This is a genomic window from Vibrio sp. 10N.222.55.C7 (genome assembly GCF_041473335.1).
GTDB lineage: Bacteria > Pseudomonadota > Gammaproteobacteria > Enterobacterales > Vibrionaceae > Vibrio > Vibrio crassostreae_C.
Genome location: NZ_JBFRSC010000037.1, coordinates 173,015 through 230,685, shown reverse-complemented (window position 1 = coordinate 230,685; position 57,671 = coordinate 173,015). Strand labels below are relative to the sequence as shown.

53 protein-coding genes, 1 riboswitch and 1 other annotated feature (2 of these 55 running past the window's edge) are annotated in these 57,671 nt (G+C 44.7%); of the genes, 30 read left to right on the top strand and 23 right to left on the bottom strand.

The window, feature by feature from the left end; translation table 11 throughout:
• Positions 1-924 carry the 5' portion of an alanine dehydrogenase gene (gene ald / locus AB4482_RS13830; protein WP_017060246.1) on the bottom strand. The gene continues 201 nt to the left of window position 1, outside the view, so only the first 924 of its 1,125 coding nucleotides appear in the window; it begins with the start codon at positions 922-924; its stop codon lies off the left edge, out of view.
• 156 nt (positions 925-1,080) lie between these two features.
• On the opposite strand from ald, the gene lrp reads away from it, so the two are divergent.
• From lrp to serS, 5 genes are all read left to right on the top strand, one after another.
• Positions 1,081-1,575 carry a leucine-responsive transcriptional regulator Lrp gene (gene lrp / locus AB4482_RS13825; RefSeq protein ID WP_004734558.1) on the top strand — a complete coding sequence of 165 codons (495 nt, stop codon included), beginning with the start codon at positions 1,081-1,083 and terminating at the stop codon, positions 1,573-1,575.
• A 163-nt stretch (positions 1,576-1,738) separates the two neighbouring features.
• On the top strand, positions 1,739-4,915 hold the full coding sequence (locus AB4482_RS13820) for a DNA translocase FtsK 4TM domain-containing protein (protein WP_372181089.1): 3,177 nt from the start codon (positions 1,739-1,741) through the stop codon (positions 4,913-4,915).
• 75 nt (positions 4,916-4,990) lie between these two features.
• A complete protein-coding gene (lolA, locus tag AB4482_RS13815) occupies positions 4,991-5,587 on the top strand; it encodes an outer membrane lipoprotein chaperone LolA (RefSeq protein ID WP_017060248.1) in 597 nt (198 codons plus the stop codon).
• A 64-nt stretch (positions 5,588-5,651) separates the two neighbouring features.
• Positions 5,652-7,007 (top strand): replication-associated recombination protein A, encoded by a 1,356-nt coding sequence (locus tag AB4482_RS13810; protein ID WP_017060249.1) that lies wholly within the window; start codon positions 5,652-5,654, stop codon positions 7,005-7,007.
• Positions 7,008-7,149: 142 nt separating this feature from the next.
• Complete coding sequence (gene serS / locus AB4482_RS13805) at positions 7,150-8,457, top strand: serine--tRNA ligase (protein ID WP_010439959.1); 1,308 nt, start codon at positions 7,150-7,152, stop codon at positions 8,455-8,457.
• Positions 8,458-8,566: 109 nt separating this feature from the next.
• Here serS and AB4482_RS13800 read toward each other — a convergent pair whose 3' ends face one another.
• Entirely contained in the window at positions 8,567-10,213 is a 1,647-nt protein-coding gene (locus tag AB4482_RS13800; RefSeq protein ID WP_372181088.1) for a response regulator, read from the bottom strand.
• A gap of 453 nt (positions 10,214-10,666) precedes the next feature.
• Positions 10,667-11,950 (bottom strand): adenosylmethionine--8-amino-7-oxononanoate transaminase, encoded by a 1,284-nt coding sequence (gene bioA, locus AB4482_RS13795; RefSeq protein WP_372181086.1) that lies wholly within the window; start codon positions 11,948-11,950, stop codon positions 10,667-10,669.
• Positions 11,951-12,109: 159 nt separating this feature from the next.
• Here bioA and bioB point away from each other — a divergent pair, with 159 nt between their 5' ends.
• From bioB to bioD, 4 genes are read left to right on the top strand one after another with little or no spacing between them, the layout of a single operon-like run.
• Positions 12,110-13,162, top strand: coding sequence for a biotin synthase BioB (gene bioB, locus AB4482_RS13790; protein WP_016792500.1), 1,053 nt, complete (start codon positions 12,110-12,112; stop codon positions 13,160-13,162).
• Entirely contained in the window at positions 13,149-14,360 is a 1,212-nt protein-coding gene (gene bioF, locus AB4482_RS13785) for an 8-amino-7-oxononanoate synthase (RefSeq protein ID WP_017060253.1), read from the top strand. Before bioB ends, bioF begins: the two co-directional genes overlap by 14 nt.
• Positions 14,361-15,164 carry a malonyl-ACP O-methyltransferase BioC gene (bioC, locus tag AB4482_RS13780; protein WP_017060254.1) on the top strand — a complete coding sequence of 268 codons (804 nt, stop codon included), beginning with the start codon at positions 14,361-14,363 and terminating at the stop codon, positions 15,162-15,164. It begins immediately after the preceding gene.
• Entirely contained in the window at positions 15,161-15,844 is a 684-nt protein-coding gene (gene bioD, locus AB4482_RS13775) for a dethiobiotin synthase (RefSeq protein ID WP_372181084.1), read from the top strand. Before bioC ends, bioD begins: the two co-directional genes overlap by 4 nt.
• Positions 15,845-15,958: 114 nt before the next feature.
• Here bioD and AB4482_RS13770 read toward each other — a convergent pair whose 3' ends face one another.
• The gene (locus AB4482_RS13770) at positions 15,959-16,126 is read right to left on the bottom strand and encodes a hypothetical protein (protein WP_017060256.1); all 168 of its coding nucleotides are present in this window, start codon (positions 16,124-16,126) and stop codon (positions 15,959-15,961) included.
• Positions 16,127-16,402: 276 nt separating this feature from the next.
• Between AB4482_RS13770 and htpX the strand changes: the two genes are divergently transcribed.
• Positions 16,403-17,266 carry a protease HtpX gene (gene htpX / locus AB4482_RS13765; protein WP_029235299.1) on the top strand — a complete coding sequence of 288 codons (864 nt, stop codon included), beginning with the start codon at positions 16,403-16,405 and terminating at the stop codon, positions 17,264-17,266.
• Positions 17,267-17,559: 293 nt separating this feature from the next.
• Here htpX and purB read toward each other — a convergent pair whose 3' ends face one another.
• The 3 genes from purB to mnmA form a co-directional block, all read right to left on the bottom strand.
• On the bottom strand, positions 17,560-18,930 hold the full coding sequence (purB, locus tag AB4482_RS13760; protein WP_017065316.1) for an adenylosuccinate lyase: 1,371 nt from the start codon (positions 18,928-18,930) through the stop codon (positions 17,560-17,562).
• Positions 18,931-19,073: 143 nt separating this feature from the next.
• On the bottom strand, positions 19,074-19,691 hold the full coding sequence (hflD, locus tag AB4482_RS13755) for a high frequency lysogenization protein HflD (RefSeq protein WP_146491851.1): 618 nt from the start codon (positions 19,689-19,691) through the stop codon (positions 19,074-19,076).
• A 43-nt stretch (positions 19,692-19,734) separates the two neighbouring features.
• Positions 19,735-20,871, bottom strand: coding sequence for a tRNA 2-thiouridine(34) synthase MnmA (gene mnmA / locus AB4482_RS13750; protein ID WP_372181083.1), 1,137 nt, complete (start codon positions 20,869-20,871; stop codon positions 19,735-19,737).
• Between the two features lie 204 nt (positions 20,872-21,075).
• Between mnmA and AB4482_RS13745 the strand changes: the two genes are divergently transcribed.
• Both AB4482_RS13745 and AB4482_RS13740 read left to right on the top strand, forming a co-directional pair.
• The gene (locus AB4482_RS13745; RefSeq protein ID WP_010439986.1) at positions 21,076-21,345 is read left to right on the top strand and encodes a hypothetical protein; all 270 of its coding nucleotides are present in this window, start codon (positions 21,076-21,078) and stop codon (positions 21,343-21,345) included.
• 102 nt (positions 21,346-21,447) lie between these two features.
• Positions 21,448-22,752, top strand: a complete 1,305-nt coding sequence (locus AB4482_RS13740) for an inosine/guanosine kinase (RefSeq protein WP_017060261.1) — start codon at positions 21,448-21,450, stop codon at positions 22,750-22,752.
• A 194-nt stretch (positions 22,753-22,946) separates the two neighbouring features.
• On the opposite strand, the gene AB4482_RS13735 is transcribed toward AB4482_RS13740, so the two are convergent.
• A complete protein-coding gene (locus tag AB4482_RS13735) occupies positions 22,947-23,357 on the bottom strand; it encodes an H-NS family nucleoid-associated regulatory protein (protein ID WP_017060262.1) in 411 nt (136 codons plus the stop codon).
• Positions 23,358-23,721: 364 nt separating this feature from the next.
• Positions 23,722-23,899, top strand: a riboswitch (Lysine riboswitch).
• 112 nt (positions 23,900-24,011) lie between these two features.
• Here AB4482_RS13735 and AB4482_RS13730 point away from each other — a divergent pair.
• The 9 genes from AB4482_RS13730 to hisIE all read left to right on the top strand — a co-directional run bounded on the left by AB4482_RS13730 (position 24,012) and on the right by hisIE (position 33,258).
• Positions 24,012-25,604, top strand: a complete 1,593-nt coding sequence (locus AB4482_RS13730; protein WP_017060263.1) for a Na+/H+ antiporter NhaC family protein — start codon at positions 24,012-24,014, stop codon at positions 25,602-25,604.
• Between the two features lie 190 nt (positions 25,605-25,794).
• Positions 25,795-25,930, top strand: a sequence feature (His leader region).
• A 53-nt stretch (positions 25,931-25,983) separates the two neighbouring features.
• Entirely contained in the window at positions 25,984-26,880 is an 897-nt protein-coding gene (gene hisG, locus AB4482_RS13725) for an ATP phosphoribosyltransferase (RefSeq protein ID WP_017060264.1), read from the top strand.
• On the top strand, positions 26,880-28,181 hold the full coding sequence (gene hisD, locus AB4482_RS13720; RefSeq protein WP_017065318.1) for a histidinol dehydrogenase: 1,302 nt from the start codon (positions 26,880-26,882) through the stop codon (positions 28,179-28,181). The genes hisG and hisD overlap by 1 nt, the downstream gene beginning before the upstream one ends.
• A 9-nt stretch (positions 28,182-28,190) precedes the next feature.
• Positions 28,191-29,231, top strand: a complete 1,041-nt coding sequence (gene hisC / locus AB4482_RS13715) for a histidinol-phosphate transaminase (RefSeq protein ID WP_017060266.1) — start codon at positions 28,191-28,193, stop codon at positions 29,229-29,231.
• Between the two features lie 131 nt (positions 29,232-29,362).
• On the top strand, positions 29,363-30,451 hold the full coding sequence (gene hisB / locus AB4482_RS13710) for a bifunctional histidinol-phosphatase/imidazoleglycerol-phosphate dehydratase HisB (RefSeq protein ID WP_017060267.1): 1,089 nt from the start codon (positions 29,363-29,365) through the stop codon (positions 30,449-30,451).
• Between the two features lie 9 nt (positions 30,452-30,460).
• A complete protein-coding gene (hisH, locus tag AB4482_RS13705) occupies positions 30,461-31,075 on the top strand; it encodes an imidazole glycerol phosphate synthase subunit HisH (RefSeq protein ID WP_017060268.1) in 615 nt (204 codons plus the stop codon).
• Between the two features lie 43 nt (positions 31,076-31,118).
• Positions 31,119-31,856, top strand: coding sequence for a 1-(5-phosphoribosyl)-5-[(5-phosphoribosylamino)methylideneamino]imidazole-4-carboxamide isomerase (gene hisA / locus AB4482_RS13700; RefSeq protein ID WP_136981599.1), 738 nt, complete (start codon positions 31,119-31,121; stop codon positions 31,854-31,856).
• Entirely contained in the window at positions 31,838-32,611 is a 774-nt protein-coding gene (gene hisF, locus AB4482_RS13695; RefSeq protein WP_017060270.1) for an imidazole glycerol phosphate synthase subunit HisF, read from the top strand. The genes hisA and hisF overlap by 19 nt, the downstream gene beginning before the upstream one ends.
• On the top strand, positions 32,608-33,258 hold the full coding sequence (gene hisIE, locus AB4482_RS13690; protein WP_017060271.1) for a bifunctional phosphoribosyl-AMP cyclohydrolase/phosphoribosyl-ATP diphosphatase HisIE: 651 nt from the start codon (positions 32,608-32,610) through the stop codon (positions 33,256-33,258). Before hisF ends, hisIE begins: the two co-directional genes overlap by 4 nt.
• Positions 33,259-33,483: 225 nt before the next feature.
• Here the strand turns inward: hisIE and AB4482_RS13685 are convergent, their stop codons facing one another.
• From AB4482_RS13685 to AB4482_RS13670, 4 genes are all read right to left on the bottom strand, one after another.
• Positions 33,484-33,996, bottom strand: coding sequence for a YchJ family protein (locus tag AB4482_RS13685; protein ID WP_017060272.1), 513 nt, complete (start codon positions 33,994-33,996; stop codon positions 33,484-33,486).
• Between the two features lie 136 nt (positions 33,997-34,132).
• Complete coding sequence (locus tag AB4482_RS13680) at positions 34,133-35,350, bottom strand: EAL and HDOD domain-containing protein (RefSeq protein ID WP_136981598.1); 1,218 nt, start codon at positions 35,348-35,350, stop codon at positions 34,133-34,135.
• 123 nt (positions 35,351-35,473) lie between these two features.
• Positions 35,474-36,208 carry a UDP-2,3-diacylglucosamine diphosphatase gene (gene lpxH, locus AB4482_RS13675; RefSeq protein ID WP_017060274.1) on the bottom strand — a complete coding sequence of 245 codons (735 nt, stop codon included), beginning with the start codon at positions 36,206-36,208 and terminating at the stop codon, positions 35,474-35,476.
• A 77-nt stretch (positions 36,209-36,285) separates the two neighbouring features.
• Complete coding sequence (locus AB4482_RS13670; protein ID WP_017060275.1) at positions 36,286-36,780, bottom strand: peptidylprolyl isomerase; 495 nt, start codon at positions 36,778-36,780, stop codon at positions 36,286-36,288.
• Between the two features lie 189 nt (positions 36,781-36,969).
• On the opposite strand from AB4482_RS13670, the gene cysS reads away from it, so the two are divergent.
• Both cysS and AB4482_RS13660 read left to right on the top strand, forming a co-directional pair.
• Positions 36,970-38,355: a cysteine--tRNA ligase gene (cysS, locus tag AB4482_RS13665; protein WP_017060276.1), complete on the top strand. Its 1,386-nt coding sequence runs from the start codon at positions 36,970-36,972 to the stop codon at positions 38,353-38,355.
• 98 nt (positions 38,356-38,453) lie between these two features.
• Entirely contained in the window at positions 38,454-39,032 is a 579-nt protein-coding gene (locus AB4482_RS13660; RefSeq protein ID WP_017060277.1) for a thymidine kinase, read from the top strand.
• A gap of 149 nt (positions 39,033-39,181) precedes the next feature.
• Here the strand turns inward: AB4482_RS13660 and AB4482_RS13655 are convergent, their stop codons facing one another.
• The 3 genes from AB4482_RS13655 to AB4482_RS13645 all read right to left on the bottom strand — a co-directional run bounded on the left by AB4482_RS13655 (position 39,182) and on the right by AB4482_RS13645 (position 41,039).
• A complete protein-coding gene (locus AB4482_RS13655) occupies positions 39,182-39,847 on the bottom strand; it encodes a YdcF family protein (protein ID WP_372181081.1) in 666 nt (221 codons plus the stop codon).
• A complete protein-coding gene (locus AB4482_RS13650; protein ID WP_017060279.1) occupies positions 39,840-40,694 on the bottom strand; it encodes an NAD(P)H-binding protein in 855 nt (284 codons plus the stop codon). Before AB4482_RS13650 ends, AB4482_RS13655 begins: the two co-directional genes overlap by 8 nt.
• A gap of 114 nt (positions 40,695-40,808) precedes the next feature.
• Positions 40,809-41,039, bottom strand: coding sequence for a TIGR02647 family protein (locus AB4482_RS13645; protein ID WP_017060280.1), 231 nt, complete (start codon positions 41,037-41,039; stop codon positions 40,809-40,811).
• 257 nt (positions 41,040-41,296) lie between these two features.
• On the opposite strand from AB4482_RS13645, the gene AB4482_RS13640 reads away from it, so the two are divergent.
• Positions 41,297-42,604, top strand: coding sequence for an ATPase (locus AB4482_RS13640; protein ID WP_017065323.1), 1,308 nt, complete (start codon positions 41,297-41,299; stop codon positions 42,602-42,604).
• A gap of 362 nt (positions 42,605-42,966) precedes the next feature.
• Complete coding sequence (gene focA, locus AB4482_RS13635) at positions 42,967-43,809, top strand: formate transporter FocA (RefSeq protein WP_372181079.1); 843 nt, start codon at positions 42,967-42,969, stop codon at positions 43,807-43,809.
• A 354-nt stretch (positions 43,810-44,163) separates the two neighbouring features.
• On the opposite strand, the gene AB4482_RS13630 is transcribed toward focA, so the two are convergent.
• Positions 44,164-44,958: an ABC transporter permease gene (locus tag AB4482_RS13630; RefSeq protein ID WP_372181077.1), complete on the bottom strand. Its 795-nt coding sequence runs from the start codon at positions 44,956-44,958 to the stop codon at positions 44,164-44,166.
• 437 nt (positions 44,959-45,395) lie between these two features.
• Here AB4482_RS13630 and torE point away from each other — a divergent pair, with 437 nt between their 5' ends.
• The 3 genes from torE to torA are packed head-to-tail and all read left to right on the top strand — an operon-like array spanning position 45,396 to position 49,299.
• Positions 45,396-45,578 (top strand): trimethylamine N-oxide reductase system protein TorE, encoded by a 183-nt coding sequence (gene torE, locus AB4482_RS13625; protein WP_004734591.1) that lies wholly within the window; start codon positions 45,396-45,398, stop codon positions 45,576-45,578.
• A 52-nt stretch (positions 45,579-45,630) separates the two neighbouring features.
• Entirely contained in the window at positions 45,631-46,812 is a 1,182-nt protein-coding gene (gene torC, locus AB4482_RS13620; RefSeq protein ID WP_004734592.1) for a pentaheme c-type cytochrome TorC, read from the top strand.
• Positions 46,813-46,836: 24 nt separating this feature from the next.
• Entirely contained in the window at positions 46,837-49,299 is a 2,463-nt protein-coding gene (torA, locus tag AB4482_RS13615; protein ID WP_017067667.1) for a trimethylamine-N-oxide reductase TorA, read from the top strand.
• A 295-nt stretch (positions 49,300-49,594) separates the two neighbouring features.
• Here the strand turns inward: torA and AB4482_RS13610 are convergent, their stop codons facing one another.
• Positions 49,595-50,809 carry a putative manganese transporter gene (locus AB4482_RS13610; protein ID WP_372181075.1) on the bottom strand — a complete coding sequence of 405 codons (1,215 nt, stop codon included), beginning with the start codon at positions 50,807-50,809 and terminating at the stop codon, positions 49,595-49,597.
• Positions 50,810-51,009: 200 nt separating this feature from the next.
• Here AB4482_RS13610 and AB4482_RS13605 point away from each other — a divergent pair, with 200 nt between their 5' ends.
• Positions 51,010-51,915, top strand: coding sequence for a manganese-dependent inorganic pyrophosphatase (locus AB4482_RS13605; protein WP_017065328.1), 906 nt, complete (start codon positions 51,010-51,012; stop codon positions 51,913-51,915).
• 149 nt (positions 51,916-52,064) lie between these two features.
• Positions 52,065-52,454 carry a DUF2750 domain-containing protein gene (locus AB4482_RS13600; protein ID WP_004734596.1) on the top strand — a complete coding sequence of 130 codons (390 nt, stop codon included), beginning with the start codon at positions 52,065-52,067 and terminating at the stop codon, positions 52,452-52,454.
• 98 nt (positions 52,455-52,552) lie between these two features.
• Here the strand turns inward: AB4482_RS13600 and AB4482_RS13595 are convergent, their stop codons facing one another.
• The 6 genes in view from AB4482_RS13595 to sapA are tightly spaced (at most 36 nt apart) and all read right to left on the bottom strand, a layout consistent with a single transcriptional unit that may run on beyond the window.
• A complete protein-coding gene (locus AB4482_RS13595) occupies positions 52,553-53,332 on the bottom strand; it encodes a DUF2927 domain-containing protein (protein ID WP_372181074.1) in 780 nt (259 codons plus the stop codon).
• A 36-nt stretch (positions 53,333-53,368) separates the two neighbouring features.
• Positions 53,369-54,151 (bottom strand): ATP-binding cassette domain-containing protein, encoded by a 783-nt coding sequence (locus tag AB4482_RS13590; protein ID WP_372131659.1) that lies wholly within the window; start codon positions 54,149-54,151, stop codon positions 53,369-53,371.
• Positions 54,148-55,149, bottom strand: a complete 1,002-nt coding sequence (locus AB4482_RS13585) for an oligopeptide/dipeptide ABC transporter ATP-binding protein (RefSeq protein ID WP_017060305.1) — start codon at positions 55,147-55,149, stop codon at positions 54,148-54,150. Before AB4482_RS13585 ends, AB4482_RS13590 begins: the two co-directional genes overlap by 4 nt.
• Positions 55,149-56,036: a putrescine export ABC transporter permease SapC gene (gene sapC / locus AB4482_RS13580; RefSeq protein WP_017065331.1), complete on the bottom strand. Its 888-nt coding sequence runs from the start codon at positions 56,034-56,036 to the stop codon at positions 55,149-55,151. The genes AB4482_RS13585 and sapC overlap by 1 nt, the downstream gene beginning before the upstream one ends.
• On the bottom strand, positions 56,023-56,985 hold the full coding sequence (locus AB4482_RS13575; protein WP_017060307.1) for an ABC transporter permease subunit: 963 nt from the start codon (positions 56,983-56,985) through the stop codon (positions 56,023-56,025). Before AB4482_RS13575 ends, sapC begins: the two co-directional genes overlap by 14 nt.
• Positions 56,985-57,671: the final stretch of an ABC transporter substrate-binding protein SapA gene (gene sapA, locus AB4482_RS13570; protein WP_372131661.1), read on the bottom strand. It continues 936 nt past the right edge of the window; the window shows 687 of its 1,623 coding nt (coding positions 937-1,623); its start codon lies off the right edge, out of view; its stop codon occupies positions 56,985-56,987. Before sapA ends, AB4482_RS13575 begins: the two co-directional genes overlap by 1 nt.

Here is a 57,671-nt window from a genome sequence, read left to right as displayed (position 1 = left end):
AGTACGAGCAACAGCGCCAGGCATGTTTGCAACACAGTAGTGAACTACGTCATCAACAATGTAAGTTGGGTCTGCGTGAGTGGTTGCGTGAGAAGTCTCGAAACAACCGCCTTGGTCGATTGCAACATCAACAACTGCTGAACCTGGCTTCATCTTAGCGATGTGCTCTTTTGTAACCAATTTTGGAGCTGCTGCGCCAGGAATTAGTACTGCACCAATTACTAGGTCTGCTTCTAGAACATGCTTCTCAATGGCGTCTTCAGTAGAATAAACCACTTTTGCGCGACCTTGGAATTCTTCATCAAGTCGACGCAGTGTATCTACGTTACGGTCAAGAATTGTAACATCAGCGCGAAGGCCTACAGCCATACGTGCTGCGTTAGCACCTACAACACCGCCACCAACAACAACAACTTTTGCTGGTTCAACACCTGGAACGCCACCAAGAAGAAGACCACAACCACCGTTAGATTTCTCTAATGTTTGTGCACCTGCTTGAATAGACATACGACCAGCTACTTCAGACATTGGTGCTAATAGTGGCAAGCGACCCATATTATCTGTTACAGTCTCATAGGCTACGCAGACAGCTTTGCTCTTGATAAGCTCTTCAGTTTGTGGAAAATCTGGTGCAAGGTGTAAATAGGTAAATAATATTTGCCCTTCGCGAAGCATAGCTCGCTCGACAGCTTGAGGTTCTTTAACCTTTACAATCATCTCTGCTTTCGCGAAAACGTCAGCAGCAGTAGGAAGAATGGATGCGCCTACAGCGATGTAATCATCGTCTGAAAAACCGATACCAGTACCGGCATTGGTTTCTACAAAAACTTGGTGGCCGTGTGAGATTAGTTCTCTCACGCTAGCTGGGGTCATACCAACGCGGTATTCGTGGTTCTTGATTTCCTTAGGTACGCCAATGATCATCCTGACTCCTCATTTTATTTTGGTTGTTTTATCTATGTGTAGGGTAATTCTGTCGAATTAATATCTAGTATAGATAGGTTTAGATAAAATTTGATACTGAATATTAAAAAGTTGTAGTATATTTTTTTGCAAGGAAGTAATAAGGTGGAATAAAAAATGGCAGACAATTATAAGAAGCCGTCCAAGGAACTAGATCGTATTGACCGCAACATTCTTAATGAGTTGCAAAAAGACGGTCGTATCTCAAACGTTGAACTCTCAAAACGAGTAGGACTTTCTCCAACTCCATGTCTTGAACGTGTTCGTCGTTTAGAACGTCAAGGTTACATTACTGGGTACACAGCGTTGCTGAACCCACAGTACCTTGATGCTTCACTTTTAGTGTTTGTTGAAATTACGTTGAACCGTGGTGCGCCAGATGTGTTCGAACAATTCAACACCGCTGTGCAGAAACTGGATGACATCCAAGAGTGTCATTTAGTGTCGGGTGATTTTGACTATCTTCTAAAAACACGTGTATCTGATATGGGTGCTTACCGTAAGCTACTGGGTGATACGTTACTTCGTCTACCGGGCGTAAACGACACTCGAACTTACGTAGTAATGGAAGAAGTGAAACAAACCAATCAACTTGTGATTAAAACTCGTTAGTCACAATTGGTGAAATGAAAGAAAGCGGACATTTGTTCCGCTTTCTTGCTTTCTGGAATTGGGTTTTTCTGTTTGATATGGTTAAATCAACAGTAGTTTCATTGAAACGAGCGGCTTTGGCCGCTCGAGATGTTTTTATCCCGTTTAATTATTAAGTTGGTTTATGTTCAAGCAGAGCAGTAATAAAGTAGAAACAATCATTAAAACGAGTGAAGAGCCTCAGTCTCCTCGTTTGAGTGGTTCTCAACGTCTCAAAGAGTGCAGTCTGATTCTCGGTGTTCTCTTCTCTATTCTACTTGCCGTTGCGTTATTAACTTTTAGTCCTGCAGACCCATCATGGTCGCAAACGGCGTGGGGTGGTGACATTCAAAATGCGGGTGGCTACCTAGGTGCTTGGTTGGCGGATACGCTTTTCTTCGTATTTGGCTCTTTGGCTTACCCTCTGCCTATCTTAGTGACGGTTGCTGCGTGGGTTTTATTCCGCAAACGTAATGAAGACGAGCAGATCGACTTCATGCTGTGGGGCACTCGCTTACTTGGCCTGACTATCCTAATTCTTACGAGTTGTGGTTTAGCGGATATCAACTTTGACGACATCTGGTACTTTTCATCCGGTGGCGTGGTAGGTGACGTTTTAACAAGCCTTGCACTTCCAACGTTGAATGTTCTTGGTAGTACGCTGGTTCTTCTTTTCTTATGGGGTGCTGGTTTCACTCTATTAACCGGTATCTCTTGGCTAAGCATTGTGGAATGGTTGGGTGAATGTGCCATCAAATTTTTCACGTCTACTGTTAATAAGGCTCGTGGCCAAGACCAAGAGCTGCTTGAGCCTCAATTAAGAGAATCAGCAGACCGCGATTTAATCGAAGAACGTCATCAGCAGCATCAAGCGCCAACTTACCGCGATGTTCCTGCTATAGAAGGCAACAAAGAATCAACAGAGCATGATCCGCTAGATCCTGCGATGAGTTTTTCTGCGACCAATGAGTTGGCAGACGTGGCGACAAATGCGCGAGACAATGCTGCATCGCCGAAGCGTCATTACAATATTCATATGCCTGTCGATGCTCCTGCGAAACAAGAAGCTCCTGTTCATGAAGAACCTCAGGTTCAGCCTCAAGCGGTAATTGAGTCAGAGCAAACGATCCCTGCAGCAGCTGTTTACCAAGCGCCAGAAGAACCGCTAGAAGAAGGTATTGAGCGCTCTAAACAGTTGAATGCAACGATAGAGCAGCTAGAAAATGCGGCCATGTATGAAGATGACCTAGCAGAACAAGATCAGGTTGACGCGCATGATTCTCAGGTTGCTTACCAACAATACATGCAGAACGAACAACCAGAAGTTGGCCCTGCTCATGCTGACCTTAGAAGTGCTGAACCAGAATTAGATAGCTCACCACAAGTAAATGGCGAATTTGGTTCTGAAGATGTTCAACCTGAATCTTTATACGCTTCACCTATGGGCGAGCCAGAAGCAACCGTGGAAGACGATTTCTCTGCACAACCTTCACCGTTTGATGTTACGGAAGAGCAAAGCTACCAACAGGGCTCAGAGCTTGAATCAGAACAGGCTGAAGCTGAATTAGCTGACGCAGCATTAATCGAAGAACAGTTTGAACCTTTCCCTTATCAAGAAGAACATTCAGAACCTGAACAGCCAACAGCACAAAACCTAGAGCCAACTGTTGATCTTCCTTGGGAAGAAGTAACGGAAGAAGAACCTGCGCATCAAGATCAAGATCAAGATGTCGCCGCATTCCAAAGCATTGTTTCTGAAGCCCAAGCGAATATGGCAGCGGCGCAGAATCCGTTCTTGGTTCAACAAGATGTTAATTTACCTAAGCCTGCTGAGCCATTACCCACGCTTGAATTGTTATTCCACCCTGAAAAGCGTGAAACCTTTATTGACCGTGATGCGCTAGAGGCAATTGCTCGTCTTGTTGAATCTAAGCTAGCGGACTACAAGATCAAAGCAGACGTTGTCGACATTTTCCCAGGTCCAGTAATCACTCGATTCGAACTTGATCTGGCTCCAGGTGTGAAAGTAAGCCGTATTTCTGGCCTTTCTATGGACTTAGCGCGTTCGCTCTCTGCATTGGCAGTACGTGTCGTAGAAGTGATTCCGGGTAAACCTTATGTTGGCTTAGAACTGCCGAATATGAGTCGCCAAACGGTATTCTTCTCAGACGTGGTTGCTAGCCCTCAGTTCCAAGAAGCGAAATCGCCAACGACAGTGGTTCTAGGACAAGACATCGCTGGTGAAGCCGTTATTGCTGATCTATCGAAAATGCCTCACGTTCTGGTTGCTGGTACAACCGGTTCTGGTAAGTCGGTAGGTGTGAACGTAATGATTCTGAGTATGCTTTACAAAGCATCACCGGAAGATGTTCGATTCATCATGATCGACCCGAAAATGCTTGAGTTATCGGTTTACGAAGGCATCCCTCATCTATTATCTGAAGTGGTAACCGACATGAAAGATGCGTCGAACGCCCTTCGTTGGTGTGTAGGCGAGATGGAACGCCGTTATAAGCTGATGTCAGCGTTAGGCGTTCGTAATATTAAAGGTTACAACGATAAGCTTAAGATGGCAGCGGAAGCGGGTCACCCAATTCACGATCCACTGTGGAAGCCGGGCGACAGCATGGACCCAGAAGCGCCATTGCTTGAGAAACTGCCTTACATTGTGGTTATCGTTGATGAATTTGCCGACCTAATCATGGTGGTTGGTAAGAAGGTTGAAGAACTGATTGCACGTTTGGCACAAAAAGCACGTGCGGCGGGTGTTCACTTGATCCTAGCGACGCAACGTCCATCAGTGGATGTTATTACTGGTCTTATTAAAGCGAACATTCCAACCCGTGTGGCCTTTACGGTATCAACTAAAACGGATTCACGAACTATCCTTGACCAAGGTGGTGCGGAATCACTATTGGGCATGGGTGATATGCTTTACTTGCCTCCTGGTTCTAGCCATACAACTCGTGTTCACGGTGCCTTTGCATCTGATGACGATGTACACGCAGTCGTGAATAACTGGAAAGCGCGTGGTAAGCCAAACTATATTGATGAAATCACTAACGGCGAACAAACTCCAGAAACCTTGCTTCCGGGTGAGAAGATGGAAGGTGATGAAGAGGTCGATCCTCTGTTTGATCAGGTGGTAGAACACGTTGTTCATTCACGTCGTGGCTCAGTTTCAGGTGTACAGCGTCGATTCAAGATTGGCTACAACCGTGCTGCACGTATTGTCGAGCAACTTGAAGCTCAAGGTATCGTAAGTGCTCCAGGTCATAACGGTAACCGAGAAGTCTTAGCTCCAGCGCCACCAAAAGATTAGTTCCGGTAGGAACTCATAACTATTCAGTCGGTCAAATCGAAAATATGACCGACTTATGTTCTAACAGGATTATTGATGAAAAAAGTATTCGCACTTTTATTTATGAGCTTCTCAGTGTTTGCTTCTCCGAAAGAAGAGTTGAGTAGCCGCTTGGCATTAAACGCAGGCTTCAGCGCTGACTTTAAACAAGTCGTGACCAGCCCTGATGGTGATGTTGTTATGGAAGGTGAGGGCACGGTAGAGATTGCACGCCCAAGCCTGTTCCGCTGGGAGACCACGTTCCCTGATGAAAACTTGTTGGTATCTGATGGCCAAAGCTTGTGGTACTACAGCCCGTTCATTGAGCAAGTGAGCATTTATTGGCAAGAGCAAGCGACATCACAGACACCTTTTGTCCTGCTTACACGTAACCAAGAAAGTGATTGGGATAATTATAATGTGGCGCAAACGGGTAACCAATTCACGCTAACGCCAACTGCTGTCGATTCTAATCAGGGCGACTTCCAGATTAATATCACCGAAAAGGGCATTGTTCAGGGCTTTAATGTGATTGAACAAGACGGTCAAAAAGGTGAGTTTACCTTTAGCAATGTTGATTTGGGTAAACCTGCAGCAGACCGCTTTACTTTTGTGGCACCGGAAGGTGTCGAGGTCGACGACCAAAGAAACTGATCTAAACAAGCAGATCGTTTGGTAGTACGTCGATAGGCATTAATGCCATCAACGAATCAAGAGATTGCAATTGAGTAATTACAGCTTAGATTTTGCGGGGGACGAAGATTTTCGTCCCCTTGCTGCTCGTATGAGACCGGAAACTGTCGAACAGTACATCGGTCAGCAGCATATATTAGGCCCAGGTAAACCACTTCGCAGAGCGTTGGAAGCGGGCCATATCCACTCGATGATTTTGTGGGGGCCTCCGGGCACCGGTAAAACGACGTTAGCCGAAGTTGCAGCAAACTATGCGAATGCTGAAGTGGAACGCGTATCGGCGGTAACCTCGGGCGTAAAAGACATTCGTATTGCAATTGAAAAAGCGCGCGAGAACAAGCAAGCAGGGCGCAGAACCATCCTGTTTGTGGACGAAGTCCATCGCTTTAACAAAAGTCAGCAAGATGCTTTTCTGCCTCATATCGAAGATGGCACCGTGACCTTTATTGGTGCGACGACAGAAAACCCATCTTTTGAACTGAACAACGCTTTGTTGTCACGTGCGCGTGTCTACAAACTGACGTCCCTGAACACAGATGATATTTCTCTTGTCATTCGCCAAGCGATTGAAGATAAGCAACGTGGGTTAGGTGATGTGCCTGTTGATTTTGCTGATAATGTTTTAGATCGCCTTGCAGAACTGGTTAACGGCGACGCGCGTATGTCGCTTAACTACCTTGAACTGCTGTATGACATGGCAGAAGACAACGATAAAGGCGAGAAAGCGATAACCTTGCAGTTGTTGGCTGAAGTGGCTGGTGAGAAAGTCGCTCGTTTCGATAACAAGGGTGATATTTGGTACGACCTAATCTCCGCGGTTCATAAGTCAATTCGTGGCTCAAACCCTGATGCGGCCTTGTACTGGTCAGCACGAATGATTGCTGCGGGTTGTGATCCTTTGTATATCGTTAGACGCTTGCTGGCGATTGCTTCTGAAGATATCGGTAACGCTGATCCTCGCGCCATGCAGGTAGCGATGTCGGCTTGGGATTGCTTCACGCGCATTGGCCCTGCTGAAGGGGAGCGTGCGATTGCGCAGGCGGTTGTTTATCTCGCATGTGCACCAAAGAGTAACGCCGTTTACACCGCGTGGAAGCAAGCGTTAACAGATGCTCACAATCTTCCTGAATATGAAGTGCCGCATCATTTGCGAAATGCACCGACAACTTTGATGAAGGACATGGGCTACGGGCAAGAATACCGTTATGCTCATGACGAACCAGGAGCCTACGCCGCTGGTGAAAAGTATCTGCCTCCTGAAATGGGAGAGAAGCAATACTATTTCCCAACAAAACGAGGCTTAGAGACCAAAATTGGCGAGAAGCTAGATTATCTGGCGGATTTGGACGCAAAAAGCCCACAAAAACGCTATGAAAAGTAGTCTTTTTTGGATATCGTTACCTAGTCATAAAATTTCAATTAAATCGTTATAAATTGGTCGAAATAACACCAGTTTTAGGGGTTTAGCAGTGATTCAGTAGCAAGCTACTGAATATTCAAATAACTAAAGCATAGGATTAGCAATGCTGGATTCTAAATTACTTCGAGCTGAGCTGGATGAAACAGCGGCAAAATTAGCACGTCGAGGCTTCACCCTTGATGTAGAGACAATTCGTGAACTTGAAGAAAAACGTAAGTCCCTTCAGATGAAAACTGAAGAGCTACAAGCGTTACGTAACTCTCGATCGAAGTCCATTGGTCAAGCGAAAGCAAAAGGCGACCATGAAGAAGCTGAGCGTATCCTTGCAGAAGTAGGCAACTTAGGCGCAGAACTAGACCAAGCTAAAGTAGCATTGGCTGATCTTCAATCTGAGCTAGAAACGATCACAATGTCTATTCCTAACCTACCTGATGCAGAAGTGCCAGATGGTAAAGATGAAGACGATAACGTAGAAGTTTCTCGTTGGGGTCAACCTAAGACTTACGACTTTGAAGTGAAAGATCACGTCGATCTTGGCGAAATGTCTGGCGGTCTTGATTTTGCTAGCGCAGTTAAAATCTCGGGTTCTCGTTTCATCGTGATGAAAGGCAAATTTGCACGTCTACACCGTGCTATTGCTCAGTTCATGCTGGACCTTCACACTGATGAGCACGGCTACACAGAAATGTACGTACCGTATCTAGTGAACCACGATAGCCTTTACGGTACTGGTCAACTTCCTAAGTTCGGCGAAGACTTGTTCCACACAAGCCCGCTAACTGAGCAAGTAAGTGACGTACCTCTTAAGACTCTATCGCTTATCCCTACTGCGGAAGTACCGGTAACGAACATGGTTCGTGACACGATCACTGATGAAGCTGAACTGCCACTTAAGATGACAGCTCACACGCCGTGTTTCCGTTCTGAAGCGGGTTCTTACGGTCGTGACACTCGTGGTCTTATCCGTATGCACCAATTCGACAAAGTTGAATTAGTACAAATCACTAAGCCAGAAGACTCAATGGCAGCGCTTGAAGAGCTAACTGGTCACGCTGAGAAAGTACTTCAACTTCTAGAGCTTCCTTACCGTAAAGTGATTCTATGTACAGGTGACATGGGCTTCGGTTCTGCGAAAACTTACGACTTAGAAGTATGGGTTCCAGCACAAGAGACTTACCGTGAAATCTCTTCTTGTTCAAACATGTGGGATTTCCAAGCACGTCGTATGCAAGCTCGTTTCCGTCGTAAAGGCGAGAAGAAACCTGAACTTGTGCACACACTAAACGGTTCTGGTCTTGCTGTAGGTCGTACTATGGTTGCTATTCTTGAGAACAACCAAGAAGCTGACGGCCGTATTGCTATCCCAGCAGTACTTCAGCCATACATGGGCGGCGTAACGCACATCGGTTAATCTAATTATTTAGCGCCTCGCGCGAAATAGATTATTTAAAAGGCTTTGCTGTAATGGCAAAGCCTTTTTATATGCGACAGTTATTTAGAGAAGCTAATTCAAAGAACCGTTACATAAAAGAGAAGCTGGCGTTAGCAGCAGTATCTGCTTGCTTACACGCTAGAAGCGCCTTTCGGTAGTAGCTTTGATAGTTGTTTTTTGTCAGCTCATCAATGGTATAAAGCTGGGTGATCACTTCATCACATTGCTTGATGATAGTAAGCACTTGCTTAGCACCCATAGAATCTGGCCAAATTACAGAAAGCAGTTTCACGATGTTCATACAGACGTTTTTGATCATCGGGCAGCGCTTATGAATGTCTAAGTAAGCCACGAGCACCAGTTTATAATCTGATTGGCCTTGCTTAATGCTGATGTTTTTCTCTTTAAGCCATGTCATTTTTTCTGTGTTACGATTTTTCATCTCAGCACACATCGTCATCTGACTCGACACAACGGTTTCGTTTGCTGTCTTGATGATCAACATGCCGCAGCGATTCTCAGCGACTTTGAATTCGTTCTCACAACTCATTCTGTCCAACAACCATGCATGGTGATAAATCACAGGAAATGCGTTGAAGTCATTCTTGTCGTGCAGTGCGGTCAAAATTGTCACCGCCTTTTGATACTGCTTGGATTCCATCGCGATGTGAGCTGCTATCAATGCCAAGTCGGTTTGAAGTCCAGATCTTGCCTCGGTCGGGATCTTAGAAATTAGGTAATTGACCTGATCCAAATTCGCTTGTCTATCAATGCCATCAGACGCGCAATAGAGCAAGAATCGAATATGATTCAACTTCATGTACAAGTTGTCACGGAAGGTATCTCTGTTGATCTGCACGTAGTTTTGATAGTGAAGCAGTGCAGTTCTCGAGTCATTCACCGACAAACATAGATTCGCGATTGCTAACTCTCGCTCTGAGTTTCCAGGGGTGAGTTCGCTCGCCAACTTAAAATGTGCAATCGCCGCAGGAATCTTGTTGCTGATCAGATTGACCTGTGCGGCTTGGTCTCGATACAAAGTGCTGGTGGGCGCTGAATCAATCAAGCTTTCGATCATGCGTTGTGCTTCATTAAGCTGGCCTAAGTTCGCAAGGCTGTTCGCTAGCCCAGCTTGAGCCCAATCGAAACTGCCTTCATCAAGCGCTTTTTCATAAACACGCTTAGCTTCGTCGTAGAGTTCAAGCTTTGATAGAAAGCTTCCACGGAACTGTTGAATCGTCGCGAAATATTCTGGATGGAATGCGACTAACTCTTCGCAAAATTCTAAACCCGCTTGGTAGTTGTTCTCTCTTTCAGCCTTGTAGATATTCTGCAACACCAGCTTCTTTTTTAGAGAGCTTGTAATACGTTGTTTTAAGGTTTCACGATTGAATGGTTTTAATAAATAGTTATCTGGTCGAAGTTCTAAAATAGGGCGGATCGATAAAGCGGAATTCTCACCTGTAACTAGAATAAATATTCCATCGTCTTTCAATCTATTCGATTGTTTAAGCTCTTCAAACAGCTGCTTGCCATTGATGGTGTTACCAAAGTTATAGTCACAGATAATCACATCAAACTTCGTCTCGCTTGTTATCGTCATAGCGATGCGAGGGGATTTAGCAATTGAAATCATTCGCTCTGAAAAGCCGATATGGATCAACATATTGCGGATGGTTGATAGCACAATCGATGAGTCATCAACGATAAGTGCATTGAGTTGGTTTAATTTCATGTTTACTTTAAATTATTTACTGACGTGAATTCCGCAGCGATTACGGGTTGCGTTGCTGTCTTGCTCGATCGACAAAACAGAAAAGCTCTGTTTCTACCAAGTTGATACAAGCTTTCGTTACTATTTATTATCTAAGTACAGTCGAATTGAATTAGCTGATTGGATTCTAGAATGAAATCGAATGAGGAAGCTCATCATAATATCCGACAAAAAATGGCTTGTATTTTAAGCGGCTATTGACCCGATAGGTAAAACTCTTTTGCTAATTGTTTTTATGGAGAGGATTAAATTTATTTGTGAGATTCTTCAGGGTGGAATCATAGATAAAATATCAGTTTGAGATGTTTTTATTGGCTGTTTGATTATTTGCCTTGTGAGTAAGCCACCTTTAGCACTCTAAAGGCGGCGTATCGGCTTATAAATTTTCGGAATTTCTATTTGGCTTTATTTATATCAATTTGACTTGAAGCAAGCAGATTGTTGCAGAGCTTTATCAATTGCAGAGACCAGTTGCTCGATATGCGCAGGTTCGCTGATAAATGGAGGCATCATATAAATTAGCTTACCAAATGGACGGATCCAAACGCCTTGCTCTACAAAGTGCGCTTGGATGGTTTCCATATCGACAGGTGTGTGGGTTTCAACGGCGCCAATCGCGCCCAACCAGCGGACGTTTTTGACAAGATCATGCTCTCGCAGCGGTGGTAGCAACTCAGAGAAAAGCTGCTCAATCTGCTGAGTCTGATTTTTCCAATGGCCTTGCTCGATGATGGATAAACTTGCCGCGCCGACTGCGCAAGCCAATGGGTTACCCATAAAGGTTGGCCCGTGCATAAAGCAGCCCGCTTCACCGCCACATACCGTGTCAGCAACTTCTTTACTCGCAAGTGTCGCTGACAATGTCATATAGCCACCAGTTAAAGCTTTGCCTACGCATAAGATGTCCGGTTGAACATCGGCATGCTCACAAGCGAACAGTTTCCCTGTGCGGCCAAATCCGGTCGCAATCTCATCCAAGATCAGCAATACATTGAATTCATCACACAGTAAGCGAACCTGTTTTAGGAACTCAGGGTGGTAGATGCGCATGCCGCCAGCCCCTTGAACGATTGGCTCTAAGATCACCGCTGCGACTTCTTGATGGTGTGCTGCCAACTTTTCTCGAAAGCTGTTGATGTCGTTCGCGTCCCATTGATCCCAAAAGCCTGTTTTTGGCGAATCAGCGAAAATGTGTTCCGGTAAAAAGCCTTTGTAGAGGCTGTGCATCGAATTGTCAGGGTCGGTCACTGACATCGCCGCAAAGGTATCCCCGTGGTAGCCATCTCTCAGTGTGAGGAACTTTGAACGAGGTTGTCCTTTAGCGTGCCAATATTGGAGCGCCATTTTTAGGCTAACTTCTACGGCTACTGAACCTGAATCGGCCAAAAATACATGCTCAAGATTAGTTGGCGCAAGATTCAAAAGCTTCTTACATAAATCGATAGCGGGCTGGTGGGTGATACCACCAAACATAACGTGTGAAACCTTATCGATTTGACTGTGAGCTGCAGCGTTTAACTCTGGATGATTGTAGCCGTGGATGGTTGACCACCAAGATGACATACCATCAATAATTCGTTTTCCGCCTTCTAATTCTAGGTAAACACCGTCTGCGTTGGTGACTGGATAGCAGGTCAGAGGTGTTAACGTTGATGTGTAGGGATGCCAGATATGCTGGCGATCAAAGGCGAGATCCATAGTAACTTCCATTCTTGGTGTGATTAAAAAATAACCAGATGTAAACTTTTGATATTATCAATGTGTTGACAGTCTAAAGCTTGTCGGTAGACTAGCCAAGCATAAATGCAATCTCTATTGATAGAGATGAAACATCAAATAATAAAAAAGGATCGACACGTGGAAGTTCGTCATGACTGGACAGTTGCTGAAGTAACAGCGCTGCTTGAAAAACCGTTTATGGATTTAATGTTTGAAGCTCAAGTGGTTCATAGACAGTACCAAGAGCACAACCACGTGCAGGTGAGTACGCTTCTATCAATTAAGACTGGTGCTTGTCCTGAAGACTGTAAGTACTGTCCTCAAAGTGCTCACTACCGAACGGATGTCGACAAAGAACGCCTAATGGAAGTAGAGCGTGTTTTGGATGCGGCGCAAAAAGCCAAGAACGCAGGCTCGACTCGTTTCTGTATGGGCGCGGCGTGGAAAAACCCGAAAGAACGCGATATGCCTCACCTGACTGATATGATCAAAGGTGTGAAAGGTATGGGTCTAGAAACTTGTATGACACTAGGCATGTTAACACCCGATCAAGCTGGCGAGTTAGCGGATGCAGGTTTGGATTACTACAACCACAACCTTGATACGTCTCCTGAGTTCTACGGCAGCATCATCACCACTCGTACTTACCAAGATCGTTTAGATACGTTATCCCACGTGCGTGATGCCGGTATGAAGATCTGCTCTGGTGGCATTATTGGTATGGGCGAAAGTACCAATGACCGTGCAGGTCTGCTGGTAGAGCTAGCGAACCTTCCTGTACACCCTGAGAGTGTGCCAATCAATATGCTCGTAAAAGTGAAAGGCACACCGATGGAAAACGTCGATGATGTTGAATCTTTTGACTTCATTAAGTTAATTGCGATTGCTCGTATCATGATGCCAATGTCTGCGGTTCGTCTATCTGCAGGCCGCGAGAATATGAATGAACAGATGCAGGCGATGTGTTTCATGGCTGGCGCGAACTCTATCTTCTACGGTTGTAAGCTACTGACTACGCCAAACCCAGATGAAGACACGGACATGCAGCTGTTTAAGAAGTTAGGCATCAACAGCCAACAAGTGGCTCAGAAGCCTGATGAAATTCAAGAAAACGAACTGTTAGATCAAGTAGTGGAGCGCGTTGCTGCTCGTCCAACGAAAGATGACATGTTCTACGATGCCACTGTTTAAATCCCGTATCAAAGATGCCCTTGTTCAACGCCGTGAGCAGGGGCTAACTCGTCAACTTAAAGTGCTCGAAAACAGTAATGGTCCTTTGCTTAATTGCGAAGGTTCTCGCTTTATTAATTTTTCGAGTAATGATTACCTAGGCTTGGCGAACGACCCTGAATTGGTAGAGGCGTGGCAAGCGGGGCTTTCCCTTTATGGTGCTGGCAGTGCGGCATCGCCATTGGTCACGGGTTTTAGTCCTGCTCATAGAAATTTAGAAGCTCAGCTGTGTGAATGGTTGGGCTTTGAACGTGCGATTCTCTTTAGTTCTGGTTTCAGTGCGAACCAAGCCTTGTTGTTTTCTCTGCTCGAAAAAGACGACTCTCTGCTGCAAGACAAGCTTAATCACGCCTCTTTGATGGAAGCGGGGATGCTTTCTCATGCAACCATGAAACGCTTTAAACACAACGACACGCAGCATCTAGAGTCTCTATTAAGCCGATCTCTACAATCCTTGGTCGTCACTGAGGGCGTATTCAGCATGGACGGCGATCAAGCGCCTCTCAGCCAGATATCTAACCTGACTCATCAATACGACAGTTGGTTGGCGGTTGATGATGCCCACGGTATCGGCGTATTAGGTGATAAAGGAGCTGGGAGTTGCAGTGCAGCACAAATCTCCCCCGATATTTTGGTGGTGACCTTTGGCAAAGCATTTGGCGTTTCTGGCGCTGCGATTCTTTGTTCGTCAGAAGTGGGTGATTACTTAACTCAGTTTGCTCGTCATCATGTGTACTCGACGGCGATGCCACCTTCACAAGCGGTGGCTTTATCTCATGCCTGTAAGATGACTCAAACTCAAGAGTGGCGCCGAGAAAAGCTGACTGAGTTAGGGTCTCTCTATGCAGAGCAGGTGAGCGGCTTGAAAGGCTTTGTGGATACTCAGACTCCGATTAAGCCATTTGTGATAGGTGAAGCACAAGCGGCATTATCAATAGCTGAAGAGTTAAAGCAAAACCAAGTTTGGGTGACCGCAATAAGGCCGCCAGCCATACCTGCTGGAACTGCTCGATTACGAATCACGTTAACAGCTAACCATAGCCCAAAACAGATTCTCCAGTTAACCAGGTCGTTGCATCAAGCCATTGAACGAAACATCGACTTAAGCACTGAACCGGGTATCCATCCAAGCTTTGAATCAAATAAAGAGGCTCAGTAAATGTCACAAGAAGCAGTAGTGCATAATTACGTTGGCCAAGATAAGAGTGCGATTGCCGAAGCCTTTGGTAAAGCGGCAACAACCTATGACAAACACGCTGAATTTCAACGCGATGTTGGCCACCGATTACTGGATAAATTACCCAGCGATCTGTCAGGCTTTAAGGTGCTGGATCTAGGTTGTGGTACTGGCTATTTCTCCGAGCAACTTGTAAAACGAGGCGCCGAAGTGGTTTGCGCTGATCTTTCTGTTGGAATGCTAGCAACAGCAGAGAAGCGGTGTGGTGCATCTGTATCTTTATATCAACAAGCCGATGCCGAACAATTGCCGTTTGAAGATGGGTGCTTTGACATCGTTTTCTCTAGCCTTGCGTTGCAATGGTGTGACGATTTGTCGTCGCCTTTGAGAGAGATGAAGCGTGTTACAGCGGCTGGTGGGCGTGTTATTTTCTCAACTTTGCTTGATGGGTCGCTGTTTGAACTGAAAAAGTCGTGGTCCAAAATTGACGCACATCAACACGTTAACCATTTTATTACAATCAATAAGGTAAAAATTGCGTTAGCGCAATCTAGCTGTACCGTTCATCAACTAGACTTGCCCACCATCACCGTTTGGTACGACACTGCGTTTGAACTGATGCGCGACCTTAAAGGTATCGGCGCTAATCACGTAAGTGGTCGCTCACAAGGTTTAACAAGTCGTCGCATGTTGCAGCTTGTTGATCGGGAATATCGAGAGTTTAAGAACCATCAAGGTTTCTTACCAGCAACATATCAAGTTTGTTTAGGGGTTATTCAATTATGATTGATGCATTATTCATTGCAGGTACGGATACCGAAGTGGGAAAAACTGTGGTTTCAAAAGCGATTCTTCAAGCTTTGGCCGCACAAGATTTATCAACAATTGGTTACAAGCCAGTTGCTGCAGGGAGTGAAAAATCCCCTGAAGGAATACGTAATAGTGATGCACTGCATCTTCAAGAAGCGGCGACGCAAGATATTGCTTACGAAGACGTCAATCCATACGCGTTGTTGCTACCATCATCGCCTCACATCGCTGCTAAGCATGATGGTGTTGTAATTGATGAGGCGGTATTATCAGCGAAGCTAGAAGAGCATAAGAAAAACTCTGACATCGTGTTAGTTGAAGGTGCTGGTGGTTGGCGAGTCCCGGTTTCAGACGATGAATATCTTTCTAGCTGGGTTAAAAAAGAGCAACTGCCAGTGGTACTGACTGTGGGTATTAAACTTGGTTGTTTGAGCCACGCTCTATTAACGGCAGAAGCGATTCGTGCTGATGGCCTAAACCTAGTAGGTTGGGTCGCAAACCGTATCAATCCAGGTACTGAGCACTACGCAGATATTATTGCGATGCTTGAAGATAAGTTAGGTGCACCTAAGTTAGGTGAAATCCCTTACGTCCCAAAAGCGAAGTCTAAAAACATTGGTAAGTACATTGATGTGCAGCCTTTGCTTGCGCTTTAATTACCACGTTATGTACTAAATAAGAAAAGGGCTGCGATTGCAGCCCTTTTGCTATTTTAAGCCTTTAGACCTTGAGTTGATAAACAACCGGTCTTTTAATAAACAAGCTTAGAACTAATGTTCTTTAGTCAGTCCCATTAAAGCTTGCTGAGTTTCTGTGATTTTTGTCTGTGCCGTTTGCGGTGTTAGGATTCCAACCTGCTTTTTCGCTTCTTCTTCAGTAATCCCTAGGTGACAGCACAGTAAATCGATAGCCATTTGAGTGTTAGTACCTTCAACCATGATCCTTTCCTTTTTGTACATGGACTAGCCAATAAATCATCTGAAGTCACTGTAAACGGATTGTTATATCGACACCATACGACTTAGGTCTAATAGAGTGGATTTAATTCGGATATGGTCTCGTAATCAAATGTTGCAATTTAATGCTTAACCTTGTTTTCTTAATCTAAGACTATATGTATAAGTAAGTATAAGTCTTCAAGGTTGAAACTATTGCTGTCTGCCTTGTCTATAACAATAAGTTTTATAAAAACAGCTTTCATGCGGAGATAAGTAATGAAGCGAGTAATGTTGTTCCTTGCAACTAACCTAGCGGTTGTATTGGTACTAAGTGTTGTTCTTAATGTTGTATACGCAGTTACAGGTATGCAACCCGGTAGCCTCTCAGGTTTATTGGTGATGGCTGCGGTATTTGGTTTTGGCGGCTCATTCATTTCATTAATGATGTCGAAGAAAATGGCGCTACGCTCGGTAGGCGGCATGGTCATTGAAAGCCCACGTAACGAAACAGAACATTGGTTGATGGAGACGGTAAGCCGTCAAGCTCAACAAGTTGGTATTGGTATGCCAACAGTGGCGATCTACGATTCGCCAGACATCAACGCATTCGCAACAGGTGCTAAGCGTGACGATTCATTGGTAGCGGTATCAACAGGCCTTCTGCACAACATGACACGTGACGAAGCTGAAGCGGTATTAGCGCATGAAGTTAGCCACATCGCAAACGGCGACATGGTGACGATGACCCTAATGCAAGGTGTTGTGAACACGTTCGTTATCTTCCTATCTCGTTTCATCGCCAACATTGTTGCGTCGAATGACAACGAAGAAGAGGGTGGCAGCAACATGATGGTGTACTTCGGTGTGTCTATGGTGCTGGAACTGGTATTTGGTTTCCTAGCGAGCTTCATTACCATGTGGTACAGCCGCCACCGTGAGTTCCATGCTGATTCAGGTGCTGCGCACTTGGTTGGTAAAGAGAAGATGATTGCAGCGCTAGAGCGTCTAAAGGTGAGCCATGAGCCACAACTAGAAGGTTCTATGATGGCGTTTGGTATCAACGGTAAGAAGTCTCTAACTGAGCTTCTAATGAGCCACCCGCCGCTAGACAAGCGTATTGCTTCTCTACGTAACATGTAATCGCTACGTATTCTTCAGTCGCTAATCGACAAGATACATTTGAAAGGCTTCCTTCGGGAGGTCTTTTTTGATCTTGGCGTTTAAGATAACAAGTGTTGAGACATGAAGTATGAGATATGAGGTGCAGTTGTCGCTAGGTGATTAAATTGAATCAGTAGGAGACGAGTCGATCAATTGGAGAAGGCTTGGTGTTCTTATGTTGACGATTCTTGTGGCGATAGATTTAGTTCCACGCAATAAAAAGGCTTCCACATGGGAAGCCTTAGTCTATTCTGCGATTCGAAATTCGAATATTACAGCTTGTCAGTTAGCTCGATTGCTTGACCGATGTAGTTTGCTGGAGTCATCTCTTTCAGACGAACTTTCTCGTCTGCAGGAATCTCAAGACCATCGATGAATGCACGCATGCCTTCGCCATCTACACGTTTACCACGAGTTAGCTCTTTTAGCTTCTCGTATGGTTTTTCGATGCCGTAACGACGCATTACTGTTTGTACTGGTTCAGCCAATACTTCCCAGTTCTTGTCTAGTTCAGCAAGTAGCGCAGCGCGGTTAACTTCAAGCTTGCTAATACCTTTCAGAGTCGAAGTGTATGCAATGATTGCGTAGCCAACACCCACACCTAGGTTACGAAGAACCGTAGAGTCAGTAAGGTCACGCTGCCAGCGAGAAACTGGAAGTTTTTGTGCAAGGTGGCTGAATACTGCGTTCGCTAGACCAAGGTTGCCTTCAGAGTTTTCGAAGTCAATTGGGTTAACTTTATGCGGCATTGTCGAAGAACCGATTTCGCCAGCAATAGTCTTCTGCTTGAAGTGACCAAGAGCGATGTAGCCCCAAACGTCACGGTCGAAGTCTAGAAGGATAGTGTTGAAACGAGCAATTGCATCGAATAGCTCAGCGATGTAATCGTGAGGTTCGATTTGAGTTGTGTACGGGTTCCAAGTTACGCCAAGAGATTCAGTGATGAACTCTTCGCTAAACTGGTGCCATTCAACTTCTGGGTATGCAGAAAGGTGTGCGTTGTAGTTACCTACAGCACCGTTGATTTTCGCTAGGATCTCAACGTTTTCGATTTGCTTGTATTGACGTTCCATACGGTACGCAACGTTAGCCATCTCTTTACCCATAGTAGAAGGAGAAGCTGGCTGACCGTGTGTACGAGACAGTAATGGAATATCGCGGTACTCGTTCGCAAGTGCTTTGATAGCATCAATTACGTTACGGATTTCTGGAAGAATCACTGTGTCACGAGCTTCTTTAAGCATAAGCGCGTGAGAGGTGTTGTTGATGTCTTCAGAAGTACATGCAAAGTGAATGAATTCGTTAACTGCGTGAAGCTCAGGAACGCCCGCAACTTTCTCTTTCAAGAAGTACTCAACCGCTTTAACGTCGTGGTTAGTCGTGCGCTCGATCTCTTTGATACGTAGAGCATCTTCTTCGCTGAAGTTAGCGGCTAGTTCATCAAGAAACTGGTTAGCTTCTGCACTGAACGCTGGTACTTCTTTGATTGCATCAGTTGCTGCAAGCTTTTGTAACCAACGAATTTCAACGATAGAGCGGTACTTTAGTAGTCCAAACTCACTAAAGATGCTGCGTAATGCAATAGTCTTACTTCCGTAACGGCCGTCTACTGGTGAAACAGCAGTCAATGCTGACAGTTCCATGGTGTTCTCCTGAATTGAGTTTTCTAAATTTTGAGAGGTTTATACCAGTAACAATCTCAATTGTCACGCACATTGCGCAATCGTTTGCGTGAGAGTTGTGTTGATACAAAAAACAAGCTCGCGACGAGGCGCGAGCTAATAAACTACATTCGAGCTAGTAGGATTTGAGCCTGCTCGATCATCTTCTTACGACCGAAGATAAGGTGGCGACGTTTACCGCCAACTTGACGCCATAACACAGCGCTTCGAATCCCTGATAGAAGCAGTGCGCGAACCTTATGTTGGCTCGATGTCTGCTGAAGTACAGACGGAGTACCAGAAACCTGAATACGAGGGCCTATTGGGCTCACAACATCAAGGTAGATGCTCGCAAGGTTGCTGATCATTTGCTCGTCGAACAGATCAAAGTGTTCAGTTTGGCGCTCTGCAGTTTGAATGCGATCACCAAGCTGAGACATAGAGTCGTTGCGAGAAGATAGCTTACGCTCAAGAGCCATCAAGCTGATAATGTAGCGAGTAATGTCGCTACCAGCTGGAGTACTATCGATACCTTTTACTAAGCACTCAAGGCCAAGCTTTAGGTTCGCTTCACGTCCAAATACGCCAACTGTATTCGCTGGGTTGGTATTTAAAATAGCACTGAGTGAAGCTTCGAAGGCATCTTTATCACAATGGCCGTCTTTCGCTACTTGTTGAACCAAAGCCACAGCTTGGCAAATTCCGGCGAAAGCAATAGTACGGTCATAAAGTGTATTAGCCACGTAGTAACTCCTAGTTGTCTTCTATCGTTTGTCGTTCGATTAGTTAGATGCGTTTTTCGATGATACCGCCACCAAGACATACTTCGTCTAGGTAGAACACTGCCGATTGACCTGGGGTCACAGCAATCTGTGGTTCATCAAAAATAACCTTAATTTTCTCATCATCAATTGGGATGATTGTACAAGGAATATCAGTCTGACGGTAACGTGTTTTTACCGTGCATGTCATAACTTCAGTAATTGGTGTGCGATTTACCCAATGAAGCTGAGAAGCGATCAAACCTTCTGATTTCAAAAGAGGGTGGTCTTTACCTTGTACTGCGATCAAAACATTACGCTTGAGATCTTTTTCACCAACAAACCATGGCTCTTCATTACCGCCGCCACCTTTAGTGCCACCGATATGAAGGCCTTTGCGCTGACCTAGCGTGTGGTACATCAAACCTTGGTGTTGACCAATCACTTGGCCTTCCGGTGTTTCGATGTTACCCGGTTGTGCTGGTAGGTATTTGCCTAGGAATTCAGTGAACTTACGCTCACCGATAAAGCAGATGCCTGTAGAATCTTTCTTCTTCGCTGTGATCAAGTCTTGCTCTTCAGCAATACGTCGCACTTCTGGCTTTTCTAATTCACCGACAGGGAATAGGCTTCGTGCCACTTGATCTGAGCTTAGCGTGTATAGGAAATAGCTTTGGTCTTTGTTGCTGTCTAGACCACGTAGCATTTCTGGTTTTACGCCAGCATCAAGCTCTTCTTGAGTTGGGAAAGTACGACGAACGTAGTGACCCATCGCAATGTAGTCTGCGTCTAGCACTTCATCCGCAAACTCTAAGAATGCTTTGAACTTGATTTCTTTGTTACAAAGGATATCAGGGTTCGGTGTGCGGCCTGCTTTGTACTCTTCAAGGAAGTATTCGAATACATTGTCCCAGTATTCTGCAGCGAAGTTGATCGTGTGTAGGTGGATACCTAGTTTGTCACATACCGCTTGAGCATCAGCAAGGTCTTCAGCTGCCGTGCAGTATTCTTCGTTATCATCTTCTTCCCAGTTTTTCATGAAAAGGCCTTCTACCTGATAGCCTTGTTGCTGAAGAAGATACGCCGATACTGACGAATCTACACCGCCGGACATACCGACAATTACTTTCTTTTCGCTGTTTCCAGAGCTGATATCTGACATGTCTAAACACCGTTACTATTACTTGGTCGCAGATTCTAACAGAAAGAGAAACGCCGTGACAGATCCGAGACCGGAATCACAGTTTCATTTGCACAAATAGTGCGCTGACTTTGTTAGAGAATCGCATGAGAGCGAGGTGAGTCGCTAGGATGTCAGAAGTATATGTGGCATAGTCGCTCGAAATCCAAGACCTGAGATAAAAAAATGTCTGAACAAAATGAATTTATGCAAGAAGAAGAGCTGATTGAGATTATCGAAAACCAGCTTGAAGATGGCGAACCTGTAAAAGTGAAAGAGACGTTGATGCGTTTAATGATGACAGGCACTCCACGTGAAGAAGCAATTGCGGCTATGGCATGTGCACTGGCAATTGAAGTATTTGACGTTATGAAAAACGGCGCGGAGTTTAATCAAAAACGTTACGCAGAGCATTTGGGCATGCTGCCTGATTTAAGCTTTATGGAAGGCGAATAAAAAAAACCTTCAGCAAACGTTTGCTATAGTTTGAAAGATTGCCGCGTTAAATATAGCGCGGTAGAATCCGCCACCTATTTCCCCTTGACTTAGACTAGCCTTATGAAATTCCCTGGACAACGTAAATCAAAGCACTACTTTCCGGTTCACGCTCGTGATCCTCTAGTGAGCCAAGCTCAAAGCAGTAAAAGAATGTCACGCACTCATATTATCGGTATTGATCAAACATTGGTGGATATTGAAGCAAAGGTGAGTTCTGAACTTATTGAGAAGTATGGTTTGAGCAAGGGACATTCACTGGTTATTGGCGACGCAGCCGCTGAATCTTTGTATCAAGAATTAAAAGAGCAGTGCCTGATTACCAATGAATACGCTGGTGGCACAATTGGTAACACATTACACAACTATTCAGTGCTAGCGGATGACCGTTCTACACTGTTAGGTGTAATGAGCCAAGATATTAAGATTGGTAGTTACGGTTATCGCTATTTATGTAATACATCAAGCAGAATGGATCTGAACCATTTACAAGGGGTAGATGGCGCAATTGGTCGCTGCTTTGCATTAATTACAGAAGACGGTGAACGTACTTTCGCAATTAGCGAAGGACAAATGAACCAATTAAAACCAGAAAGCATTCCTGAAAAAATCTTCAAAAGTGCTTCTGCTTTAGTTTTAACGGCTTATTTAGTTCGCTGTAAGCCAGGCGACCCGATGCCTGAAGCAACAATGAAAGCGATCGAATACGCGAAGAAATACGATGTGCCAGTCGTTCTTACACTAGGTACTAAGTTCGTTATTCAAGATGATCCAGAATTCTGGAAAGATTTCCTTGAGCAACACGTAACGGTTGTTGCAATGAATGAAGACGAAGCTGAAGCGTTAACGGGTGAAAGCGATCCACTGGCTGCATCAGATAAAGCGCTAGACTGGGTAGACCTTGTTCTATGTACTGCGGGACCTGTTGGCCTATTTATGGCTGGTTATACAGAAGATGCAGCTAAGCGTGAAACGTCACTGCCTTTACTTCCAGGTTCAATTGCGGAATTCAACCGTTTTGAATTTAGCCGTCCTGCGCATAAAGATTTATGTGAAAACCCAACTAAAGTGTATTCGCACATTGCGCCATACATGGGTGGACCAGAAAAGATCAAAAATACCAATGGTGCAGGTGATGCTGCGTTATCAGCTTTATTACATGATATGGCTGCTAATAAGTACCACAAAGAAAACGTGCCAAACTCAAGTAAACACCAACATTCATTCTTGACGTACTCTTCGTTCTCACAAGTTTGTAAATATTCTAACCGTGCTAGCTATGAAGTGTTGGTTCAACACTCTCCACGTTTATCTCGTGGCCTTCCTGAAAGAGAAGATAGCCTAGAAGAAGCGTACTGGGAAAGATAAGTTACTTTCTTTAATCAGTAGTACTATCAGTATCAGTTGGTTTCTAATACTGATAGTACAAATATAAAAAAGGCTCCGAAAGGAGCCTTTTTTGTTTCTGAATATATTGAAGTCGTAAATAATACTTTGGTCGACTTAAATATTAATTCTATCGCTTAGCGTGTAATTGATTACTCACTAAGTAAACTAAATGTTTAGATAGCAAACTCTTCTAGAGATTTACCAGCATCTAGCTGTTCTTGGATAGCTGAAGGCGTACGGCCTTGACCTGTCCAAGTCTTCTCGTCGCCGTTTGCGTCTACGTATTTGTATTTCGCTGGGCGAGGAGCGCGTTTAGCTTTTGTTGTTTTAGATTTTGCTTCACCAGAAAGTGCAGCAATAAGATCGGCAACATCAATTCCGTCTTTTGCAATTTGTTCAGCAATAGCAGAAAGCTTAGCTTCTTGCTCTGCTTTAGCAGCACGCTCTTCAGCTTCAGACTCTTGACGCTCTTGTACAACAATAGTCAGCTTGTCTAGCGCTTCTTCAAGTTGCTCAAGAGTTAATTCACGTGAGAACGCACGAAGGCTGCGGATATTTAATAGAGTTTTTGTTAATTCAGACATGATATTTTCCATCAAGGTAAACTAAATAATCTTCCTAATAATAAACAGAGCCTAGGAATAAAACAAATAGTATTTCTTCTATTACATATTTAAATATAAAAGTGAGATGAATAGTTGAAAATTCAGAGCAGTATTTCTATTGAATTTATAATTATTATTAAGAATATCTTAAAAAATGATATGTGACAGGTGGAGTAGTCAACTTATGTAGACTATTCTTCTATTGATTAGTTCATTAACAAAAAGCTATTTTTCTCGGAATGATATGTTGCATTGTTGCTCTTGATGAGTACAATTGCGGCTACCTGATGCGAGGTGTTGGTTAATTTGTTGTTAAACTCTGGTTTGCACGGTTAATAATGTTATCGCACGTAGAGGTGCAATTATAAAAAGTAACTTCCGTTGGGGTGATGCCAATGAACGGGAATGAAAGGTGTAATTGCCGAAGTAAATTGTATATCTAAGCAATTTGCTGGGGTTGTGCTCAATAGGTACAACACTGCCATAGTCTTAATTTTAAACTATGGAGCGCTACTGTAGGGTTGGGTGAAGTGTTCACTTCCCTTTCGCTTAGTTCAACATGAGCTTGGTCAGCCGTATCAAGTTTGTCTGCAGTAGATCTCTAGCCAAATAAAAAACTGGTTTTTGAAGATCATGAATTTAATAGATTTTGCAACATCACCTTTATCTTTGCTTCCGCCCCTTGTGGCTTTGAGCCTTGCTATTGTTACCCGCCGTGTATTGGTTTCTTTGGGTGTCGGTATCATCATGGGTGCGATTCTACTTGCTGATTACTCAGTAGGTAATGCAGCTAGCTACGTGTTTACTAAAGCATCTGGTGTTTTCATCGAAGATGGTGGCATCAACACTTGGAACATGAGCATCATTGCATTCCTAATTATTCTTGGAATGACAACGGCATTATTAACACTGTCTGGCGGTACTCGCGCATTCGCGGAGTGGGCACAGTCTCGCGTTAAGAGCAAACGTGGTTCAAAACTACTTGCTGCTTTCTTAGGTGTATTCATCTTTGTTGATGACTACTTTAACAGCCTAGCGGTTGGTGCTATCTCTCGTCCTGTAACAGACCGCTTCTATGTATCTCGCGCTAAGCTTGCTTATATCCTAGATTCAACTGCTGCTCCTATGTGTGTGATCATGCCTGCTTCTAGCTGGGGTGCTTACATCATCACGATTATTGGTGGCATCTTAGTGACACACGGTGTGACAGAGTATTCTGCACTGGGTGCTTACGTTCGTCTTATCCCAATGAACTTCTACGCTGTATTCGCACTACTAATGGTGTTCGCAGTAGCATGGTTCGGTCTAGACGTTGGTAAGATGCGTGAGCATGAGATCGAAGCATCTCAAGGCCGTGGCTTTGAAGGTGACAACGATCAAAAGCAAGCTCACGATCTAAACGAAGAGTTAGATATCGAAGAGAGCGAAAACGGTTCAGTTTCTGATCTTGTTATGCCAATCGTATCGCTAATTGTAGCGACAGTGGCTGCAATGCTTTACACAGGCGGCCAAGCGCTGGCTGCTGATGGCCAAGCATTCAACCTTCTAGGCGCATTCGAAAACACGGATGTAGGTAAGTCTCTTGTTTACGGTGGTGTTATTGGCTTACTAGTAGCACTAGCGACAGTATTCAAGCAAAAGCTATCTATGACTGATATCGCAAGAACAATGTGGATCGGTGCTAGCTCTATGTTTGGCGCGATTCTGATTCTTGTGTTTGCATGGACTATCGGTTCTGTTATCGGCGACATGAAAACGGGTTCTTACCTATCGTCTCTAGTAACAGGCAGCATTGATTACCACTGGTTACCGGTTATGTTGTTCCTTCTAGCGGGCGTTATGGCGTTCTCTACAGGTACATCTTGGGGTACGTTCGGTATCATGCTACCAATCGCGGGTGATATGGCTGCAGCATCGGATATCGCACTGATTCTTCCAATGCTAAGTGCGGTTCTAGCGGGTGCAGTATTTGGTGACCACTGTTCTCCAATCTCAGATACGACGATTCTGTCTTCTACTGGTGCTCGTTGTAACCACATCGACCACGTCTCGACTCAGCTTCCATACGCGTTGTCTGTAGCGTTCGTATCGTGCATTGGTTTCATCACTCTAGGTATGACATCTTCAATTGGCATCGCATTTGGCGCAGCGTCTCTAACGTTTGTTGCTGTATGTTTTGCATTGGCTTACTTCTCTCGCTGCAAAATGGCGACGTGCAAAAGCTAAAATTGAAAGTTAATCAGTAAACTATCAGGGAGGCGTTTGCCTCCCTTTTTTGTGCCTGTTAATTTAATTTTAAGTTTCGTGAAAAAAGTTCGAATAAATGGTTGAAAAAGGATGTCAGCTTAGTTAGTGTGGAGACAAGACAGCAAACAACCTAAGAGCTGATAAGTATGCGTAAATTAGTAATGAACATTCATCACCATCATCACCCTATCTAGTCTTTCGGGGAGATTTACGTATACCCGGGAGCAAGATTACTCCCGGAGGTTAAGTCAAAAGAATTTAGATTTAAACCCTCGGGATGACAAAGTTCCCGAGGGTTTTTTAGTTTTAGCGCTTTTAAATAATCAATAAATTCAAATATTTGCACAGGGATACAGCAATGCAGACACAACGCCTAAGAATCGCAATTCAAAAGAAAGGTCGCTTAAGTAAAGAGTGCCAAGACCTACTTAAAAAATGTGGTGTTAAATTTAATATCATGGGTGAGCGCCTAGTGGTTCACTCACTAAATATGCCAATCGACTTGTTACTCGTTCGTGATGACGACATCCCAGGTCTTATCATGGATGGTGTAGTTGACCTTGGTTTCATCGGTGAAAATGAACTAGAAGAAGTTCGTCTAGATCGTGTTGCTCTTAAAGAGCCTTCAGAGTTCCGCACACTACGTCGTTTAGACTTCGGTGGTTGCCGCCTTTCAATCGCTATTAATAAAGACGAAGAATACAACGGCCCACAAGACTTAGCGGGCAAACGTATTGCGACAACCTACCCACAACTACTTAAAGCCTACATGGACGAGCAGGGTGTTGAGTTCAGCACTTGTATGCTAACAGGTTCGGTTGAAGTCGCGCCTCGCGCTGGCCTTGCAGACGCTATCGCTGATTTAGTTTCTACAGGTGCAACGCTTGAAGCGAACGGCCTAAAAGAAGCAGAAGCTATCTTCCAATCGAAAGCAACACTGATTCAACGTGTTGGCGACTTCGACGCAGACAAGACCGCACTGATTGAAAAACTACTGACTCGTATGCAGGGTGTTCAACAAGCGAAAGAGTCGAAGTACATCATGCTTCACGCGCCAACCTCTCAACTAGAGCAAATCAAAGCACTACTGCCTGGTGCTGAAGATCCAACGGTTCTTCCTCTATCTACAGACAAAGACAAAGTTGCCGTGCACCTAGTAAGTACAGAGAACTTGTTCTGGGAAACAATGGAACAGCTGAAAGAGTTGGGTGCAAGCTCGATTCTAGTATTACCAATCGAAAAAATGATGGGGTAGTGACGATGAGAACCGTTGTTTGGCAATCTTTAAGTGAATCACAGCAAGACTCGGTATTAGAGCGTCCAGCTATTACTGAAGGTGCAAACATCACAGCGACTGTTTCTGATGTTATTGCAAAAGTACGAAATGAAGGCGATGCCGCGCTTAAAAAGCTGACTGCAAAGTTTGATGGTGTAACTCCAGAATCTATCCGAGTCAGTTCGGGTGAGATTGAAGAGGCGTGTGCTCGTCTAACACCAGAGATGAAGCAAGCGTTAGAGCAAGCTTATAGCAACATTGCTAAGTTTCACGAAGCTCAAAAGCCGCAGCCAATTAAGGTTGAGACACAGCCTGGTGTTGTGTGTGAGCAAGTGACGCGCGCGATTAATACTGTTGGCCTTTATATTCCCGGTGGCAGTGCGCCACTACCGTCAACGGTTCTTATGTTAGGTGTTCCTGCTCAAATCGCAGGTTGTCGTAAGGTTGTGCTTTGTTCACCTCCGCCAATCGCTGATGAAATCTTGTATGTCGCTAAGCTTTGTAAGATCGACGAAGTTTACAACGTTGGTGGTGGTCAAGCGGTTGCAGCAATGGCTTACGGTACCGAGAGTGTGGCTAAAGTCGATAAGATCTTCGGCCCAGGTAATGCCTACGTTACGGAAGCAAAGCGCCAAGTGAGTAATGACTTCCGCGGAGCAGCTATTGATATGCCAGCTGGCCCATCTGAAGTGTTAGTGATTGCTGATGAAACGGCTGATGCAGACTTCATTGCAGCGGATTTGTTGAGCCAAGCGGAACACGGGCCTGACTCTCAAGTAGTATTGGTAACTCCATCTCCAGTGGTTGCAGACCAAGTAACAGAAGCGGTTCAAAAGCAACTGAAAGAACTGTCTCGTGCGAACATCGCTCAGCAAGCATTGGCTTCAAGCTTAATCATCATTGCTGAATCGATCACTCAAGCGATTGCGATTTCGAATTTCTACGGTCCTGAGCACTTGATCGTTCAAACCAAGAACCCACGTGAATTGCTGCCATTGCTAGATAATGCAGGCTCAATTTTCCTTGGTGACTGGTCTCCAGAATCTGCAGGTGACTACGCATCCGGCACAAACCACGTTCTTCCGACTTACGGTTATACCAAGACGTATTCAAGCCTAGGTTTGGCTGATTTCTCTAAGCGAATGACGGTGCAGGAGCTAACAGCCGATGGGTTGAAAGGCCTAGCGCCAACAGTAGTAACAATGGCGGAAGCCGAAGGTTTGGATGCACACAAACGCGCTGTGACTATCCGAGTTGAAAAGTTAAATAAAGCGAAATAAGGGTAGGGCATGGAAAAGTTAGCAAGAAAACAAGTTCAGGCTCTAACACCTTACTTGTCTGCAAGACGCATAGGCGGTACTGGTGATGTATGGCTAAACGCCAACGAATCTCCGTTTGATAACGAGTACAACCTGAACTTGTCTCGTCTTAACCGTTACAGCGAATGTCAGCCAAAAGAGCTGATTGATGCTTACGCTCAATACGCAGGCGTGAAATCAGAGCAAACACTGACGACTCGTGGTGCTGACGAAGGCATTGAGTTATTGATTCGTGCTTTCTGTGAGCCGAACGAAGACGCTATTCTTTACTGCCCACCTACTTACGGTATGTACGCAATCAGTGCAGAGACGATTGGTGTTGAGCGTAAAGTTGTGCCTCTTACTTCTGAATGGCAATTGGATCTTCCAGCTATCGAAGCTCAGCTCGACAACGTAAAAGTGGTGTTTGTTTGTAGCCCAAATAACCCAACCGGTAATTTAGTTGATCGTAAAGACATCATCAAGCTGCTTGAAATGACACAAGACAAAGCGATTGTGGTGATGGATGAAGCGTATATCGATTTTTGTCCAGAAGCGTCAACCGTTGATTTGCTTGAGCAATATCCAAACCTAGCGATTCTGCGCACCTTGTCGAAGGCCTTTGCTTTGGCGGGCTTACGTTGTGGCTTTACGCTAGCGAATAAAGAGCTTATCGATGTACTGTTGAAAGTGATCGCTCCTTATCCTGTGCCAATCCCTGTTGCTGACATTGCCGTTCAAGCTCTCTCAGAGCAAGGACTAGCGCGAGCTAAGTTCCAAGTTCTAGATTTAAGTGCTAACCGAGCGTATTTGCAGGCGGGTCTATTAGGTATGCCTCAAGTGACGGTTTTTGATGGCTGGGGTAACTACTTACTGGTGAAATTCCCGAACGGCGATGAGTTATTTAAAGCGGCTTGGGATACGGGCATTATTTTGCGTAATTCACCTATTGAAGACTGTGTTCGTATTAGTATTGGTAACCGCGAAGAGTGCGAAAAGACACTTGGATTCATTCGTAACTTTTATCAGTAACGAAAGGCTTACCAGTAATAACATTTGCCAGTTTGAGTTGATTAATCGCAGATTGGCAAGTGAAACCAATATTTTGGGTTAGCGTTTGATTTTAGCTAGGCCACCAGATTTAAAATTAAAAGGAAGTTCAAGTGAGTAAACAACAGAAAATACTTTTTATAGACCGTGACGGCACCTTAATTGTAGAGCCGCCAGTTGACTTTCAAGTAGATCGTTTAGACAAGCTAAAATTCGAACCGCGAGTAATTCCTAGCCTACTTGCACTGCAAGACGCTGGTTACCGTCTAGTGATGGTGACTAACCAAGATGGTCTAGGTACCGATAGCTACCCACAAGAAGATTTCGATGCACCACACAATATGATGATGGAGTTCTTCGAATCTCAAGGCGTTAAGTTTGACGACGTGCTTATTTGCCCTCACTTTGACGAAGACAACTGCTCTTGCCGTAAGCCTAAACTGGGTATGGTTAAAGAGTACCTACAAGGCGGTAAAGTCGATTTCCAACACTCTGTTGTGATTGGCGACCGAATGACGGATCTTCAACTGGCAGAGAACATGGCTATCCGCGGTATTCAATATGGCCCGGATGCGGAAACTGAAGGCACGCTTAACTGGCCACAAATCGTTAAAGATCTGACGGTTAATGCGCGTATTGCTGAAGTAGTTCGTACTACTAAAGAAACCGATATCAAGGTTGCAGTAAACCTTGATGAAACCGGTGGCAACAAGATCGATACCGGCATGGGTTTCTTCGACCACATGCTTGATCAAATCGCGACACACGGTGGTTTCCAAATGAACCTGACTGTGAAGGGCGACCTGCATATTGATGATCACCACACAGTCGAAGATACCGCTCTGGCTTTAGGCCAAGCATTGAAAGATGCACTAGGCGACAAACGTGGTATTGGCCGTTTTGGTTTCAGCCTACCAATGGATGAGTGTTTGGCTCAGTGTGCGTTAGACCTTTCTGGTCGTCCATACCTGAAGTTCGATGCTAAGTTCAGCCGTGAGCAAGTGGGTGATCTTTCAACCGAGATGGTGGTTCACTTCTTCCGTTCTCTAACTGATACATTGGCTTGTACGCTACACCTTTCTTCTGATGGCAATAATGATCACCACATCATTGAGAGCCTGTTCAAAGCGTTTGGCCGTACTCTTCGCCAAGCAATCAAAGTTGAAGGTAACGAGTTACCAAGCAGCAAAGGCGTTCTGTAAGGGTTCGGTATGAAAGAGCAAAAAGTCGTTATTATTGATACTGGTTGTGCCAACGTTTCATCGGTGAAGTTTGCGATTGAACGTCTGGGCTACGCAGTTGAAATTTCAAAAGAACCAGAAGTTGTTCTTGCTGCCGACAAGCTATTCCTACCCGGTGTAGGTACAGCAAGTGAGGCAATGAAGAACCTGCAAGAGCGTGACCTTGTTACCCTTGTGAAGCAAGTAGAGAAGCCTCTGCTGGGTATCTGTTTAGGTATGCAGCTGTTAGGCAAACTGTCTCAAGAGAAAGGTCAAAAGGCTGATGAGTTAGTTGAATGCCTAGGTTTGTGTGATGGCGAAGTTCGTTTACTTGAAACGGGCGACTTACCATTACCACACATGGGTTGGAACACAGTAACAGCAACGCCTAATCACCCGCTATTTAAAGACATTGAAGAAGGCGAATACTTCTACTTTGTTCATAGCTTCGCAATGCCAGTGGGCGACTACACAATCGCACAATGTGATTACGGTAATCCGTTCACTGCGGCGGTTCAAAGTGGCAATTATTATGGTGTTCAGTTCCACCCAGAGCGATCTTCGAAAGCTGGCTCTAAGCTGATTCAGAACTTCTTGGAATTGTAATAAGGATTAGGCAGCGGCTAACGTTGCCATATAAGGAATGTAAATGATTATTCCCGCGTTAGATTTAATTGAAGGCCAAGTAGTTCGCTTATTCCAAGGAGACTACGGGCAAGTAACAGAATACAAAGTAGACCCAGCAGAGCAGTTTAATCTGTACCACCAAGCTGGCGCTGGCTGGCTGCACCTTGTTGACTTAACGGGCGCAAAAGACACAACGGCTCGTCAGTTAGACTTGATTGCTAAGCTCCTTGCTAGCACGCCTGCGAACATCCAGATTGGTGGTGGCGTGCGTAACGAACAAGATGTCGTTGATCTGCTAGAAGCTGGCGCACAGCGCGTTGTGGTTGGTTCTACAGCCGTTAAGCAACCTGAGTTGGTGAAAGGTTGGATGGAGAAGTATGGCGCGGAAAAAATCGTGCTGGCTCTAGACATCAACATTGATGAAAGCGGCACACGTAAAGTGGCGATTTCAGGTTGGCAAGAAGATTCAGGTGTGACTATTGAAGCGCTGATTGAAGACTACCTCACGGTTGGCCTTAAACACGTGCTGTGTACCGATATTTCACGTGACGGCACGCTAGAAGGATCAAACGTAGAGCTCTATGTTGATCTTTGTAAGCAGTACCCACAAGTGCAATTCCAATCATCGGGCGGCATTGGCAGCCTAGCTGATATCGAAGCGCTTAAAGGCAGCGGTGTTGCGGGTGTGATTGTGGGTCGTGCGCTACTTGATGGCAAGTTTACCGCAGAGGAGGCATTTGCATGTTGGCAAAGCGCATAATCCCTTGTTTGGATGTCCGTGACGGACAAGTGGTTAAGGGCGTTCAGTTCCGTAACCACGAAATTATTGGTGACATCGTTCCGCTAGCACAACGCTATGCAGAAGAGGGCGCCGATGAATTGGTATTTTATGACATCACCGCATCAAGTGATGGCCGTGTGGTCGATAAAAGCTGGGTGAAACGCGTAGCTGAAGTGATCGATATCCCTTTCTGTGTCGCTGGTGGTATTAAATCAGCAGAAGATGCAGCGCGCATTCTTGAGTTTGGTGCGGATAAAGTGTCAATCAACTCACCGGCATTGGCTAATCCACAGCTGATTACTGACCTTGCTGATAAGTTTGGCGTTCAGTGTATCGTTGTCGGTATCGATTCATACTTCGACAAAGAAACCGGTAAATATCAGGTTTACCAATTTACAGGCGATGAAGCGCGTACTAAAGCAACCAAATGGGAAACCAAAGATTGGGTGCAGGAAGTACAGAAGCGTGGCGCAGGTGAGATTGTGTTAAACATGATGAACCAAGATGGCGTTCGTAACGGCTATGATATCGATCAGTTAAACATGGTGCGTGAAGTGTGTAATGTGCCATTGATTGCCTCTGGTGGCGCTGGTGCAATGGAGCACTTTGCTGAAGCTTATAAAAAGACCAACGTGGATGGAGCACTTGCGGCTTCGGTATTCCACAAACAAGTCATCAATATTGGTGAACTTAAACAGTATTTAAAACAACAAGATGTAGAGGTGCGACTATGAGTTTTGAACCCGTAAGCTTATCAAAAACAGAAGTAGGCGCATTGTCAGAGCGTATTAACTGGGAAAAAGTAGATGGCTTAGTGCCAGCGATTGTTCAAGATTACCAGTCAAGCCAAGTGCTAATGATGGGATACATGAACCCAGCCGCACTTGAGAAAACGGGTGAAACTGGCAATGTGACGTTTTTCTCTCGCACAAAAGAGCGTCTTTGGACGAAAGGTGAAACGTCGGGCAATGTATTGCAACTGCAAAACATCGCCTTGGACTGTGACAGCGACACCTTACTGGTTAAAGTTAATCCCATTGGTCCAACGTGCCACACAGGTACAACAACGTGTTGGGATGGAGACAAGCAAGAAGAGTCTCAGATGGTGTGGCTTCATCAGCTTGAGCAGCTATTGGCTGCCCGCAAGGACGCCGATCCTGAATCTTCTTATACTGCCAGTCTATATGCCCGTGGCACCAAGCGTATTTCGCAAAAAGTGGGCGAAGAAGGCGTTGAAGTCGCGCTTGCGGCGACGTCGGGCGATAAGGCGGAGTTAGTGTGTGAATCAGCAGATTTGATTTACCACCTAATGGTTCTTCTTCAAGACCAAGGCTTATCGATGGATGATGTGGTAAATAAGCTGAAAGAGCGTCATAAGTAAGCTCTCTTTAGATTAATAGAACCGCGTAAAAGACAGACAAAAGCCCCGCAAACAAACATGTTTACGGGGCTTTTTAGTTTTTTAATTTTCAAGATTTCAAGATTTCAAGATTTCAAGATTTCTAAGCCCTACGTCACTTTTCTAACCTCTGACTTTGCGTCATTCCGAGGAGCCTAAGCGACATCAGGAATCTCTTCTCTTAATCTGACTTCTTAGTCGAACGAGTTACCCGCAGCACTTCTTGTATTTCTTACCACTGCCACAAATACACGGATCATTACGGCCGATTTTAAAGCTCTCAACGGTTTGATTTAAGCGTGGGTCAATTTCTGGTTGTGTAGTTTGTTCCTGCTCTGGGAAGGTACCATCAATGTAGTACCAAAGACCGTCTTCACGTATAAAGCGAGAGCGTTCTTGCATGCAGTATTGTGCGCCTTCTTCATTGAAGTAAGCTTTAAACTCAACAAAGCCTTCGTCTTGGTGCGAGCCTACCGCAGTATCGATGACTTCTAGTCCTGCCCAATCACTGTTGATAGATTCGGCAATACCTTCTCTTTGCGCTTCTGCGTTGCAGCTAGGGTGGTAAGTCGCAACAACATAGTCAACTAAACCCAACACGTGCGCTGAATAACGAGAGCGCATCAACTGTTCAGGCGTTTCAACAGCACTGTGGTGAAGGTGCGCTGATTCACAGCACTGTTGGTAAGTATTTTTGCTACCGCATGGGCATAAAGACATAGTCAGATCCTGTAAAAATGGCCTCTATTAAGAGGCCATAAGTGAATGCGTGGGAGTTTACCAAGAAACGATCGCTCACCAAAGTTTGGTTTCTGTTGAAGTTATTGAAATTATCAAAGTGTTAGCGCGAAGTTTACTATTTCAAGGCTGGAGACAATAGCTCTTGTGCCCAAGTCGTTGCTTCATCGTAAGCTTGGCCTAGTTGAGCCTCACTGAGCTTGAGAAGTTTACGAATGCGCGTTGCTTCGTCCCATCGGGCTTGTTCATAAGCAATAACCATGGCCAAAATCGCACCTAACACACCTTTACGTTGAATCAAGGCTTGTTTGATCTCGATGTCGATCGGCACTGAATCGAGTACTTGTTTCAATGGTTGGTCAAAGAGTGAGTCCAACAGAGAGAACATACCGGTCAAAAAGGCTTGTCCAGGCTCAACCTTAACATTCATCTTCTCAACCAAGAGTTCACACTGACGTGCGCGTATTACCGCTAAGCCATAAAGTGAGTCCGGCTTATCTTCTTTCGCGGATGCGATAGCCACCAGTGAAACGAACTTACGCAGTTTCTGTTCACCAAGGTAAATAAGCGCTTGGCGGAATGAACGAATCGTTGTTGGTGAACCGCCAGCGGAGTTTACGTAGGTAAGTAGCTTATACGACATGGTCACATCGAGCGTAATCAAACGCTCTACTTCACCAAAGTCGATAGGGTCGTGCGTAATCTCTTTTAACAGCTGAACGGTCGTCAGGAATGCCGGGTTGAGCGCACGCGTTTGGATCATCTCTGGCTTGCTAAAGAAATAACCTTGAAAGTAGGTGAAGCCTGCTTTTTTCGCTTCTTGGTATTCTTCGTACGTTTCTACTTTCTCAGCAAGGAACTTGATATCTAGCCCTTTGAGAGAGTTCATAAACATCGCTGCTTTGGCAATTGGCGTTAAACGGATATCGAACTTGATAATTGAAACGTAGGGTAAGAAGCGCTTCCAAGCTTTACTTGGCACAAAGTCGTCTAGCGCAATGGTATAACCCGCGTCAAAGATGGTTTTGATTGCTTCAAGTAATTCGTCTGTTGGTTCGCAGTCTTCAAGAACCTCAACAACGAGGCTTTCTTTGGGGAACAGAGTAGGGACTAAGTTGATTAGGCTTGCATATGGGAAGTTCACGAACCCAAGCTTATCACCCAACGTATTATAGTGGGTCGATAAGAAGTGATCGGAAAGCAAACGGCTAGTAGCGAGCTCCGGCTCTACTTCAGGGAAAGTGTTCTTAGGACCATCCCTGAATAGCAACTCGTAACCTATGGTTTTCTTGCCTGTGTCGAGTATTGGTTGACGCGCTACGTATGAATATTTCAACTTGGTACTGTGTTCGGTTTATTTCTGGTAGAGAGATAATAGCTAATTCACTAGAAATTACCATACACTTTCTAAGAAAGTCTGACCGACAATAATAATCAAAGTGAAAGTTTAAGCGTGATGTTAAAAGCTATTGCTAAACGCTCGATTCTGTAGTTCAAAACTTTGCGGCGTGAACACCAGCACTGAGCCTTGCGTATACCAATCGCCAAGTACGATACGGGTTTTAGTGCAATTGTTAGCATTAAATGTATGGATGTCTGGGCGGTGAGTATGGCCGTGGATCATCAGATCGACATTGTTTCGTTCCATCACATCTTCGACTTCTTGCTGTGTCACATCCATGATGTCGAGAGACTTGGTCTGCTTGTCATCTTTGATATCTGATTGAACCTTTGAAACAATTTTCTTCTTGATGAAAAATGGAATTCGGTTGAAGACCCATTGTAACCATGGCTGATGCACTTTTTCGCGAAAGGCGAGGTACTTTACATCTTCAGTACATAGAGTGTCTCCATGCAATACTACCGCTTTTTGCCCGTAGATATCGATCGTAGAAACTTCGTCGAGAAGTTGTACGCCCGTTTGCTTAGCAAATTTTTTGCCGACTAAGAAGTCGCGGTTCCCTTGAGTAAAGTAACAAGGCACGCCTGTTTTCACTAAGTCGATAAACGCTTGGCGGATAGAAGTCGCGAATTCACTCTTATCATCGTCACCAATCCAGAATTCGAAAAGGTCACCTAATACGTAAAGTGCATCCGCTTCTACGGCTTCTTTCTTCATAAAGGTTAAGAAGCAGTCTGTGATGTCTTCTCGTGACGGAGAAAGGTGCAGATCTGATATAAAATATGTTTTCATAGGTCTAAAAAAAGGGAGCGATTCGCTCCCTATATCCTGATTTTATCGGCTCATCAATACTAACCGAAAGCGATGAATTAAGCTTCGATTGTAGTACCAGTGATGATCACTTCTTCTAGAGGTACATCTTGGTGCATACCCATAGAACCAGTGCTAACACCTTTAATCTTGTTTACGATGTCCATGCCTTCAACAACTTCTGCGAATACACAGTAGCCCCAACCGTCTAGGCTTTCGCTACGGAAGTTTAGGAAAGAGTTGTCGTTAACGTTGATGAAGAACTGAGAGCTGGCTGAATGCGGTTCCATAGTACGAGCCATTGCTAGCGTACCAACTTTGTTCGCTAGACCGTTGTTTGCTTCGTTCTTGATCGTTGCACGAGTTGCCTTTTCTTTAAGGCCAGAAGTCATGCCGCCGCCTTGAATCATGAAACCATCGATAACACGGTGGAATAGTGTGTTGTCGTAGAAACCGTCACGGCAATACTGTAGAAAGTTTGCGCTTGTTTCTGGTGCTTTTTCTTCGTTAAGTTGAACTTTGATATCACCAAAATTTGTGTGAAGGATGATCATGATTGTTACCTTACTGTCTTTTTAATATGAAGTTCGAATTCTAGCGCATGTTGGCAGACTTTCAAATCACCAAATCATTAACTTAACTCGGATGTTTGAGGTAATTCCTGCTTTTAGGGATTACCTATTAAGGTATGACTTGTTATACTGCGAGCTTATTTTGATTAATCCATAAAATAGATAGAGATCATGCTGAAGATATATAACACGCTCACAAGACAGAAAGAGGAATTCAAACCAATTACAGCTGGCAAAGTCGGCATGTATGTCTGTGGGGTAACCATATACGATCTCTGTCATATTGGTCATGGTCGTACGTTCGTTTCTTTCGACGTAGTAACTCGTTACCTTCGTTACCTTGGTTACGATTTGAATTTCGTTCGTAACATCACAGATATCGATGACAAAATCATCAAGCGCGCTAACGAAAACGGTGAGTCTTGTGACTCTCTGACTGAGCGTTTAATCGGTGAGATGCACGCTGACTTTGATGCATTGAACATGAAGCGTCCAGATGTTGAGCCTCGTGCGACAGAATACATCACTGAAATCATCGAGCTTGTTGAAAAGCTGATTGAACGTGGTTTCGCATACGTTGCAAGCAACGGCGACGTGATGTTTGAAGTAAAGAAATTCGACGAATACGGTAAGCTTTCAAAGCAAGACCTTGATCAGCTTCAAGCGGGTGCTCGCGTTGATGTTGAATCTGCAAAACGCAGCCCACTAGACTTCGTTCTTTGGAAGATGTCTAAGCCAGGTGAACCTACATGGGAATCGCCATGGGGCCCGGGTCGTCCAGGTTGGCACATCGAATGTTCAGCAATGAACTCGTCTATTCTTGGTAACCACTTCGATATCCACGGTGGTGGTTCAGATCTGCAGTTCCCTCACCACGAAAACGAAATCGCACAGTCTTGCTGCGCGCACGGCACTCAGTATGTAAATACTTGGATGCACAGTGGTATGGTGATGGTAGACAAAGAGAAGATGTCTAAGTCACTAGGTAACTTCTTCACTATCCGTGACGTGCTAGCACATTACGATGCTGAAACGGTACGTTACTTCCTAATGTCTGGTCACTACCGTAGCCAGCTAAACTACAGCGAAGATAACCTAAACCAAGCTCGCGCATCACTAGAGCGTCTATACACGTCACTTCGTGGCCTAGACCTTACAGCCGCTCCTGCCGGTGGCGAAGAGTACGTGACTCGATTCTCTACAGCGATGAACGATGATTTCAACACACCTGAAGCTTATTCAGTACTGTTTGAAATGGCTCGTGAAATCAACCGTATCAAGCCTGAAAGCATTGAAAAAGCAAGCGGACTGGGTGCATTGATGCGTGAACTAGCAGACATCATCGGTATTCTTCACCAAGAGCCAGAAGCCTTCCTACAAGGTGATGCGGCAGGTAACGACGACGAAGTGGCTGAAATCGAAGCGTTGATCAAACTGCGTAACGACTCTCGTGCTTCAAAGGATTGGGCAAATGCCGACCTTGCACGTGATAAGCTAAACGAGTTGGGTATTGTTCTGGAAGATGGCCCAGAAGGCACGACTTGGCGTCGTAAGTAAATCTTATAAAAAGGGCTGATTTTCAGCCCTTTTTTCTAGCACGAATTCTCTATTTTCACCTTTTCTATGTTCAACTTTTAATTAACAGGAATATTTCTGTGGCTCAGATGTATTTTTATTACTCGGCAATGAATGCGGGTAAATCAACAACGCTTCTTCAATCTTCATTCAACTACCAAGAACGTGGCATGACGCCAGTGATCTTTACGGCAGCTTTGGACGATCGCTATGGTATCGGTAAAGTGAGCTCACGAATTGGTCTGCAATCTGAAGCTCAGCTGTTTAAAAATGACACCAACATGTTTGATGCGATCAAAAAGCTCAATGAGGAAGAAAAGCGTCATTGTGTTTTGATCGATGAGTGCCAATTTTTATCGAAGGAGCAGGTGTACCAATTAACAGAAGTGGTTGATAAGCTGCACATCCCTGTACTTTGTTACGGCCTACGTACCGATTTCCTGGGTGAACTGTTTGAGGGTAGCCGTTACTTACTGTCTTGGGCAGATAAACTTGTTGAGCTTAAAACAATTTGTCACTGTGGCCGTAAAGCGAACATGGTAATTCGTACCGACGAGCACGGTGTGGCGATTGCTGAGGGCGACCAAGTGGCTATTGGCGGTAACGACAAATACGTTTCTGTTTGCCGTCTGCACTACAAAGAAGCGTTAGGTAAATAAGCAGCTCTATTTGCTAACGCGAAAGAACGAAAAACGGTGACCAAGTGTCACCGTTTTTGTTTATTGGGCCTGTGTTTTGCTTTCTTCCAAGCCGAGCTTTTGTTTTATTTCCTGCCGAGCTTTTACTTTGTTCAAAGTCTAACTTTTGCTTATTCGAAACCGAGCTTCTTCAATGCTTGATAGGCGTGGTCAACGTCGTCGGGGATCGGCATCTCAATTTGAAAGCCTTGGGCTGGGTAGAATTTGATTCGCTCGTAATCAGCAATTAATGCGCCTAACACCATATCTAACGGCAACTCTTCGTTAAAGTAATCATCCCAAGTTTGCCATCGCGACGTCACGGTAATCTCGGAAGTTTCGTCAGGCCATTGTTTACAGAAGGTTGCGTAGGTACGTTTCTCCATGAAGGGCTTCTGAACTAAGGTTAGCCTCTTCGGCGATAACCCTTTTTCTGTCAGCAACTCATGAGTGAATCGTACATTTTCCCCAGTATTTGTTGCGTGTTTCTCTATGATAATGTCAGAGTCAGGCACGCCATAATCTCGTGCGATAGAAGCGAATGTTTCTGCTTCTGAGCGTTCAAAGCTTCTTTCGGTAAAGCGCCCCACACCGCCAGAAAAAACGATGTAAGGCGCGATCTGTTGGTGATAAAGCTCGGCTGCATATTCAGCTACGCGAGTATCGTTGCTACACAATACAAAGATACAGTCGGAAGGCGTAACCTTGTGACCCATCGACATAAAGTTCCAAAGGGTGTCGACTGAGCGATGCAGTTTTATGTTGGGATTTTTGTTAGCAATAGATTGTTCAGTCATGAAGTGCGTCCAGTGTGGATTCGAATTTAAATGAATAACCTAAGTCGAGAATCTTCTTCGAAGAGATTAACTTGTCTGGGGTATCAACAACAGCGGGCAGAGGCTCACTGCTGTTGGCGCTTTTCAGTGCCGCGGCATAAAACTCCGCCTTACTGACTGTATTTGGTGTGGTCACGTTAACTATTTCATTGTGCAGTTGACTGATAGCGAAATCGACAGCACCAATTGCATCATCAAGGTGCAGCATGTTGGCTGGAGCTTGAGTGCTGACTTGTTTTAACTTGCTTGCGAAGCGTGATGGGTGACGGCTTGGGCCGATTAAGCCACTAAAGCGAAGAATGGTGTAGTCGATACCGGAATCAATCACTGACTGTTCAGCTTGCAGCATGATTCGTGCGTTATCGGAAAATAAAGACGCGTGCTCGTTATCTGAGGTCGAAAGAGGGAGTGATGCATCCAGCTCGTTCAGCACACCCGGCTTAGTTGGGTATACCGTAGTTGAACTAACCATAATGAGCTTTTTAATGTTGGCCTTTTGGCATGCATTGGTGAGTTGCTGCCAGTAGTCGGCATACTCTTGTCCTGCTCCTTTTCTAAAGCCAGGAGGGAAGCTGCCAATCACAATTTCAGTGTTGTTTTCGAGTAACAATGAATAGAGTCGCCCGATAGTCTGTTGTGGATCGGATGAATCAAAGCTAAACACTTCACATGGAATTTGTTCGCTACCAATGGCATCTGCTCCCGCTTGGGTCGTTTTCGTGACCACTACTCGGTTACCATGTTTTTCTAAATGTTCAGATAAAGGTGCACCTACCCATCCTGCACCGACAATAAATATAGAAGCCATGTGTTCCTCACAACTGCAAATGACGAATTTACAATAAGCCTAACAAAGCTTTGCCCAAAAATGAAAAAACTCCACGGCCGAAGCAAGTGGAGTTTTTACTAGAACAATGGAGCTTTAGTTTAGTACGCGAAGAAGCTTGTCTGCGCGCTCTGCCATCTCGATACCTTCATCTGTTAGGTAACCGCCGTCTGGCTGAGTACAAAGGTTTTTTTCGAATAGGCGCTTAACAGCGTCTTGAGTTTCTTGAGCAGCCTCTTGATGGACTTTAATTCCAGTAGCTGCACTACTTACATCAAATTGAAGAAGGAGGTTTAAATCAGCAATATGTTCAGCGTTGTACTTCATAATTGACCTATATATTCATAACGTTCTCTACCTTCACCTTAGTGCGCATTCTCGGCTCAGGCAATAGCAAATAAAGAGAATTGATAAGTGATACCAAATTGATTGATTAATCATCGAGTGATGAGTTTATTTTGGTTATATTGGGTGATTTGCACCCACTTAAATCATCAGTGATGTTTATTGCTAAGTGGTTGTAATATATTGTGACTAGAAATAATTTGCATTGAGCGAATATTGTATAAAAAGGATATGCATAAGTGAGAGCGAACAAAGTAGCATTAACGATCAGTATGCTATTTGCTATCTCAGGTTGTCAAAGTACACCCTCAGAGCAGACAGACGCGAACCAAACCACAAACAACAATAATGAATCGACAATAGAGGTCCGTTCATTTCAGTCTGTCCAAAGCGTTTACTCCGAATGGGAAGTTAAGCTTGAAGACCATGCTCAATTGTCTCTCTATGCACCAGAGAATTACAATGAACTATTAGACGCATGGGATGATGCTGAAAGCATTTATGCGGACTTACTTAAAGACGAAACTCGGATAACCAAGAGTTACTCCATTTTTTCGAGCCTAACTTACGCTGAAGCCTTCGATGAAAAAATCGCTTTGATCAAATCAAACTATGACTCGATCTTAGTGTTAAAGAAGAAGGCTGATCGAGTACTCGCGGATTCGATTGTCCAAATGGATTACCTGAAGTTTCTTGGCGCAGATACCATGTTTACCTCGAGCTACAAACGTTTGTATTCAGAATACAGCGAGTTGTTCGAGTATGTGCTGGTCGATGAGCTTGAAGACGCTCAAGAAGCGCAGGTGGAATTTCTTAACAATGCTCGCTTACTAGAAGTTAAAGTGGCGCATAAGAAATACATCGAACCTTTGAAGAACGAATTAGAGTTCTTGGAAGATGAAGATTTCGATGACGTTGTTCCACTGACGTTTGCTAAAGCGGCATCTCAAATTGCTTTGGCAGAAAGCCAAGTGAAAGCCAGTCCCCGTGAAAAGTCTATCATTGAAGACGCAGTTCACGCTGCGGAGTTCGAATTAAACCACGTACGCAGTGTTGCTCATGAAGTCAAAGTGCTGGCGAGCGTAAAAGGCGACCAGTTCGAACAGTCGGTTTTGAATGCAGAGAACCAGTTATTGAGCATTTCACGAGTGGTTAATGATGAAGATCACCGTGATGTTGTATTGCGTCTTCAGTCTCAAAAAATTGTAGCGAGTGTTAAAGCGCTAAAAGGCTCAGACATGACGGCGTCATTAAAGTCAGAGATTAAAACTTTGACTGAGCAATTAGCTAAGCTGGAGTCTGAAAACCAGAAGCAAGCGCAGCAACTGTCTGAAGCAACCAAGCACAGTGAGTTGCTCGGTGAGCAGATTACCAAGAGTGATGCTCACATTAAAAGCTTAGAAGAGTTAGTGGATAGTTTGAAAAGCTTAGGTGGCAAAGTGGCCAACGAAAGTGACTCTGATGTGATGTCCCCAGCTGTTGAATCTACTCTAGAGGATTCAACCCTAGAACAATCATCAGAAGAAGTGATTGAACCTTCGGTTTAGCATCACTAATTTCTTTATTTGTGATTGAGTTAAAAGCGCCTTAGGGCGTTTTTTTACGTTCTGTTGATCTATGTCAAAATCTAGAAATAAAAGCGCTCTGTGAGCCATTTTAGTGTACGTTATTCTTTGATTTTTAACGTAACTTGTTGATATTTATAGATGTGTTATTTTCTATGCTGATAACTAATCATTCAGCAGAGTTTTCTTTTTACTACTAAAGTCGTATGAATTTGGAATAACTCGGACTATTTGCTTTCAACAAGGCTGTGAGAGCTATTTTGTGCCTAAAATAGCTCTTGAATTCAGAAATGAAAGAGAGGATTATCGCGCTCCCGACGACATGTTTCAAAATGTAAATCATCATGAATCTGAACCAATTTGACTCATTATTACCGCCACAAATGGCTGAGCGCGCTGCAGATATTGGCGTAGGTAAAGCAACCAAAGATCCAACCAAATCTTTTCTCCTAGCGATTTCAGCTGGCATACATATCGGTATTGCGTTTGTGTTCTACACAATTGTAACCACTGGAGCTGGTGATTTACCTTGGGGTATTACTCGCGTCCTAGGTGGCCTTGCATTTAGCTTGGGCTTAATTCTCGTTGTTGTTACCGGTGGTGAGCTATTTACCAGTTCGGTGCTGACTCTGGTTGCTCGTGCAAGTGGCAAGATTACTTGGCGCACGCTCGTTAAGAACTGGGCTACGGTTTATGTAGGTAACTTGATTGGCGCATTGCTGCTGGTGGCTTGTATGTTACTGACCAAACAGTACATGTTCGACCAAGGCCAAGTGGGTTTGAATGCAATGGCGATCTCTCAACATAAGATGCACCATGATTTTATCCAAGCTATCGCGCTCGGCATCATGTGTAACGTATTGGTTTGTATCGCGGTATGGATGACGTTTAGTGGACGAACACTGACTGACAAAATTGCAGTACTGATTTTACCTGTCGCGATGTTTGTATCATCGGGCTTTGAGCACTGTATTGCGAATATGTTCCAAGTTCCTTTAGCTATCGGTATCAAAACATTTGCTCCAACTGAATTCTGGACAATGACAGGGGCTAATCCAGCAGACTATGTTGACCTAAACATGATGGACTTTCTGATGAACAACTTGCTGCCCGTTACTATCGGTAACATCATCGGCGGCGGTATCTTTGTTGGCATGTGGTATTGGTTGATTTATTTACGCGATTAATAAAGATGGCGGATCAACAAAGCTTGTGTGACTAGCTCAGTGACAAGATTAGTTAAAGCTCAGAGTGGAAACATTGAACTGACTTATGACATTTACAAGACGGCCTGCATTGCAGGCCGTTTTTTATTTGTGGAAAACTTACTCGTTGAATTCTTAAATTATCATTTGAACGCTTAACAACGCAGTTCTGCACGTGTGTATATGTCTTTGAAATCACCCAAGGATCAATGGCAATGATCTTTGCGCGAGCCGAAATGGACAAAAAAGGATCTATATTGATTTGGTTATCCACAATTTCTGTGGATAACCTGTATCAAATTCAGTGAGTAACCAGATCTAAGATGAGTCGGGAGGTTATTTTGAAGGCTGTATTTGAGCGAGAACTCGCCCTTCTTTGGTCAGAGAAGTCTTTAACGATAGGTGAAGTGCAAGCGCTAAGGAGCAGCTCATCATCACGAAAATAGCCAACATGATCATCAGCTGATACTTAATTGCGATCATTGGTGAAGCACCCCCTAAGATTTGTCCTGTCATCATTCCTGGTAGCGTTACCAAGCCTGTGGTTGCCATTGAGGCCATAATAGGAGACATCGCTTTCTGTATCGCATTACGCACAAAAGGCGCTGCAGCATAGGAAGGAGAGGCACCTAAAGCGATAGCCGCTTCGTACTCTGATTTCTGCGTTTCAAAAGCACCGAACAAGTTCTGTAATGCCACGATGTTACTGCTTAAGCTATTACCTAACAGCATCCCTGCAATAGGGATTAAGTACTGCGCGTTAAAAACCGGTGTTGGTTTAATGATGAATAAGCAGATAAACAAGACAATGGGTACACAGGTTACCGCTAGGCTCACAGCGACAGGGACTAACAAGAGGTTTCGCGGTAACTTGGATTTTTCAACAATCGAGCTTGCCCCAACGATAATCATCGTAAATAACCATAGTAAATTGACCCACAAGCTATTCAAAGTGAACAGGTATTCTAGGTAGAGGCCAACCAGAAATAGCTGAACAGTCATGCGAATGATGCTGATAGAAGCCTCTTTGCCAAGGCCAAGTTTTAGCTTGTGGTTGATTACAATTGGTAGCAAGAGAAGTGAACTGAAAAACAATAATTGCCACCAAGATATATCAATAACGTCTCGCATAATGCTTCCTTTTAATAAGGCTTATATCATATCTGAAAGTGCCAAATGATGCATTTCAACTGCAAAGTCATTGATTCGAAAAACGATCAATTATTTAACAAACAAAACACAAAATAGTGGTTGTTTGAGGCTTTTTTGGCTACTACTTAGTAGGTAAAAAGTTAAAATTGGTTGTCAAATAGTTGCGCGAGTGTTGGTTTTTAACATTTGTGAAATATACTTAATTCTTCACATTTGTTAATACTTTTTAATAAGTTTGTTTAACTGAAAACAAGTTTGGATGACCTCAAAAAAGTATTGATTAGCAAGGGTTATAACAAGAGATTTGATTGAACCCTACTTTGTGTATGGTCTAAAATTTGTTGTTAGATACTCAAGAACTTTAGCTCCTTAGAATGAGCTACTCGAAATTACTAAATACAAAATAGGCAAAATGTATGAGTGATGTTAATAAAATTGAAACTGGCGAAAAACGCTCGTTGGAGTGGAAGTCATTCCTCTTCATTGCAGTGGTTCTCTTTCCAATATTAAGTGTGGCTTTTGTAGGAGGCTACGGCTTTCTAGTTTGGGCACTGCAAGTGTTTGTATTAGGTCCTCCAGGTGCACACGGCGGCATGTAATGCCCTCTTGCTATCACATTTTTATTAGAACTAATTTTTAAGAGAGCTAAACATGAAATCATTTTTAGTTAAATTATGGCGCACAATGACTCGCCCAGCAGTACACATCAGTCTTGGTGTACTAACCATGGGTGGCTTTATCGCCGGTGTTATTTTCTGGGGCGGTTTTAACACAGCTCTAGAGCACACAAATACAGAAGAATTCTGTGTAAGCTGTCACACCATGCGTGACAACGTATACGTAGAACTACAAGAAACGGTTCACTGGAAAAACACTTCTGGTGTACGTGCTACTTGTCCTGACTGTCACGTTCCACATGAATGGACAGCAAAAATTGCTCGTAAGATGCAAGCATCTAAAGAAGTCTTCGCTCAAGTATTTGGTGACCTAGATACGCCTGAGAAATTCGAAGCTCGTCGTATCGAACTGGCTAAACACGAATGGGATCGTTTCTCTTCGAACAAATCTCTAGAGTGTAAAAACTGCCACAACTACGATTCAATGGATTTCGAAAACATGCGCCCAACAGCGCGTATCCAGATGAAGAACGCGGCAGAGCGTGATCAAAGCTGTGTTGACTGTCACAAAGGTATTGCTCACAACCTTCCATTAGATATGGCATCAGCGAGCGGTATTGTTGGCGAGCTAGAAAATGTAGCAAGCAGCACATCTTACGCAAATGGTTCTGACGTGATCTCTATTCGTCACCTACCAATGTACACAGATGAAACAGCAACAGTTGAAGCGGGTCTACTAAGCCCTGCAAGTAAAGTTGCGGTTATCGACGAAAAAGGCGACATGATCAAGATTCAAATCGACGGTTGGCGTAAAGCGAAAGGCTTCGGACGTGTAATCCAAGAAGACTTCGGTATGAACATCTCAACTGCAATCTTGACGAAAGAAGTATCTCAAAGTGACGTTATCACTGTTGGTGAGAAGAAAGAAGATGAGCTTACTGGCCTTCCATGGGAAGAAGTTAACCTAGCACTTTGGATGAAGAAAGAGTCTATGGTTGATAACTTCGATCCAATCTGGAACGCAGCGGGTCAAGCGTACCAATCTAACTGTTCAACGTGTCACTCACAGCCAGATGAAGCTCACTTCAGCGCTAACGGTTGGGTAGGCATGCTAGATGGTATGATTGCGTTCGTTAACTTCGATACAGATACAGAAGCACTTGTTCTTAAGTATCTACAGAAGCACTCATCAGATTTTTCTGAAGGCCATCACTAATAAGACGTCAATTGGAGTAACACAATGGCAATTACAAGAAGAAGTTTTCTGAAAGGTGTCGCTACTACAAGTGCGGCATCGGTTATCGGTCCAAGCTTATTGGCGTCGGCATCAGCGTCTGCTGCAGAAACAGACGGCGCGTGGAAAGTCTCTGGTTCTCACTGGGGTGCATTCCGAGCTCGCGTTTACGCGGGTAAAGTACAAGAAATTAAACCTCTAGAAATCGATCAGCACCCAACAGAGATGCTGAAAGGTATTAAAGGTATTATCTACAGCCCATCACGTGTGCGTTACCCAATGGTTCGCCTAGATTGGTTGAAGAAGCATAAGTACAGCGCAGACACGCGTGGTAACAACCGCTTTATTCGTGTGACTTGGGATGAGGCACTAGACCTTGTTTACCGCGAGCTAGAGCGCGTACAGAAAGATTACGGTCCATGGGCGCTTCACACAGGTCAAACTGGTTGGAGACAAACAGGTCAGTTCCATAGCTGTACTAACCACATGCAACGTGCAATGGCACTTCACGGTTACTCTGTGAAGAAAATCGGTGACTACTCAACAGGTGCTGGTCAAACGATCATGCCTTATGTGTTAGGTTCGACCGAAGTTTATGCACAAGGCACATCTTGGGAACTTATCTTAGAAAACAGTGACAATATTGTTCTTTGGGGTAACGATCCAGTGAAAAACCTTCAAGTAGGTTGGACATGTGAGACTCACGAGTCGTTTGCATATCTAGAACAGCTGAAAGAGAAAGTTGCTAAGAAAGAGATCAACGTTGTTTCTGTTGACCCTGTTAAAAACAAAACAGGTCGTTACCTAGAAAACGAGCAAATGTACATCAACCCACAAACTGATGTGGCGTTCATGCTTGGTGTTGCTCACGTTCTTTACAACGAAGGCCTATACGACAAGAAGTTCATCGAAACTTACTGTCTAGGTTTTGAAGATTTCATCAAGTACGTTCAAGGTGAAACGAAAGACAGAGTTGAGAAGACGCCAGAATGGGCTTCTGCTATCTGTGGCGCAAGCGCGGACTCTATTCGTGACTTCGCTAAGATGCTGGTTAACGGTCGTACACAGATTCTTGTTGGTTGGAGTATCCAACGTCAAGAGCACGGTGAACAGCCTTACTGGATGTGTGCAGTTATCGCAGCAATGGTTGGCCAAATTGGTCTTCCAGGCGGTGGTATCTCTTACGGTCACCACTACTCTGGTATCGGTGTATCTTCAACTGGCTTCGCTGCTCCGGGTTCATTCCCGCTGAACATCGACAAAGGTCAATCGCCTAAGCACACTAACACTGATTACAACGGTTACAGCCGCGTAATCCCTGTTGCTCGTTGGGTAGATAGCCTGTTAGAGCCAGGTAAGAAGATCAAAGCAAACGGCGCAACAGTGACACTGCCTGACATCAAGATGATGGTATTCAGTGGTAACAACCCGTGGCACCACCACCAAGATCGCAACAAGATGCGTAAAGCATTCAAGAGCCTACAAACTGTAGTGGCTGTTGATTTCGCTTGGACTGCAACTTGTCGTCACTCTGATATTGTTCTTCCAGCTTGTACTCAGTGGGAACGTAACGATATTGATGGTTACGGTGCGTACTCTGGCCGTGGTTTGATCGCAATGCACAAGCTAGTGGATCCTCTGTTCCAGTCTAAGACTGACTTCGAGATCATGTCTAGCCTAACTAAGCGTTGGGGTCGTTACGACGATTACACGCGTGGTATGGACGAAATGCAGTGGGTTAAATCTCTGTACGACGAATGTCGCGCATCAAACGAAGGTAGCTTCGAAATGCCTGAGTTTGCTGAGTTCTGGGAAAAAGGTTTCCTAGACTTCGGCAAAGGTAAGCCATGGACTCGTCACGCTTCATTCCGTGAAGATCCAGAGATCAACGCACTAGGCACGCCTTCTGGTTTCATCGAAATCACAAGCCGTACTGTTGGCAACATGGGTTACGAGCACTGTCAAGAACACCCAATGTGGTTCGAGAAATCTGAACGTTCACACGGTGGTCCAGGCTCTGACAAGCACCCGTACTGGCTACAATCTTGTCACCCAGACAAGCGTCTTCACTCTCAGATGTGTGAATCTGAAGAGTGGCGTGCGACTTACGCGGTACAAGGCCGTGAGCCAATCTACATCAACCCAGTAGATGCTAAGAAGAAAGGCATCAAAGATGGCGATGTAGTACGTGTGTTTAACGACCGTGGTCAACTACTAGCAGGTGCTGTTCTAATGGATAGCTACGCTCCTGGTGTTGTTCGTATCGAAGAAGGTGCTTGGTACGGTCCGATCAACGAGAAAGTGGGCGCGCTAGATACATACGGCGATCCAAACACACTGACTCAAGATATCGGTACGTCTGAACTTGCTCAAGCAACGTCAGCAAACACATGTTTGGTTGATTTCGAGAAGTTCCAAGGCAAACTGCCTCCAGTAACTTCATTCGGTGGTCCAATCGAAGTTTCTTAAGTCTTGTCTTAAGAACCAAGATTAAAGCTTGAATTAAAGCCCCTGTAAGCACTCTTACAGGGGCTTTTTGTATTTTTGATATCAGTTGTTGGTGTTTCTAAATAAGCATTATACAGGGCTAATAGAGGGCGTTTTTGAGACAGGCTGTAACGCGCTGTTTGAGAGAGGTGGTAGAAGCAGTGAAGCAGGAAGGGAATGTAAAAAGAACCTGTGGAAAGACTTAAGCAGGCGGAAACAAAAAGGCCGATACAAAGTACCGACCTTACAGAAGCCTATGGAGTTAACTCTACTCAAGTTAGATCTCAAATATAAACCAGTAGCTATAAGCACAGATTAGTGCGGGCACACTAGAGTATAAGGTCGCGACCAGTGCCGCTTTGGGAGCCATCGCAATCGCAGGGAATAGCGCGTCACCATCATTTGAAATTGCGTTACCTACCTGAGCCGAAAGTGGCAGGGCGCCTGAAAGGTATAAGCTAGTGACCAATAATTGCGGTCCACAGCCCGGTAGCAAACCCATCAACACGCCAGCCAGGGGGAGCATGATGCCCCAGCTTGAGAATAGCGTCGCAAAATCAACATTTGCTATCACAGAGCCAAATTCAAAGAAAAGAAAGGCAACCACCACCCAAGCGGTGACAAAGTTTGTATCTTGAGCGGTCTTTTGCAATGGGTGAGAGCCTATACACTTTTCGTCCTCACTCACGGCTGATTTGTAATCCTCAATTTCACGGGTTAGCCCCCACAGAAACATCGAGCTGATCAGCAAAACTGTCCCCGCCCATTCCATCGACATTTCAGGCAAAGCGAGCAGCTCGTTCACATCGACTTGAAAAGAGCCAAGTAGGGCAACGGCAGCACCCGGAATAATCAGTACAGACCACAGGTAACCTTGCAGGTTTATCGCTTTTTTAGAGACCGATTCTTTGTCTTGAGATTGAGAAGCGCAGCTGTTGGTGGCTTCATTTTTCTCTGCTTTTTTTGGGCGTAAGAAGTCGTCTGCGTGAAACAAGTTAATGATTCGACCTGACGCAGTACCCACAATCACGCCCATCGCCATCATGGCTAAACCTGTCTTAGGCTCGCTCGCTATGAGCAGGAACGCCGCGTCACCCATGGTTGAGACGAGCACCGCAACTACCGCACCAAATCCGAGTTTTCCCGAGATAAATTGTGTGGTTACCACTATCGCACCGCCACAGCCGGGCAACGCGCCCATGAGAGCCGCGAATACCACTTGGTTTGAACGAGATTGATGGACGAGCTTATTGAAGACGTTATCTTTGTTTATGTACAGACTTAACCAGTGGTAAATAGCTAAGGTTAAAGCAACATAACAAGACACTGCCCAAAACGCGTCTGACAAAGTAGTCACCGTCAGCTCTCGTGTAGCTGGGGCTGCAACCAAAGCTGCAAGTGAGACAGGCAAAAGCAGGCGCTTAAATGACAGTGAAAACTGAGTTGTTTTCGCAGCACTACTGCTTGGCAAAAAAGAGATTAGTCGATCCATAGGTGTTACTCAAAATTAGTGGCTTAAGATAAATATATACGAATGATAATAATTATCAATTGCATTTGTTGTTTTTTATCTATTGTTACTATTGGCTAAACCCACGAAACATGACCAATCTAAAAAAATGAGGTAAAGTATGGCTAATAAAGAGAGGCTCTAAAGGTAGAGTCATAATTGTTAGTGTAATAGGAAGAAACATGATTTTAGTTGTTGGTCACAAAAACCCTGATAGTGACAGTATTTGTAGTGCGTTAGTTGCAACTGAGCTTCTTAAGGCTCGTGGCGAGGAAGCGACACCAATTCGCCAAGGCGAGATCAACCGCGAAACTCAACACATTCTAGAAGTCGCTGGTGCTGAAAAGCCAGAGCTTCGTACTTCTGTTGCTGGTGAGAAAATCTGGCTAGTAGACTACTCAGATCTAGCACAAGCACCAGATGATGTTGCTGATGCAGAGATCGTAGGTATTGTTGATCACCACCGTCTAGGCGACGTGATGACAGTAAACCCAATGGAAGCTTGGATCTGGCCTGTTGGTTGTACAAACACTGTACTTTTCAACATGTTCAAGATTGAAGGTCACGCAATCTCTCAACAAATCGCTAAACTAATGATGTCTGCAATTCTTTCAGACACAGTGGGTTTCGCTTCTCCAACATGTACTCAAAAAGACAAAGACGCGGTTGCTGAGCTTGCTGAAATTGCTGGCGTAACTGACGTTGATGCATTCATCAAAGCGCTTCTAATCGCAAAAACAAACATCGAAGGCCTATCTGCTGCACAGCTAGTAGAAAAAGACCTTAAAGGCTACCCATTCAACGGTCGTGATGTTGTTGTTGGTCAAGTTGAACTTGCGACTCTTGAGCAAGTAGACGGCATGATCGAAGCGCTAGAAGCTGATCTTGAAGAGCGTTGTGAGAAAGACGGTCTAGCGTTCGCTGCGGTAATGCTAACAGATATCACTACTGCTCAAACTCGTCTTCTATACAAAGGTGAGTGGGCTGAGAAATTGGTTAAGCACGAGAAAGGCGGCGTATTAATGATGGAAAATACACTAAGCCGTAAGAAGCAAGGCTGGCCTTGGCTACAAGGTGAGCTTGTTTAATCAAGTCGCTTAATATTAAACGCCTGCTTATTTAGCAGGCGTTTTTCTTTGAAGTAGACTTTCTTCTTCATCGATAATGTTTGAAGTTAACAACACTCGGCATAAAATAGCTTTAAGAGCAAAGTTACTGACTAAAGTAGGAAATTAAGATGACTACACAGCTAGACGATAAAAAAATCGCTGAAATCAACAAGTATACGGGCGAGCAACGCCTGAAATACTGTGTGAAAGAAATCGTAGCAAACCGTGAAGTATGGATCTTAACCGATGAACACGGTTGTGTAATGCTGAACACAGAAGATGAAGATTGTGTTCCAGTATGGCCAAACCAAGAGTTCGCAGAATCATGGGCAACGGGTGATTGGTCTGAGTGTAAAGCTGAGTCTATTTCGTTGAACAAATGGCACAGTCGCTGGACGAACGGTCTAGAAGACGACGAACTTGCTGTTGTAGTATTCCCGAACGAGCAAGAAGAAGGCGTTATCTTGTTCCCGGATGAGTTCGACTTCGAATTGAAAAAGCAGGCAGCTAAGCGCTAGTTCTTTCGTAATACAGTAACATCGTAAGTCAGCGTTGCCTTTCTTAGGCAGCGCTATCATTCAATTATCCCATCTAAGTTACTTCCAACGTATATTCGTCAATACCCAATCAACTGATACAAAGGCGCTTGCTGTGCGGCTTTAGAAGCTTGCTGAAGCACACCTGTTTTGCTGTATCTCTTGAGTATCTTTCGAACGATAGGTTTTACTTCAGATTTTGTCATTCCAGCTTTCAATTCTGGTTCATACAGCAATTGCAGTAGCACTACGTCTAACGGCGATAATAAGTCTTCTGGCGTGTGGTCGTTGAAAATAGAAGGGTAGGCTTTATCTGAATCATTCGGCAGGCCTAGAACTTGTGTGATCTCTTCCACGATACAGGCGACCAGCTTACCTCGCGATCTTGCCTGATCAACCGGGATTACAATCCCAGCGTATACAATCTCGCCTTTAGAATTGGTTCTATAGCCCGCCGTGCAGATGGCGCTATTTAAATGTTCAGTTGATTTGAGCTTGAGCACCGATTTCGCCTCAGATACCCACTGGCTCTGCCTTGTGTATATCCATTTAACGTTCGCTTCGGACTCTTTACTGACGATTGTTATTGGATGTTGGGTGACTTCAGATAAGTGTTTGATATGAAGCTCTGTGAGCTCTTGATGCAGTTCCTCATCGCCCACTCGATGATCGATCCAAATCTTGATCGGTTGTTTCCATTTGGCGAGTGGTTTGTTGCCTTGGGAATATTCGTGTTGAAGTGCGACGTTATAAAAGGCAGTTTCGACGAAGCTTCTATCTAGCCAGGTGAGGGGTGTGCTTGTTGCGTTAAAGGAAAACAGCGCCAACAAAAGGGGAAGCATTGAAGCTCTTAATAACATACCTTTCCCCTTTGTTGAACGTAGCGTGATTCGAGATTAGTGGTTCGGCGCTTTGGAGAAATGGCTCTCAACCAATCTTTGGGTGATTTGGTGAGTTGGATTGGTTAACACTTGATCCGTTTCCCCACTCTCAACCACATTGCCTTCATGCATGACAATAATCTTGTCGGTAATGTGCTTAACAATACCGAGGTGTTGAGATACATAAACGAACGATACGCCCATCTCTTCTTGTAACTCTAAGAACAGATTGATGATTTGCGAGCGCATTGCCATGTCCAAACCATTTAAAGCTTCATCAGCAACAATGATGGATGGCTGAAGTATTAAGGCACGAGCCAAACAAACCCTTTGTTTCTGGCCTGCAGCAAGCATCTGAGGGTAGAAATACGCATGTTCCGGTAGAAGGCCTACGCGCAGTAGTGTGTCTTTCACACGACGCATACGAGCTTCTGGAGGCATGTTGGTGTTTCGCTTTAATGGACCTTCAAGAATTCGACCGATCTGAATGCGCGGGTTAAGTGACGTATTCGGATCTTGGAAGATCATTCGAATCAGCTTACAACGAGTCGAGTAGTCTTTGTGCTCTAGCTTTTCGCCATTCACGCGGATCTCGCCTGCGGTTGGCTCCACCATGCCTGCGAGCATTCTGGCTAATGTTGATTTGCCAGAACCATTCTGGCCGATAAAACCAATTGTCTGGCCTGCTTCAAGAGAAAAGCTAACTGGCTTCACCGCCTGATGAATCTTTTTACGGAAAAGACCAGAGCGAGTCGTAAAGTCTTTAGACAAATTACTGACTTCTAATAATGCACTCATGATTTCTTTTTCTTCTCCATATTCAGAGGGAAGTGACAGTTGAACTTATGGTTCTTGATACGTTTCGTATGTGGGATCTCGACACACTGCCTTTGTGCGTATGGGCAGCGAGGCCCTAATCGACAACCAATAGGAAGATGTTGCAGCGGTGGAATTGACCCCGGCAAAGACTGGAGCTTCTCCTTGTGGGGAATCCAGTCGTTAAAGTCTGGCATCGCTTTTAACAAAGCAACGGTGTACGGGTGCTTTGGTGCATCCAACAGCTTCGGTGTATCAGCGGATTCTACCGATTGACCACAGTACATCACGGTAATGCGAGTCGCCCATTGGGTAATGGTGGTTAAGTCATGGCCGATCAACACGATGGTGGTGTTATTGATCTGGTTCATACGACTCAAAAGACGCAATATTTGAGACTGTGTAATTGGGTCTAAATCGTTGGTTGGCTCGTCAGCAATCAAGACTTTTGGCTTGGCAGCGATCGCCATTGCGATCATGACTTTTTGACACTCACCATCTGTCAGCTCATAAGAGTAACTGTCCATTAGGCGAGAGTGGTCTTTGATGCCGACTTTGTGTAGTAATGCGATCGCTTGCTTCTTACGCCACTTAAATCGTTGCCACCAACGACCTTCAAACGAATGGGAAGGGATCGCTTCAACGAGCTGGTTACCTACTTTTTCAGAAGGGTCAAGACACGTTGATGGCTCTTGGAAGATCATTGCGATATCGCGGGCGATCACTCGGCGTCTTTCTTTCGGCGTCAGTTGCAGTAGGTCGATATTACCTAAGCGCATTCGGTCTGCAGAAACCTTCCAGTTTTCTTTACATACTCCGACGATCGCTTTTGCAACCAAACTCTTACCTGAGCCTGATTCACCTACTAAGCCACGAATTTCCCCTTCATTGAGGGTAATACTCATTCGATCTACGGCTTTAACCATCCCTTGAGGGGTCTCAATCTCGATGGTTAGATGTCGAATATCAAGTAACGGCATTATTCGATTCCTGCATTTAGCGCTTGGCGAACACCTTCACCGACGAGGTTAATCACGATAACTGTAAACATAATAGCTAAGCCGGGTAGGGTAACTGTCCATGGCGCAAGGTAAATCAACTCGACCGAATCACCCAAGATGGAGCCCCATTCGGTACTCGGTGCTTGAGCGCCAAGCCCTAGGAAACCTAAAGCCGTGATATCAAGAATTGCGACTGACAGTGCCAGCGTAACTTCAAGAGCGATCACGGTAAGGATGTTCGGAAGGATTGAGTTCCATAGCAGGTAAAAATCGTTCGCACCATCAAGGCGAGAAGCCAGAATATAGTCTTTTTCTACTTCAGCATGCACGGCAATGTACACCGAGCGTATAAAGCGCGGGATCAGTGCCAAGCACAAGGCGAGCAAGATATTAAACTCCCCAAAGCCAAGGAATGCCACGAAGATAATCGCCAGCAGAAGAGATGGAATCGACATAACAGTATCAAGCAGGTGGTTTAGCGTGCTTGATAGTAAACCGCGCGTCATACCAGCAAGTACGCCAATCAGACAACCAATGACGGCTGCGATAAAGGTAATCACCACCGCGGCGCCGAAGGTTAACTGAGAGCCAATTATTAGGCGAGAGAGAATATCTCTGCCTAAGTCATCCGTACCCAAAAAGTATTCTACCGTTCCCGCAGGATCCCAAGAGGGCGGCGTTAATAGGTGACCGGTTTGTTCTTGTGCATCATGCGGGGCTAGCCACGGTGAAGTGACGGTGACCAGAATGATAAGCACCAAACACCACAAGCCAAACATAGCTAGATTATTGCTGCGGAAGCTGCGCCAGAAACGTTCGAACTGGGTTGGAATCTGTTCTTCTTGGTAGACGTTATTTGTTAGCATACCATTCCTTCCTTACCAGTGGATTGATCATCGCGCCCAGTAGATCGGACAGAATATTAGCGGTCAAAACTAAGGTAGCCACCACAATTACACCAGCTTGAATTGAAACGTAATCTTGATTCGATAAGGCATCCAATAACCAGCGGCCAATGCCCGGCCAGTTAAAGATAGACTCGGTAACAATAGCAAGCGTTAACATACTCGATAGCTGAACACCGACCTTAGGAATAATCGGAGGTATCGCGTTTCTTAGCACGTGCTGCGTGATGATCTCTCTAGTGGAAAGACCTTTAATTCGCGCAGCGCGGATGTAGTTTTGCGTCATTACTTCAGCCACTGACGCTCTCATCAATCGGATGACCTGAGTCGTTGGCGCCAGTGCTAAAACAAGACAAGGCAACGCCATGTGCTCGATAACACTTTGTAGTGCGTGCGCACGGTAGCGACCCTCGGCAAAAAAGGCGTCAATCATCGCGAATCCAGTCACGTGTTCAATCTCGTAAAGTAGGTCGTATCGGCCACCAACTGGGAACATTTCAAAGTGCAGTGAAAACACCATGATCATCAGCAACGCGACCCAAAATATAGGCGCAGAGTAACCGGCCATTGAGGTGAACGATATGGTGGTATCAACAAATTTACCTTGTCTCATACCAGCAATGGTGCCGAAAGGGATACCGATGATGAGTGCCAACACAAAGGCAAAGAAGCACAGCTCTAGCGTTGCAGGGAACACCAGGACCAACTCATCGATGATAGGCACACCGTGTTTGCTTAGGCCAAAGTTTAGCGTCGATAATTCAGTGATATAGCTAATCCAACCGGGCCAAAAATCTTGAATTGCCCAAGGTGAGGTTTGGTCTAATCGAAGCAGGGAAAAACCTACCAAGGTCAGAATTCCTAGCGTAATAACGAATAAGTTTACACGTCTTAATGTATACCAAAACATTACTGCACCTCTCTTCTGACTTGATCAAAAGGTTGGGCATTGAAAGGACTTGCTTTAAAGCCTGTTAGCGAACGATCGTGCACGCGAAATTGCACGCCATGAGCTAAAGGAATCACAGGAACTTCTTCATTGAGAATGTTTTGGGCTTGTCGGTACAAGTTCACACGGTGCCTTTGTTGATTGATCTCTAATGCTAAGTCGAGAAGGAAATCAAAGTCTGAATTACACCACATCGAGACGTTTAACCCTGCACGCTCAGAGCTGCATGAGAGCAGCGGACGTAAGAAGTTGTCCGGGTCACCGGTATTGCCTATCCAGCCTGTAAGCAACAAGTCTGTTGAGGAAATAGAGGACAACTGTGTGCGGTCAAATCGGTCGTCGGTATAGAGTTTCAATTCAATACCAATATCGGCTAAGTTTGCTTGGATAAGTTCTGCCGTTTTTCTTGGACTTGGATTGTATGCGCGTGGCTCTAGTGGTACCCACATTGAAAGCTCTAACCCAGGTTCAACGCCAGCTTCTTTGAGAAGCGCAACCGCATAGTTTCGGTCGTAGCGAACTTGAACGCTGTCTTTTTGGTGAGCCCAAGAAGTCGGAGGAAGCAAGGTGTAGGCTTTGGTTCCTGTACCGTAATACACAGAATCAAGAATGTTCTGACGATTGATGGCTAAGTTGAGCGCTTTACG

Excerpts from the sequence above, each read along its gene's own strand:
- lrp (WP_004734558.1), top strand. The coding sequence starts at position 1,081 with ATGGCAGACAATTATAAGAAGCCGTCCAAGGAACTAGATCGTATTGAC.
- AB4482_RS13820 (WP_372181089.1), top strand. The coding sequence starts at position 1,739 with ATGTTCAAGCAGAGCAGTAATAAAGTAGAAACAATCATTAAAACGAGT.
- lolA (WP_017060248.1), top strand. The coding sequence starts at position 4,991 with ATGAAAAAAGTATTCGCACTTTTATTTATGAGCTTCTCAGTGTTTGCT.
- serS (WP_010439959.1), top strand. The coding sequence starts at position 7,150 with ATGCTGGATTCTAAATTACTTCGAGCTGAGCTGGATGAAACAGCGGCA.
- AB4482_RS13800 (WP_372181088.1), bottom strand. The coding sequence starts at position 10,213 with ATGAAATTAAACCAACTCAATGCACTTATCGTTGATGACTCATCGATT.
- bioA (WP_372181086.1), bottom strand. The coding sequence starts at position 11,950 with ATGGATCTCGCCTTTGATCGCCAGCATATCTGGCATCCCTACACATCA.
- bioF (WP_017060253.1), top strand. The coding sequence starts at position 13,149 with ATGCCACTGTTTAAATCCCGTATCAAAGATGCCCTTGTTCAACGCCGT.
- bioC (WP_017060254.1), top strand. The coding sequence starts at position 14,361 with ATGTCACAAGAAGCAGTAGTGCATAATTACGTTGGCCAAGATAAGAGT.
- bioD (WP_372181084.1), top strand. The coding sequence starts at position 15,161 with ATGATTGATGCATTATTCATTGCAGGTACGGATACCGAAGTGGGAAAA.
- AB4482_RS13770 (WP_017060256.1), bottom strand. The coding sequence starts at position 16,126 with ATGGTTGAAGGTACTAACACTCAAATGGCTATCGATTTACTGTGCTGT.
- htpX (WP_029235299.1), top strand. The coding sequence starts at position 16,403 with ATGAAGCGAGTAATGTTGTTCCTTGCAACTAACCTAGCGGTTGTATTG.
- purB (WP_017065316.1), bottom strand. The coding sequence starts at position 18,930 with ATGGAACTGTCAGCATTGACTGCTGTTTCACCAGTAGACGGCCGTTAC.
- mnmA (WP_372181083.1), bottom strand. The coding sequence starts at position 20,871 with ATGTCAGATATCAGCTCTGGAAACAGCGAAAAGAAAGTAATTGTCGGT.
- AB4482_RS13745 (WP_010439986.1), top strand. The coding sequence starts at position 21,076 with ATGTCTGAACAAAATGAATTTATGCAAGAAGAAGAGCTGATTGAGATT.
- AB4482_RS13740 (WP_017060261.1), top strand. The coding sequence starts at position 21,448 with ATGAAATTCCCTGGACAACGTAAATCAAAGCACTACTTTCCGGTTCAC.
- AB4482_RS13735 (WP_017060262.1), bottom strand. The coding sequence starts at position 23,357 with ATGTCTGAATTAACAAAAACTCTATTAAATATCCGCAGCCTTCGTGCG.
- AB4482_RS13730 (WP_017060263.1), top strand. The coding sequence starts at position 24,012 with ATGAATTTAATAGATTTTGCAACATCACCTTTATCTTTGCTTCCGCCC.
- hisG (WP_017060264.1), top strand. The coding sequence starts at position 25,984 with ATGCAGACACAACGCCTAAGAATCGCAATTCAAAAGAAAGGTCGCTTA.
- hisC (WP_017060266.1), top strand. The coding sequence starts at position 28,191 with ATGGAAAAGTTAGCAAGAAAACAAGTTCAGGCTCTAACACCTTACTTG.
- hisH (WP_017060268.1), top strand. The coding sequence starts at position 30,461 with ATGAAAGAGCAAAAAGTCGTTATTATTGATACTGGTTGTGCCAACGTT.
- hisA (WP_136981599.1), top strand. The coding sequence starts at position 31,119 with ATGATTATTCCCGCGTTAGATTTAATTGAAGGCCAAGTAGTTCGCTTA.
- hisF (WP_017060270.1), top strand. The coding sequence starts at position 31,838 with ATGTTGGCAAAGCGCATAATCCCTTGTTTGGATGTCCGTGACGGACAA.
- hisIE (WP_017060271.1), top strand. The coding sequence starts at position 32,608 with ATGAGTTTTGAACCCGTAAGCTTATCAAAAACAGAAGTAGGCGCATTG.
- AB4482_RS13685 (WP_017060272.1), bottom strand. The coding sequence starts at position 33,996 with ATGTCTTTATGCCCATGCGGTAGCAAAAATACTTACCAACAGTGCTGT.
- lpxH (WP_017060274.1), bottom strand. The coding sequence starts at position 36,208 with ATGAAAACATATTTTATATCAGATCTGCACCTTTCTCCGTCACGAGAA.
- AB4482_RS13670 (WP_017060275.1), bottom strand. The coding sequence starts at position 36,780 with ATGATCATCCTTCACACAAATTTTGGTGATATCAAAGTTCAACTTAAC.
- cysS (WP_017060276.1), top strand. The coding sequence starts at position 36,970 with ATGCTGAAGATATATAACACGCTCACAAGACAGAAAGAGGAATTCAAA.
- AB4482_RS13655 (WP_372181081.1), bottom strand. The coding sequence starts at position 39,847 with ATGACTGAACAATCTATTGCTAACAAAAATCCCAACATAAAACTGCAT.
- AB4482_RS13650 (WP_017060279.1), bottom strand. The coding sequence starts at position 40,694 with ATGGCTTCTATATTTATTGTCGGTGCAGGATGGGTAGGTGCACCTTTA.
- AB4482_RS13645 (WP_017060280.1), bottom strand. The coding sequence starts at position 41,039 with ATGAAGTACAACGCTGAACATATTGCTGATTTAAACCTCCTTCTTCAA.
- focA (WP_372181079.1), top strand. The coding sequence starts at position 42,967 with ATGAATCTGAACCAATTTGACTCATTATTACCGCCACAAATGGCTGAG.
- AB4482_RS13630 (WP_372181077.1), bottom strand. The coding sequence starts at position 44,958 with ATGCGAGACGTTATTGATATATCTTGGTGGCAATTATTGTTTTTCAGT.
- torE (WP_004734591.1), top strand. The coding sequence starts at position 45,396 with ATGAGTGATGTTAATAAAATTGAAACTGGCGAAAAACGCTCGTTGGAG.
- torC (WP_004734592.1), top strand. The coding sequence starts at position 45,631 with ATGAAATCATTTTTAGTTAAATTATGGCGCACAATGACTCGCCCAGCA.
- torA (WP_017067667.1), top strand. The coding sequence starts at position 46,837 with ATGGCAATTACAAGAAGAAGTTTTCTGAAAGGTGTCGCTACTACAAGT.
- AB4482_RS13610 (WP_372181075.1), bottom strand. The coding sequence starts at position 50,809 with ATGGATCGACTAATCTCTTTTTTGCCAAGCAGTAGTGCTGCGAAAACA.
- AB4482_RS13605 (WP_017065328.1), top strand. The coding sequence starts at position 51,010 with ATGATTTTAGTTGTTGGTCACAAAAACCCTGATAGTGACAGTATTTGT.
- AB4482_RS13600 (WP_004734596.1), top strand. The coding sequence starts at position 52,065 with ATGACTACACAGCTAGACGATAAAAAAATCGCTGAAATCAACAAGTAT.
- AB4482_RS13595 (WP_372181074.1), bottom strand. The coding sequence starts at position 53,332 with ATGTTATTAAGAGCTTCAATGCTTCCCCTTTTGTTGGCGCTGTTTTCC.
- AB4482_RS13590 (WP_372131659.1), bottom strand. The coding sequence starts at position 54,151 with ATGAGTGCATTATTAGAAGTCAGTAATTTGTCTAAAGACTTTACGACT.
- AB4482_RS13585 (WP_017060305.1), bottom strand. The coding sequence starts at position 55,149 with ATGCCGTTACTTGATATTCGACATCTAACCATCGAGATTGAGACCCCT.
- sapC (WP_017065331.1), bottom strand. The coding sequence starts at position 56,036 with ATGCTAACAAATAACGTCTACCAAGAAGAACAGATTCCAACCCAGTTC.
- AB4482_RS13575 (WP_017060307.1), bottom strand. The coding sequence starts at position 56,985 with ATGTTTTGGTATACATTAAGACGTGTAAACTTATTCGTTATTACGCTA.